This is a genomic window from Nostoc sp. (genome assembly GCF_036919615.1).
Lineage (GTDB): Bacteria > Cyanobacteriota > Cyanobacteriia > Cyanobacteriales > Nostocaceae > Nostoc.
Genome location: NZ_JBALCN010000063.1, coordinates 1 through 57671, shown reverse-complemented (window position 1 = coordinate 57671; position 57671 = coordinate 1). Strand labels below are relative to the sequence as shown.

Annotated in this window: 47 protein-coding genes and 1 tRNA gene (1 of these 48 running past the window's edge); 16 read left to right on the top strand and 32 right to left on the bottom strand. The window is 41.4% G+C overall.

Annotated features, from left to right (window positions below):
• The 3 genes from V7K48_RS18940 to V7K48_RS18930 all read right to left on the bottom strand — a co-directional run.
• Nucleotides 1-451, bottom strand: the 5' portion of a protein-coding gene (locus V7K48_RS18940) for a hypothetical protein (RefSeq protein ID WP_335074778.1). It extends 104 nt beyond the left edge of the window; only the first 451 of its 555 coding nucleotides appear in the window; the start codon lies at nucleotides 449-451; the stop codon falls past the left edge of the window.
• A 325-nt stretch (nucleotides 452-776) separates the two neighbouring features.
• Nucleotides 777-1583 carry an inositol monophosphatase family protein gene (locus V7K48_RS18935; protein ID WP_335074777.1) on the bottom strand — a complete coding sequence of 269 codons (807 nt, stop codon included), beginning with the start codon at nucleotides 1581-1583 and terminating at the stop codon, nucleotides 777-779.
• 71 nt (nucleotides 1584-1654) lie between these two features.
• Nucleotides 1655-3088, bottom strand: coding sequence for a BCD family MFS transporter (locus tag V7K48_RS18930; protein ID WP_335074776.1), 1434 nt, complete (start codon nucleotides 3086-3088; stop codon nucleotides 1655-1657).
• Nucleotides 3089-3338: 250 nt separating this feature from the next.
• Here V7K48_RS18930 and V7K48_RS18925 point away from each other — a divergent pair, with 250 nt between their 5' ends.
• Nucleotides 3339-4349: a hypothetical protein gene (locus tag V7K48_RS18925; protein WP_335074775.1), complete on the top strand. Its 1011-nt coding sequence runs from the start codon at nucleotides 3339-3341 to the stop codon at nucleotides 4347-4349.
• A 31-nt stretch (nucleotides 4350-4380) separates the two neighbouring features.
• On the top strand, nucleotides 4381-7116 hold the full coding sequence (locus V7K48_RS18920; RefSeq protein WP_335074774.1) for a dynamin family protein: 2736 nt from the start codon (nucleotides 4381-4383) through the stop codon (nucleotides 7114-7116).
• 126 nt (nucleotides 7117-7242) lie between these two features.
• Here the strand turns inward: V7K48_RS18920 and V7K48_RS18915 are convergent, their stop codons facing one another.
• Nucleotides 7243-7560, bottom strand: a complete 318-nt coding sequence (locus tag V7K48_RS18915) for a helix-turn-helix domain-containing protein (RefSeq protein WP_335074773.1) — start codon at nucleotides 7558-7560, stop codon at nucleotides 7243-7245.
• Nucleotides 7532-7927: a type II toxin-antitoxin system RelE/ParE family toxin gene (locus V7K48_RS18910; RefSeq protein WP_335074772.1), complete on the bottom strand. Its 396-nt coding sequence runs from the start codon at nucleotides 7925-7927 to the stop codon at nucleotides 7532-7534. The genes V7K48_RS18915 and V7K48_RS18910 overlap by 29 nt, the downstream gene beginning before the upstream one ends.
• 744 nt (nucleotides 7928-8671) lie before the next feature.
• Between V7K48_RS18910 and V7K48_RS18905 the strand changes: the two genes are divergently transcribed.
• Together V7K48_RS18905 and V7K48_RS18900 are read left to right on the top strand one after the other, a co-directional pair.
• The gene (locus V7K48_RS18905; protein WP_335074771.1) at nucleotides 8672-8896 is read left to right on the top strand and encodes a hypothetical protein; all 225 of its coding nucleotides are present in this window, start codon (nucleotides 8672-8674) and stop codon (nucleotides 8894-8896) included.
• Between the two features lie 261 nt (nucleotides 8897-9157).
• The gene (locus V7K48_RS18900) at nucleotides 9158-10105 is read left to right on the top strand and encodes an aldo/keto reductase (RefSeq protein ID WP_335074770.1); all 948 of its coding nucleotides are present in this window, start codon (nucleotides 9158-9160) and stop codon (nucleotides 10103-10105) included.
• A 10-nt stretch (nucleotides 10106-10115) separates the two neighbouring features.
• On the opposite strand, the gene V7K48_RS18895 is transcribed toward V7K48_RS18900, so the two are convergent.
• The 3 genes from V7K48_RS18895 to rimO all read right to left on the bottom strand — a co-directional run bounded on the left by V7K48_RS18895 (nucleotide 10116) and on the right by rimO (nucleotide 13925).
• Entirely contained in the window at nucleotides 10116-10694 is a 579-nt protein-coding gene (locus V7K48_RS18895; RefSeq protein WP_335074769.1) for a Uma2 family endonuclease, read from the bottom strand.
• Between the two features lie 189 nt (nucleotides 10695-10883).
• On the bottom strand, nucleotides 10884-12413 hold the full coding sequence (locus V7K48_RS18890; protein WP_334975253.1) for a DEAD/DEAH box helicase: 1530 nt from the start codon (nucleotides 12411-12413) through the stop codon (nucleotides 10884-10886).
• Nucleotides 12414-12605: 192 nt separating this feature from the next.
• Complete coding sequence (gene rimO, locus V7K48_RS18885; protein ID WP_335074767.1) at nucleotides 12606-13925, bottom strand: 30S ribosomal protein S12 methylthiotransferase RimO; 1320 nt, start codon at nucleotides 13923-13925, stop codon at nucleotides 12606-12608.
• 897 nt (nucleotides 13926-14822) lie between these two features.
• On the opposite strand from rimO, the gene btpA reads away from it, so the two are divergent.
• Both btpA and V7K48_RS18875 read left to right on the top strand, forming a co-directional pair.
• Nucleotides 14823-15671 (top strand): photosystem I biogenesis protein BtpA, encoded by an 849-nt coding sequence (btpA, locus tag V7K48_RS18880; RefSeq protein WP_335074803.1) that lies wholly within the window; start codon nucleotides 14823-14825, stop codon nucleotides 15669-15671.
• A 124-nt stretch (nucleotides 15672-15795) separates the two neighbouring features.
• Nucleotides 15796-16779: a vitamin K epoxide reductase family protein gene (locus tag V7K48_RS18875; RefSeq protein ID WP_335074766.1), complete on the top strand. Its 984-nt coding sequence runs from the start codon at nucleotides 15796-15798 to the stop codon at nucleotides 16777-16779.
• A 344-nt stretch (nucleotides 16780-17123) separates the two neighbouring features.
• Here the strand turns inward: V7K48_RS18875 and nadB are convergent, their stop codons facing one another.
• From nadB to V7K48_RS18860, 3 genes are all read right to left on the bottom strand, one after another.
• A complete protein-coding gene (gene nadB / locus V7K48_RS18870) occupies nucleotides 17124-18800 on the bottom strand; it encodes an L-aspartate oxidase (RefSeq protein WP_335074765.1) in 1677 nt (558 codons plus the stop codon).
• A gap of 168 nt (nucleotides 18801-18968) precedes the next feature.
• Nucleotides 18969-19397: a photosystem II complex extrinsic protein PsbU gene (psbU, locus tag V7K48_RS18865; protein ID WP_335074764.1), complete on the bottom strand. Its 429-nt coding sequence runs from the start codon at nucleotides 19395-19397 to the stop codon at nucleotides 18969-18971.
• Nucleotides 19398-19936: 539 nt separating this feature from the next.
• Nucleotides 19937-20716 carry a DUF3120 domain-containing protein gene (locus V7K48_RS18860; RefSeq protein ID WP_335074763.1) on the bottom strand — a complete coding sequence of 260 codons (780 nt, stop codon included), beginning with the start codon at nucleotides 20714-20716 and terminating at the stop codon, nucleotides 19937-19939.
• 458 nt (nucleotides 20717-21174) lie between these two features.
• Here V7K48_RS18860 and V7K48_RS18855 point away from each other — a divergent pair, with 458 nt between their 5' ends.
• From V7K48_RS18855 to V7K48_RS18825, 7 genes are all read left to right on the top strand, one after another.
• Complete coding sequence (locus tag V7K48_RS18855) at nucleotides 21175-21999, top strand: undecaprenyl-diphosphate phosphatase (RefSeq protein ID WP_335074762.1); 825 nt, start codon at nucleotides 21175-21177, stop codon at nucleotides 21997-21999.
• A gap of 408 nt (nucleotides 22000-22407) precedes the next feature.
• A complete protein-coding gene (locus V7K48_RS18850) occupies nucleotides 22408-23736 on the top strand; it encodes a TIGR03279 family radical SAM protein (protein ID WP_335074761.1) in 1329 nt (442 codons plus the stop codon).
• A gap of 109 nt (nucleotides 23737-23845) precedes the next feature.
• Nucleotides 23846-26638, top strand: coding sequence for a glycoside hydrolase family 10 protein (locus V7K48_RS18845; RefSeq protein ID WP_335074760.1), 2793 nt, complete (start codon nucleotides 23846-23848; stop codon nucleotides 26636-26638).
• A gap of 799 nt (nucleotides 26639-27437) precedes the next feature.
• Nucleotides 27438-28133, top strand: a complete 696-nt coding sequence (locus V7K48_RS18840; protein ID WP_335074759.1) for a PAS domain-containing protein — start codon at nucleotides 27438-27440, stop codon at nucleotides 28131-28133.
• 3 nt (nucleotides 28134-28136) lie between these two features.
• Complete coding sequence (locus V7K48_RS18835) at nucleotides 28137-29336, top strand: EAL domain-containing response regulator (RefSeq protein ID WP_335074758.1); 1200 nt, start codon at nucleotides 28137-28139, stop codon at nucleotides 29334-29336.
• Between the two features lie 176 nt (nucleotides 29337-29512).
• Entirely contained in the window at nucleotides 29513-30856 is a 1344-nt protein-coding gene (locus V7K48_RS18830; RefSeq protein WP_335074757.1) for a PQQ-dependent sugar dehydrogenase, read from the top strand.
• A gap of 314 nt (nucleotides 30857-31170) precedes the next feature.
• Complete coding sequence (locus tag V7K48_RS18825; protein WP_335074756.1) at nucleotides 31171-31578, top strand: phosphomannose isomerase type II C-terminal cupin domain; 408 nt, start codon at nucleotides 31171-31173, stop codon at nucleotides 31576-31578.
• A gap of 76 nt (nucleotides 31579-31654) precedes the next feature.
• Here the strand turns inward: V7K48_RS18825 and V7K48_RS18820 are convergent, their stop codons facing one another.
• From V7K48_RS18820 to dndC, 11 genes are all read right to left on the bottom strand, one after another.
• Nucleotides 31655-32410, bottom strand: a complete 756-nt coding sequence (locus tag V7K48_RS18820) for a HEAT repeat domain-containing protein (RefSeq protein ID WP_335074755.1) — start codon at nucleotides 32408-32410, stop codon at nucleotides 31655-31657.
• 177 nt (nucleotides 32411-32587) lie between these two features.
• Nucleotides 32588-33127, bottom strand: coding sequence for a GNAT family N-acetyltransferase (locus V7K48_RS18815; RefSeq protein WP_335074754.1), 540 nt, complete (start codon nucleotides 33125-33127; stop codon nucleotides 32588-32590).
• Nucleotides 33128-33144: 17 nt separating this feature from the next.
• Entirely contained in the window at nucleotides 33145-33336 is a 192-nt protein-coding gene (locus V7K48_RS18810; RefSeq protein WP_334970205.1) for a hypothetical protein, read from the bottom strand.
• Between the two features lie 107 nt (nucleotides 33337-33443).
• Nucleotides 33444-33851: an ABC transporter permease gene (locus tag V7K48_RS18805; protein ID WP_334970207.1), complete on the bottom strand. Its 408-nt coding sequence runs from the start codon at nucleotides 33849-33851 to the stop codon at nucleotides 33444-33446.
• Entirely contained in the window at nucleotides 33836-35137 is a 1302-nt protein-coding gene (locus V7K48_RS18800; RefSeq protein WP_335074753.1) for an AmpG family muropeptide MFS transporter, read from the bottom strand. The genes V7K48_RS18805 and V7K48_RS18800 overlap by 16 nt, the downstream gene beginning before the upstream one ends.
• A 143-nt stretch (nucleotides 35138-35280) precedes the next feature.
• Nucleotides 35281-36738 carry a DNA phosphorothioation-associated putative methyltransferase gene (locus V7K48_RS18795; RefSeq protein WP_335074752.1) on the bottom strand — a complete coding sequence of 486 codons (1458 nt, stop codon included), beginning with the start codon at nucleotides 36736-36738 and terminating at the stop codon, nucleotides 35281-35283.
• 51 nt (nucleotides 36739-36789) lie between these two features.
• Nucleotides 36790-37176, bottom strand: a complete 387-nt coding sequence (dndE, locus tag V7K48_RS18790; protein ID WP_335074751.1) for a DNA sulfur modification protein DndE — start codon at nucleotides 37174-37176, stop codon at nucleotides 36790-36792.
• A gap of 906 nt (nucleotides 37177-38082) precedes the next feature.
• Nucleotides 38083-38283, bottom strand: coding sequence for a hypothetical protein (locus V7K48_RS18785; protein ID WP_334818308.1), 201 nt, complete (start codon nucleotides 38281-38283; stop codon nucleotides 38083-38085).
• A 54-nt stretch (nucleotides 38284-38337) separates the two neighbouring features.
• Nucleotides 38338-41724: a maltose alpha-D-glucosyltransferase gene (gene treS / locus V7K48_RS18780; protein WP_335074750.1), complete on the bottom strand. Its 3387-nt coding sequence runs from the start codon at nucleotides 41722-41724 to the stop codon at nucleotides 38338-38340.
• A gap of 298 nt (nucleotides 41725-42022) precedes the next feature.
• Entirely contained in the window at nucleotides 42023-44008 is a 1986-nt protein-coding gene (dndD, locus tag V7K48_RS18775) for a DNA sulfur modification protein DndD (protein ID WP_335074749.1), read from the bottom strand.
• Nucleotides 44009-44043: 35 nt separating this feature from the next.
• Entirely contained in the window at nucleotides 44044-45702 is a 1659-nt protein-coding gene (dndC, locus tag V7K48_RS18770; protein ID WP_335074748.1) for a DNA phosphorothioation system sulfurtransferase DndC, read from the bottom strand.
• 181 nt (nucleotides 45703-45883) lie between these two features.
• On the opposite strand from dndC, the gene V7K48_RS18765 reads away from it, so the two are divergent.
• Nucleotides 45884-47482: a DGQHR domain-containing protein gene (locus tag V7K48_RS18765; protein ID WP_335074747.1), complete on the top strand. Its 1599-nt coding sequence runs from the start codon at nucleotides 45884-45886 to the stop codon at nucleotides 47480-47482.
• Here V7K48_RS18765 and V7K48_RS18760 read toward each other — a convergent pair whose 3' ends face one another.
• The 10 genes from V7K48_RS18760 to argF all read right to left on the bottom strand — a co-directional run bounded on the left by V7K48_RS18760 (nucleotide 47483) and on the right by argF (nucleotide 56284).
• Nucleotides 47483-48424 carry an HNH endonuclease gene (locus V7K48_RS18760; protein ID WP_335074746.1) on the bottom strand — a complete coding sequence of 314 codons (942 nt, stop codon included), beginning with the start codon at nucleotides 48422-48424 and terminating at the stop codon, nucleotides 47483-47485.
• Nucleotides 48425-48454: 30 nt separating this feature from the next.
• Nucleotides 48455-48925 carry a DNA phosphorothioation-associated protein 4 gene (locus V7K48_RS18755; RefSeq protein ID WP_335074745.1) on the bottom strand — a complete coding sequence of 157 codons (471 nt, stop codon included), beginning with the start codon at nucleotides 48923-48925 and terminating at the stop codon, nucleotides 48455-48457.
• A gap of 236 nt (nucleotides 48926-49161) precedes the next feature.
• Nucleotides 49162-49566 (bottom strand): Uma2 family endonuclease, encoded by a 405-nt coding sequence (locus V7K48_RS18750; protein ID WP_335074744.1) that lies wholly within the window; start codon nucleotides 49564-49566, stop codon nucleotides 49162-49164.
• Between the two features lie 101 nt (nucleotides 49567-49667).
• Entirely contained in the window at nucleotides 49668-50237 is a 570-nt protein-coding gene (locus V7K48_RS18745; RefSeq protein WP_335074743.1) for a Uma2 family endonuclease, read from the bottom strand.
• 11 nt (nucleotides 50238-50248) lie between these two features.
• A complete protein-coding gene (locus V7K48_RS18740) occupies nucleotides 50249-52321 on the bottom strand; it encodes an AAA family ATPase (protein WP_335074742.1) in 2073 nt (690 codons plus the stop codon).
• Entirely contained in the window at nucleotides 52318-52491 is a 174-nt protein-coding gene (locus tag V7K48_RS18735; protein ID WP_335074741.1) for a hypothetical protein, read from the bottom strand. Before V7K48_RS18735 ends, V7K48_RS18740 begins: the two co-directional genes overlap by 4 nt.
• 308 nt (nucleotides 52492-52799) lie before the next feature.
• Nucleotides 52800-54317, bottom strand: coding sequence for a DNA phosphorothioation system restriction enzyme (locus tag V7K48_RS18730; protein ID WP_335074740.1), 1518 nt, complete (start codon nucleotides 54315-54317; stop codon nucleotides 52800-52802).
• An 86-nt stretch (nucleotides 54318-54403) separates the two neighbouring features.
• Nucleotides 54404-55009, bottom strand: coding sequence for a transcriptional repressor LexA (gene lexA, locus V7K48_RS18725; protein ID WP_334971672.1), 606 nt, complete (start codon nucleotides 55007-55009; stop codon nucleotides 54404-54406).
• Nucleotides 55010-55133: 124 nt separating this feature from the next.
• Complete coding sequence (locus V7K48_RS18720) at nucleotides 55134-55367, bottom strand: hypothetical protein (RefSeq protein ID WP_335074739.1); 234 nt, start codon at nucleotides 55365-55367, stop codon at nucleotides 55134-55136.
• A complete protein-coding gene (argF, locus tag V7K48_RS18715) occupies nucleotides 55364-56284 on the bottom strand; it encodes an ornithine carbamoyltransferase (protein ID WP_335074802.1) in 921 nt (306 codons plus the stop codon). The genes V7K48_RS18720 and argF overlap by 4 nt, the downstream gene beginning before the upstream one ends.
• A 389-nt stretch (nucleotides 56285-56673) precedes the next feature.
• On the opposite strand from argF, the gene V7K48_RS18710 reads away from it, so the two are divergent.
• A tRNA-Thr gene (locus tag V7K48_RS18710) sits at nucleotides 56674-56745 on the top strand.
• Between the two features lie 554 nt (nucleotides 56746-57299).
• The gene (locus V7K48_RS18705) at nucleotides 57300-57602 is read left to right on the top strand and encodes a hypothetical protein (protein ID WP_335074738.1); all 303 of its coding nucleotides are present in this window, start codon (nucleotides 57300-57302) and stop codon (nucleotides 57600-57602) included.
• Nucleotides 57603-57671: the final 69 nt, after the last annotated feature.

Sequence of the window (57671 nt, the reverse complement as noted above, 5' to 3'; positions counted from 1 at the left end):
CGCTAATGATTAAATCTCTAATTGGATACCATGATTCTCGTGTCCTAATCAGAAGTTCTAACGGAATGCCTGGTCTTAAAGTATACTTGCGATATTTCCACCAAGCTCGCCATAGAAGCACAGATTGAGTACAGTGCATCCGATAGCCTTTAGGAACTTCGCAGTATTGATACTGATAGAAACCCCGACTATCTACTTTTCCTTTGAGGAGATAACTATATTCTGCTAATGCCTGATTTATCAATTCCCATTGGGATGATTTTGGAGAAATCCAGAATTCAGATAGTGTGTTAGATAGTTGAACGGTGGCAATCACACCTTCGACTTTTGCTGTCAGTTGGTTAGTCTTGTACACTGTTTGCCCTATCAAAACAGGATTTGACAACAAAATGTCTTTTTTCTGGATTGAGTTTTGTACAAACTCTCGAATTAAATCTAGATTAGATAACATAAAATTATTTATACTAAATTAACCAGTGTGATGAAAGCCACAACATTACTTAAATTAATAACTACACTGGTCTTGCACTTCAATCAGAATTATTACCAGCTTTATTTATACTCAATTCTTTGTTTGACTAGGATTTTATTAAGTTTAATATCGATATACTGCCGTTCACTAGTACCACAAGGCGGAAGTTAAAAGTCACTCATTCACTCATTCAAAAAAATTATATTCCTTGCTCTTGCGCCATTTTGAATGGTTGGTTTATTTACGCGCCCGCTGTACTAGGCTGGTTGACAAAATCATTGTTTCCAGGCATGTGAGCAGTAAATTAAATTTTTACGCCTTCGAGAAAAGGTTGAAATACCGGAACTACTTCGGGACGACTGACAACAAGGGTAGGAAAAGAGCGATCGCTATAATCTTCTCCCGGTAACAACGGAAATGGCTCAGAATTGAGCGATAACCAAACCCCGCCAGCAGCCTGGACAATTACCCAAGCCCCCGCTAAGTCCCAAACTTTTGGTGTCGCCTCAATACCACCCAGAGTAGCCCCAGTGGCAACTGTCAAAAAGTTATAGCTAGCCACACCCAACATCCGAATTTTGCAGGGAAAGCCGTTTTTGATCACTGCGGTGCTACGAGAACAAAGGTTAAAAAAGTGATTGTTGCTGGGACTATCAGCACTGGTATGGATCGGGTGGTAGTTGAGAAATGCTCCTGTTGGCGTTGCTAAACCAGATGAATCTGCCCAGAAACCATGAAAAGCTTGATTCAATGTTGGTGCGTAAACATAACCAAAAATGGGTGTACCTTGATACAACAAACCCAGAGATATTGTCCAGATGGGAATGCCGCGTGTGAAGTTGGTTGTACCGTCTAAAGGGTCAATTACCCAGCACCACTCTGTACCGGGAAATGACTGATCGCTCTCTTCGCTCAAAATGCCGTAACCAGAAAAATTAGAAGCGATCGCATCCCGAATTTCCTGATCTGCCCATTTATCTGCTTGCGTCACCAAACTACCATCAGCTTTTTGGTCAGCCTGTACTTGCCCAAAATCTTGCATTAGCTGCTTGCCCACTCTGGTAGTGGTAATTTGGGCAAAATCAAGAATTGTTGTCCAAAAATCACTCATTGATTAATTCTCGCGCAAAGACGTTCCTGAGCCAAGATTAGGTAGATTCGGGTTGGGTTAAGTTATCTAGTTTAATCTAAATCGCTTTCTAAAACCGAAGCGATCGCTTGCTTTGTACTGGTTTGAAATTCTGTGACGTTCACCCGATTCAAAAACCAAATCGACAGCACCATTCCCACAGCTTCCAGAACAAATACCAGTCCATAAGCTAACTCTAGGCTAGGTAGCAGCTTGCGTCCAATATCCAAAACTGTACCTCCGATTACCACTGCCACACCTCTAGAGAGGGACTGCGCTAATCCCCATGCCCCAATAAACGTACCTGCGGCTTCCGCTGCTGTGAGATCCAACATCAAGCTAATTGCTGCCGTTGTTAAGAAACCTGTGGCTAAACCGAAGAAGAACAAACCTAGTTTGAGAACTGCTGCATTGGCTGTGAATCCTGATATACCTAGCAATATTGAACAGAATGCTACCAACATACAGCCTAGACGTGCAGTTCTGCGCTTACCCAAACGCGGGACAATGTAAAAGCCAGTAACCCCGTAGGCAATCAGTAGACCCGTTCCATAAAAAATATTTAATTTGGTACTTTCCGCTAGGGGCATTTTAAACACTTGACCAGCATAAGGTTCTAAAATCGGGTCTTGCATAAACAAACTGATAGTCATCACCAATAAAAAGGTGAAAAATATACCTGTTTGTGGGCTAGCTGTCAATATTTTCCAAGCATTGCCTAGAGTAATGCTGTCTTCCCGGTTCACCAGTGTGGAACGAGTTGAGTATTGGGAGTACTTTTTTTCTACGCCCAATGTCGCTGCGATCGCCAAACCAAATACAATTGCTGGAACGATAAAAAATAGCCTGTTGATTGCTGGCTGCAAGGTTGCTATGGAAACGCCTAGTGTTAATGGCTGTAGTAACTTGGAACTAATAATCGCCCCAACAATAATCCCCACCATCAGCATTGACCAAACCACACCAACTACTTTGGAACGGTTATCTTCTTCAGATATATCTACCAACAAAGCAGCAAAGGCAGTGCCGCTAGCAGAAATTCCTAGACCGTATATAGCGAAAACAATAGACATAAGCGCTGTCCAGCCGATTGTTTGGGTTGTCCATACCCAAGCACCTGTACTATTTCCAGCAAGATTCAGTTGCCACATTACTTGTATAGCTAAAAAGGCTGCGATCGCAAATATTGCCGCACCCACCCAAACATAAGCTGTGCGGTGGTATCCCCATAACGGCTTGGCATCCGATATCTGACCGAACCAGACACGGGAAGGAGCAACAAATAAGGGCAGTGCTAGAACTACTGATACCAGCGTCGCCGGAATTGCTATTTCTTGAATCATGACTCTGTTGAGTACGCCCAGAGTCAAAATGGACATCATGCTCAACCCCATTTGAAATAAACCCAGCCGAAACATGGTCAGTAGGTTTACCCTTGGCACAGATAGGGATTTTGTCTTGGTATCAAATACTTCACCACTTGCCATAGCTACTTTTCTGTATGGTTTATAAAATTTAATCTCTCTCTTTAAATAAAGATAAACCCTACCTGCTTGAAATCAGCGAACGAAAAGTGAAAGTTGCGATCGCGCCCAAATGTGACCGATTACGATGCTCATGACTTCATCGGAGGCGATCGCATCTGATGCCCAAATGGGAACCATAAGAAAATAAGCCAATACCATGCTTTGGTATGAAGCAAAGAAACGTAATACATCACAATATATTTGTTTATCCATGTCTAACGAACAAAAGCATAATTCTGCTTTTAACGCTGCTGCCAACATTAACGTTCAACATGCCCGATTACAGGATTTATCTTTAAGTGCAGCCCGTAGATTATATAAAGGTGGGATTCGACCTGGTGATCCGATCAGAACCAGAGTGCAAGCCCAAGAAATGTTAGATAAAATCCCTCCATCTCAAAGAGCAGGGATTGATGGCAAATCTACTGATGTTAATACCCAAAAATACCTCTCAGATAAACACGCTAGTCATATCAAACCCCACAGCCAAGATGGCTCAAATGATCCCAAAAATATCAAGTGGGAAAACGCCAAAGATAATTTAGCCCGTGGCAATAAACCCATGACTTCGCAGGAGCAAATAAGACTAGATGCTAAATGGCATTTTGACAACCTAACAGGTGCAGTCAAAGCAGGTGTTAAAGCCGCGCCTTTAGGAGCAGTAATTGGTGTAGCGACGACAGCACCATTTTCGTTACTAACCAACGCGCTGCGCGTAGTTCGGGGTGAAATTTCTGCACAAGAAGCCGCTATAGAAACATTGAAAGATACCGTAAAAGGCGGCACAGTTGGGGGTGTGACAGCATTTGTAACCACAACAGTAGCAGCAGCTTGTCCACCAATTGCGATCGCTTTAACCGCAGCAGCACCAGTTTTAGCTGTTGTTGGAACTGCGGGTATGGTTTACGAGTTTTTCAAAATCCTCGATGACCATAAACAGGTGGTGAAAATCTATTATGAATCTTTAACTCAACAAGAATTAGAAAGATTACAAGCAATTGAGAATGAACTGATTTATGAACATCAGAAAAATCTAGAGTTTTTAGCTCAAGCAGAAGTAATTAATCAACAAATTACAAATCGCCCAATTGCACCGGGGATAGAAGGGGCTATGCAACGGTTACGTGAATCAGTCGCCATTGCTCAGTCTTTAGGACTAATATCAGCAGATAGTAGATTACTTGCTGGTTCTCAACTGCCTCATCTTCTCACAGAACAATAGGAATTAAATTTTAGAGGATTACATAGTTTTTATGCTTCCTTTTATTTTTGGCGCTCTGGGATTAGCTGTTGGAGCAGTTGTTGGTGCTTTTACTACTCACGCTATTGGGGAAAGTGATAGACAAGCTGCTAAACATCATAGGACTGTTGCAAATGAACTAGCTGATAATTATACAAACTTGCAGCAAAAATACTATGAACTAGCTGATAAAACAGAAATACAGATTCTCGATTTAACTCGCCAGCACGCTTTAGATGAAGTTGAAAAAGATTGTTTGCATTTAGCAGTTAGATTACAGCATAGACTGATTTCTCTGATGTGGGATATTGATAGAGAGCCAACAGAAGATGCTTTGAAGGTATTTGTCAACGCAGTAGAACTTACAAATAATGTTCTCTATAAAATAAATGAAGAGTTAATTTGTGTACCCAGTGACTATTATGCACGCAATCTTATTGCTGGTGTTCAACGCAAAATCATTTGGGAACAAGAATATTTCTCAAATCCATCAAATATAAATTATGAGGAAATTCCAATGGAATTAGAGCCTAAAATTATGTCTGAACAAGAATTTCAGGAAACCTATAACAGAATTCATGATACTGGTGATAAACTCTTAAAATACTTGAAAGAACTTCGTGCTGGACGGCTCAAGGAAGGAGATAGTACTCAAGGATTACAGAGCGTTGAAGATAATATTACCAAAGCTCTAAAAGCCTTAGCAGAACAAAAATATCAGGTGGCTGTGATTGCAGCAATGAAAGCAGGTAAGAGTACCTTTTTGAATGCCATAATTGGTGCAGATATCTTAGCAAGTGAAGCAGAAGCTTGTACAGTTTGTCGCACAGATATTCGTCCAATTAATGCCGGACAAACACCCAGACTTTTAGAATATCAAGCAGGTAAACGAGAACCTATAGTTTTAATAAAAGGTGAAGCAAGAGAAATCCGGCAAATATTTTTAGAGCGTACTCATGAGATTCGAGCTAAATCTAATCAAGATAACACTACACGCTTTGAATTAGAACATCCCATTGAAGCGATTAGTAAAATGCCATCCCTAGCAGGTTTCACATTAGTTGATACTCCTGGCCCCAATGAGTGGGAATCTGTCTCGTTTAACACAACTTCTTTAAAGCAGACTGCTTTAGAAGCTCTCCGAACTTGTGATGCCATATTATTCATTCTGGATTACACATCATTTAGGGACAACACGAATTCAGAATTACTTCAAGATTTAATTGAGCAGCGTAGAGAATTTTTAGCAGAGAATACAGGTAAGATTTACTTTGTTCTTAATAAAGTAGACAGAAAAGCGGAGAGAGATAGACCTATCGCAGATGTTATAGAATCTTTAAGAATAAATTTAGTTGAATTTGGTATCCCAGAACCAATAATTTATTCAGTTAGTGGATGGCAAGGATTGTTATCTAAGCTTATTCAACAGGGAAAGGCAACTGATAGTCATATTAAAGACTTTGAAGATTTTTTCAGCGCTAGATATGCCCAAAGAGATGAAAAAGGAAGGCGTATCATGCCTTTACCAGAAGAAATTGCATCACAAGCTTTAAATGATAGTGGTATTCCGAAAATTCAAGAGACAGTAATTCAAACTATCACTCAAAATTCAGGATGGAATTTATTGAGTGATGTTTTAGATGAATTGAACAAAGAAGCCAAAGCTATTGATGAGACATTTATTACAGGTATCCGAGGCTGGCAGTTAGAATTTAAGGAACTGCTACAAAAAATAGAAGAGTACAAAAAACATTCTGACTCAGCCATAAATCAGGTGGCTACCGTAAAAAAGTCCGTAGAAGCACAAAAGCAAATATTAATCAGTACGTTCAGCCAAGGGATTAATAAATTTGCTGAAAGTGCGAAAAAACGCATAATATCAGAAATTGAGAGAGTGGCTGAAAACCAATCTAAAAAAGTTTCAAAGGACAAAAATACTCAAAATCTTATCACATATATATGGGATAAGTTCAGTTCTTTAATTGAAGAATCTTCCAGTTCTGATCCCTATAAAATCAAGGTAAAAAATAAAAACGATGCTGAGAAAATCGGTAAAACCATTAATGAGTACTGCACTCCTATAATACAAAGTTTTTGGTTGGATACTCAGGACAGACTAGTTAGAGAGGCAACAAGAATTCGTGAAGGTTTAGTTCAAAAAATTAAACGAGAAATACAGGCTATTTCTGATGAGTTATCTGAGTTTATTAAAAATAATTTGCAAGTAGAAATAGGTAATAATCCAATTCAATTTCCTGGGTTTGAATTTTCTGGTATTGATGCTAAAATTCAACATCAGCAAGAAGTCTTTACTAGAACCAAGAAAGAATCAAGGACGAATAGCCGCTGCTGTAAATCAGATAAAGTGTATGAAGTAGATGTTTCGTATGAGGAAAAAGTATCTTACTATGAAATTGATTTACAACTGACTTTGCAAGGAATTCAGCAAAATATTGACTCACAAGTACAGAGAAACCTAGAGTTACTTCAGCGTGTTATTGAAAAACAAGTATCGGATGATTTTCGTAAAGGCGAAAAGCAAATCAATGACTACATCAATAGGTTTCAAGATGAATTTGACTCTTTACTCAAACAACGCGCAACAAGGGAAGTAGAAGCTTCTGAGGTTATTGCTATTCTCGAAAATCAAAGAATCAAAGTGACTGAATATCTTAAGGAATTAGTGTATATTCGAGAAATTCTTGATAGTTGGAAACCAGGGAATCAAGAGAATTCATTAAAAGCCTAAAGAATCTTGGGCAGGAACTAGCTAAAAAATAGCGATCGCCTCAAAGCAGCAAATGGTAAAAAAGCTTGAATAAAGACTAAAGTAAGAAACTTTTGCACTGCATTTCTTACCAATGGCCGGCACAATTTAATCAATCACGCTATTCAATCCCCGTTTCTTAACTAGGTGCAACAGCTTAAGAGCGGTGCCACTGGGACGCTTCTGACCGATTTCCCACTTTTGAACCGTTGATAAACTTGTATTCAAAATCGCAGCAAATACTGCCTGGCTGACATGAGATGATTCGCGTATTTGCTTAATTTGCTGAGGTTCTAGCGGTTCAATCACAGACAAACACAGACGATCGAATTCACGTAATGTAGTCTGATCCATTAGTCCAGCCTTGTGCAGCCCCGTGGCTGTTTCGTGAACTGCTTCAAGAATCGCTGATTTCTTCTTCGGCATTGCAAATTACCTCCATCAATTCATCTTCCAGCTTGGCTTTTTCGAGATCCTCTAGCGTGTAAGACAACAGCACCGATGCCAGCTTTTTTAATGCTTCTTCTTCTTTTTTGTTAATGTTGCTGCGCTCATTTTTCGGGAAGCCGAAAACAAAAAACCAGCAATCTCCCTTGTTGGTGGCAACCAGTGTACGAAAGCCACTACGCTTACCTTGTCCAGAGCGGGCAATCCGTTTTTTGAACAGTCCGCCTCCTAAATCGGCTTCGTAAAGTCCTGCTGTCATTTCGTTTACAGCCGTGCAGAGGCTAAGGTCGTTTAAACCCTCTTTGCGTGCCCAACGTTCAAACCATCGGGTTTTGTAGATTATCATGCTATGGTCATTGCCTTCGTTTATTATATAGCACTTGGTGCTATACTTGGCAATCTCAATATCCTGATAGGTTTTGATAGATTTTGTCTATAGATATATAAGTTTTTATAAAGCCTATTTGTACGGTGTCAGCTTTAATAAGTGTAATTAAGTAAAAACAGGGTATTGATATTTACTAGATGCCCAATTCGCCGTCTTGCCCAGACGATACACTATAAAAGTCAAAAAGCTTGAACAAAGACTTATCACAACATTCAGCAGGAACTAGCTAAAAAATAGCGTTGGCGCTAGCCTTGTCGTCAGACATCGCCCTCCAGCAAGTACAATAGACCTCTTGCAAAAGTCAAAAAATTAGGAATGTCATTCTGAGCAGAACGCAGTGCAGAGAAGAATCTCACCAGATGTTTAGCTCCGCTCAGGATGACAATTTAAGCATTTATGCAAGAAGTCTAATGAGGGGTCACTTATTAGCGTTGGATTAGTAGCGAAAAATGCAATACCTCAATTTAACGTGATACAAGCAAAAACACCACTAAAAAATGTTTTTAAGTAAACCTAATAGTAATACTTACTAGAGTTATCGTATTGTGCTGTAACTTTATCAGACACAATCAAGCCACATAAAAACATCAATGTAAAATTGTGGTTTTAACTACGCTATTGCATTGAATTAGTAAGATAAACTTGCCGTATGTATGTCATCAAACTACTTACCTTCATCTAGTTACAAAAAAGGCATAAGCAATGAGTAAAGAACTAGTCAAAGTAATATTATGGGAAGAAAACCAAAAAGATTTTCTCAAAAAGTTCTATGATCTCCAATTTACTCCCAGAGTAGGAGAGGAAGTTTACCTAAAAAAAGAGAGATGGAAAGTAACCAGAGTTGAGCATGATTTAGAAATTAGTGAGATTAATGTCTATATGGAATTAATCAAAAAAGCCAAGCAGGATAAATCATCTAATTCATAAATACAAGTAAATACACTCAACTATTATAAAAGGGAGGTTATTAACCTCCCTTTATTCTGAGAATAGTAGATTCTCAGGTGTAATTTGTAAATCTTTATGCAAGCCGCGATGTCTACGACGGGCTACGCCTACGCACAACAAGAGTTGCGGCCAAGTGCTGACGCACCGTAAACATACTACATCAACTTCCCTATACCCAATTTTGTCTATGACGATAGACTATAAAAGTAAAGAAATGTAAATAAATTAAATTTTGCAACCGTGGAAAATATCACATTGGGGCAAAATGGCCCAGTTGTTACACCTTTGTGCATAGGCACTTGGGCTTGGGGTGATAAACTTTTTTGGAATTATGGCAACAGCTACGGCCCAGAACAGTTACAAGAAGCCTTTACAGCAGCCTTAGAGGCTGGTGTTACCTTCTTTGATACTGCCGAAGTCTACGGAATGGGACTATCAGAGAAATTTTTGGGACAATTTTTGCAACAGACACAACAACCTGTACAAATCGCCACAAAATTTGGCCCCCTACCGTGGCGATTTACAGCCCAATCCGTCTCTGATGCTTTAACTCAAAGCCTCAAACGCTTACAATTAGAGCAAATTGCCCTGTACCAAGTGCATTGGCCTTTTGCCTTCTTTTTAAGCCAAGAAACTTTGATGAATGCCCTAGCGGATGAAGTGAAGCAAGGCAGAATTGCCGCAGTTGGTGTGAGTAATTACTCAGCAGAGCAAATGCGAGACGCGCATCAAATATTGGCAGCCCGTGGAGTGCCTTTGGCTGTGAACCAAGTACGCTATTCTTTACTGAGTCGCCAAATTGAAAGCAAAGGTATTATGGCAACTGCGCGTGATTTGGGTGTGACTATCTTGGCTTATAGTCCTCTAGCACAAGGATTACTCACAGGCAAGTACACTATTGATAGTACTGAAACCCCCACTGGCCCGAGGAAAATAGACCCGCAATTTAAGAAAGAAGGTCTGCAAAAAATTGCCCCAGTCACATCTTTGCTACGCAACTTCGGGGAAAAATACGATCGCACCCCAGCCCAAGTTGCTCTAAACTGGTTAATTGCTCAGGGGAACGTTATTCCCATTGCTGGGGTGAAGACAGCCGCACAGGTGCGGCAGAATGCTGGTGCTTTGGGCTGGAGATTGAGCGACGATGAAATTGGAGAGTTAGAACTAGTTAGTCGTCCTTGGCTGTAATATTTTTGAACTACTCAAACACAGGAGGCCAAATTTCTGACACTACTAGCTCCCAACCTGGTAGTAAGTCTGGTAGTGTCAGTTTGTTGTTGTCCTGCAAAACTATTGGTTTTTGGTTGAGTCGATAAACTGTGAGCGTCAATTTGTCAGGATCAATCAGGATACCAACCGTAGATCCAAGTTGTAAGAATAGCTGAATCTTTTCTACCAGTGGTTTGATCCGGTCTGACTTAGATTTTATCTCTACCATCAAGTCAGGCACCAGTTCCACAAAGTCGCGCTTGCTTGTTTTCAGTCTATCGGCACGAACAAAAGATACATCGGGAGCGCGAAGATTTCGTTTTTCGTTATCAGCTTCTTTTCCGTTTTCACTTTCTAAGGTAGGCAAAATGAAACCCGCACTAGAACCCGTTACCCGTCCTAGTCTCTGTGGGCGTACCCAATTACCCATCTGTCTTGCAAACTCAGCACCTATTTCCTCCGACTCATAATCTGATGGGCCCATAACAACTATATTTCCGTCTACCAGCTCCATCTGCCATTCTGGATGCTCTGCTTGTAGTTGCTCTAAGTCTGGAATAGTGAACATAAGACCACGAAGAATGCATCTTTAATTGATCTTCTTACAAACGGGTAGAAAAAGTTACCAAAAAAGCCAAAAAGTCAAGAGCCAAAGTCAAAATCTTGACTCTTAACTCTCAACTCTCCAATTTTAGATTTGGATTTTGGATTGAAGAAAAAATCTAAAATCCAAAATTGATTAACTTTTAACTCTTGACTAAGAAGCTGATTCCCTAGCTGTAGGTGAACCTATCTTTTTACTAGGGGATGCAGAAGAATCCTGCCCACTTGTCCGCAGTTTTGGCTTGGGAGAAGCCTGTCTTTCTTCACCATTGCTGCTATCTGATTTCCATGCAGAACGGGGGCGATCGCTGGAAGATTCACGACGCTTGCCGAGTCTGGGTTTGGGGGCGGAAGATTCCTCTTGGGGAATTTCCACGTCTGAACTCAACCAAGCGGGACGAGTTTGATCGTAAGCGATTTGCAGTGCAGCTGCGGCGATCGCTTGAGCATCGTATTCTTCAATCAGTTCGCTTACAATCGGCAAGAATGAAGCCAAACGCTCACCTGTTAAAGCTTCCCGCACCTGTTCTTGCAATTTCAGGATGTGTCGCGCTTCAATCTGTGCCCGTGTGGGAATCGTCAGCACTTGCCAATTTTGGCGGTTATGACGTTCAAATGTTTGCTGTTTGCGCCGCTCAAATGGCTGAACTAAAGAAATTGCTGTTCCTTCTTTACCAGCACGACCAGTACGACCAATGCGATGGACGTAGGTTTCTACGCTATCGGGTAAGTCGTAGTTGATTACGTGAGAGAGTTGATCGACATCTAACCCTCGGGCGGCAATATCAGTTGCTACCACCCAGCGGACTTGCCGGTTACGGAATCGGCTCAATAACCGTTCCCGTGCTTGTTGGGACAAGTCACCGTGGTATTCATCTACACTGTGACCAGCACCTTGTAACTGACTGGTGAGTTCTGCGGCTGTGCGTCTGGTGCGAACAAAGATTAAAGCTGTTTCTGGATCTTCCATTTCCAGAATCGGCTGTAAAGCTTTGGCTTTTGTCCAGTGACGGGGAATCAGATAAGCTACCTGATTAATCTTGTTGGGAGCGGCTTTTGGCTGCTCAACAGTGACAGTTGCAGGCGATCGCAAGAACTTGTTCACCAACATCCGAATCGATGGTGGCATTGTTGCCGAAAATAAAGCTGTTTGGCGATCTACGGGCGCTTGCGAGAGGATCTTCACCACATCGTCAATAAAGCCCATGCTCAACATTTCATCAGCTTCATCCAACACAAACCACTTCACTTGATCGAGCTTTAAACAGCCACGATCAAGCAAATCGATCACCCGTCCTGGAGTGCCCACTACCATGTGAACACCACGTCTGAGTTGTAACATTTGGCGGTCAATTGATTGACCACCGTAGATTGCTAACACCCGCAATCCTTCATCGCCGATGAACTGAGCGATCGCATCGTGAACTTGCATTGCTAATTCACGAGTTGGCGTTAAAACTATGGCTTGTACGGCTTTTTGATTAATATCCAGCCGCTCTAAAATTGGCAGTGAAAATGCTGCTGTTTTGCCTGTTCCAGTTTGAGATTGACCTACCACATCACGACCAGCTAGCAATTGGGGAATTGCTTGCACTTGAATGTTAGTTGGTTCGGTAAAACCGATTTTTTCTAGTTGTTCGACACGTTCTTGGGAAATGCCTAATTCTTGAAATGAAAGAGTCATTAATTCTCCTAAATTTTTTGTAAGGATTTTTGGATTAGTCATTTAGTCAGTAGAGACGCGATTAATCGCGTCTCTACAATGGTCATTAGTTATTAGTCAGCCAGCGGAATCTTAGGGGAAACCCCCGATGAGGAAATACCTCACCAGAAGGGCGAACCCGTAAGGGTCATTTAACAAAAAACAAATGACAATTTAGTTATTGACTACTTGACCATAGAGGTCGTATGTATCAGCGTGGTGAATCGCTATTGGCACGATGGTTCCTAACTTTGCCTGGCCTTTGACATATACCAAACCATCAACCTCTGGGGAAAATCTACCTGAACGACCAATTAATTCACCACTTTCAGGATTTTCTTGCTCAATCAGGACATCAACAATTTTGCCTACTTCCTGTTGATTTTTCTTTTGAGAAATCGGTTGCTGGAGTTCCATAAGTTGGTATCGGCGCTCGTCCATCACCAGTTGGGGCAACTGATTTGGTAACTTGTAAGCTGGGGTTCCTTCCTCTGAGGAAAAGGTGAAGACACCAACATGGTCGAATTCATGCCGTTGGACGAACTCTAGTAGATGCTCAAAATTCTCGCTTGTTTCTCCTGGGAAACCAACAATAAATGTTGTCCGCAATACGGCTGTTGGTAGCGCCGTTTTGATGCGATCTATAATCCCATCATTTACCTGTCCTTGCCAAGGACGGTTCATGGCGCGGAGAATCTCTGGATGAGAATGCTGCAAGGGCAAATCCAGGTAAGGCAAGACGTTGGGTGTTTCTTGGATCGCCGCGATCACATCTGGGGTCAGTCCCGTGGGATAAGCATAGTGCATTCTGATCCACGGTATATCTACTTTCCCCAAAGCGCGAAGTAATTCGGCTAACTTTGGCTTACCGTAAATATCCAAACCGTAATTAGTGGTGATTTGGGAAATTAGAATAATTTCCTTTACCCCTTGACTAACTAACTGCTCCGCTTCGGCGACTATAGATTCAATAGTACGCGATCGCTGGTTTCCTCGAAGATGAGGAATTATACAAAATGCACAACGATAATCACATCCTTCCGCAACCCGCAGGTAAGCTACGCCCTCCGTTGTCGTGCGATAGCGCGGTGTAGTTTCGTCGGCAATGTAGGTTGGTTCGATACTAACCTGTTTGACCCGCTCACCTTGTTCTACACGCTCAATTACATTTACAATTTTGTGATAATCGCCTGTGCCCACCACCGCTACTGCTTCGGGCAACTCCTCCAAAAGTTGTTCTTGGAAGTGTTGCGCCATACAACCAGTGATGACAATTTTTTTGTTTGCCTCTGCCAGTTCTACCAAAGTTCTGACAGATTCAAGTCTCGCTGCTTCAATAAAACTACAGGTATTAACAATAACGTAATCTGCTAACTCTTCATTAGTATCTACACCGTAGCCTGCTTCTACCAGCATTCCCAGCATGTGTTCTGTATCAATTCGATTTTTCTCGCAGCCCAAGTGAGAAATGGCAATTGTTGGCTTGTCACCCATATTTTGAAAAAATCTTCATTTTTTTCTTCTTGTAGTCAAACATTCTGGCGCTAACTTTGCTTTTTTGCTATCAACATCCTCATGAAAACAGTACAGTGGCAAATTCTCACTGTCAGCAACTGTACGTGGACTTATGACCCTATCAGTAATAAAAATAGAGGTCATGTTATGATATTTTTATCAATCTGTTCCCCAGGGTAAATTGAAGTGTCTTTGGGTACATTTGACACTTGTAATGTTTTTTAACAGTTCGCCTATTGGTATTTTACATTACCGCAGCGTGTGCGTTGTTAACCTACCCATCGGGAAGCCGCCCAAAGGGCTTGTTGTGAGAAGTCGCTACCCTCAGGGAAATCGACGAAAGCGACTACGCCTATAAAGCAGTAATGCTAACCTGGCGATTGGCAAGTCCTACGACTGGGCGCGGACGAGACACCTAAACCACGGAAAGCTGCCTTGCGTCTAGTGAGTGGCAAACTCCTCTTGTAGCCAAGTTTTATCTTAACATATCTTATGGGAGGTTTGACGCCAATTTCCATCTGAGGAAGGAGGCAGTAAACCGACTATCATAAAACACATTTGACTAGTTAATGAAAAGTCAAGAGTCACTAAAGAGGAAAGGGGGCAGGGGGCAGAGGGGAGAACCCCATAAATAAATTTAGAGGCTTGAAACCCTTGATTGCTGGGGAATTTCAGAATCTTTCTCCCCTGCCCCCTGCTCCCTGCTCCCCCTGCCTCTTCGGTCAAGGGTCAAGAGGAGCCAGTCACGTGCGGGGTTTCCCCGTTGAAGAGCCACTTCTGTGTGGAGGTTTTCTTGTGTTAAGGGGAGTGGCGTTGAACTGGCGTTCAATAGTCAATAAATTCTGGACTCTGGACTTTGCAAGGCGGATTAAAGACGTGGATTTATATCAGATATTTAAAACTCGCTCACCAATTATTGGCGTGGTTCACCTGCTACCACTGCCTACCTCACCCCGTTGGGGAGGTAGCCTAAAAGCGGTGATTGACCGCGCTGAACAAGAAGCCGCAGCTCTTGCAAGTGGAGGGGTTAACGGCATGATTGTGGAGAATTTTTTTGACGCGCCGTTTACCAAAAACCAAGTCGATCCAGTGGTTGTGAGTGCCATGACCATTGTGGTGCAGCGGATACAGAATTTGGTGACTTTGCCTGTGGGCTTAAATGTTTTGCGAAACGATGCCAAAAGTGCAATGGCGATCGCTAGCTGTGTGCAAGCACAATTCATCCGCGTCAACGTTCTCACAGGGGTGATGGCAACCGATCAGGGATTAATTGAGGGAGAAGCCCATCAACTACTCCGTTATCGACGGGAGTTAGGTTCTGATGTTAAAATCCTGGCCGATGTGTTGGTGAAGCACGCCCGTCCTTTAAGTTCTCCAAATCTCACAGTCGCCGTGAAAGACACCATTGAAAGGGGTTTAGCAGACGGGGTAATTTTATCCGGCTGGGCTACTGGTAGCCCTCCTAACTTAGAAGATTTGGAACTAGCTTGTGGTGCGGCACCTGGCACACCAGTGTTCATCGGGAGTGGGGCCAATTGGGAAAATATTGATACATTGATGCAGGCAGCAGATGGTGTAATAGTTTCCAGCTCGCTGAAACGTCACGGACGAATAGAGCAACCAATTGACCCAATTCGCGTCAGTCAATTTGTGGAAGCCGCCCGTCGCAGTTGGAACTCCAAAGGTGAAAGCAAATCAGCAGGACAAGTGAAGTTACATTCTTAGGGAGTGGGAAAAGATAGTTAGGAGTTATGAGTTTTAAATTAATTGTTTCTAACTCCTGATTCTTACTTAAGTCCTCACTCTTAACTCCTCACTTTTACCAATGCCCATTAATCAATAACAGTTTATGATTCGCCGCCGTTCTACTCCTTGGATTCATAAATGGTCACGTCCATTGATTGCCGCGATCGCTGGATGTGGTGCCCTGATAACAGGTTATCTCACCATAGAAAAGTTAACAGGAGGCAATGCAGCTTGTGTGGCACAGGCTGGTGTCAAGGGCTGTAATGATGTGCTTTCCAGTCCTTGGGCAACGGTTTTTGGCCAGCCATTAGCCTTGTTTGGGTTTTTGGCATACACCAGTATAGTAATATTTGCTTTGGCTCCCTTGGTATTCAACTCAGGGGAAAACAATCGCCGCAAACAATTGGAAAATTGGACGTGGTTGCTGCTGCTGGCCGGAGCGATCGCTATGTCTGTCTTTAGCGGCTACTTAATCTACGTGCTGACATCTCAAATTAAAGCTATTTGTCCTTACTGTATCGGTTCAGCTTTGTTCTCTCTGAGTCTTTTGGTACTGACGATTATCGGTCGGACTTGGGAGGATGTTGGACAAATCTTTTTTACCGCCATTATTGTCGGGATGGTGACGCTGATTGGTACTTTAGGCGTATATGCTGGCGTGAATAAATCAGATGTAACATCAGGAACTCCTGGACAAGCCGTACAGATTAACTTTTCTCCCAAGGCAGACCCTAACCCAGCATTCGGTTGGGAAGTTACCACTACTTCTGGTGAGGCAGAAATAGCTCTAGCACGCCAGCTTGCAAAGGTAGGGGCGAAGGAATACAGTGCTTACTGGTGTCCTCACTGCCATGAACAAAAGCTGCTTTTTGGTAAAGAAGCCGAGGAAATAATTAATAATGGTATTAAGGTAGAGTGCGCTCCCGATGGACTCAAAGCTCAAACAGAACTGTGTAAAGCCGCAAAAATTGAAGGCTTCCCCACTTGGATCATCAATGGTAAAAGCTATAGCGGAGTCCAAAGCTTAGAGGAATTAGCGAAAGTTTCTGGTTACACGGGCCCTCGTAACTTCAAGTATTTCAAGTAATTGACCTGAGTCAGCCTTAGCAACGGTTTTCATGAATTGGGAAGGCTACACCGACCTAGCGGTACGGTGTAGTTAACACCCCATAGTCAATCAATTTTGGATTTTGGGTTGACTATTTTGGATTTGTTCCACCCACTAGTAGTCTGTCAAGAAAAATTTAAGGGATAAATCAATTTTTCAATTTCTCAATAGGCTTTTTCCCAATTTTCCTGCGGCTTTTATCCGCAAATATCTCAAGTAGAAGAAAATTGATTAAGTATATTTATTTAATTTTAGTGTATACTTTGAATTCATTTTTACAGTACTTGGGAGCTACCTTGGAATCTAATAATGTCAGCGCCGAATCAAGACAATAGTGGAGATTTCCACCAATGATCTGTTTGTACAAGTGTGTGAACTTGCCAATTTGGGTCTGGTTGAGGATAATCTAAACGGTAGTGTCCGCCTCGGCTTTCAGTTCTAAAAGCAGCACTTTTGAGAATTAAATCAGCCACATCTAATAAATTGCGGGTTTCTGCCCAAAGTCCTAATTGCCGTTCAACATCTGGTAGGTCAAAACTAGCTGGTTCTGCAGGACGTAAAGCAAGCAAGAATTGACTTAAAGGCAAGATAGCGAAATCTTGCTGCCAAGATTCAACAGTGGCGATCGCACTTTCTAACCTTGATTGCTCCCGACAAATACCAGCACTTTCCCACACTAGACGTGGTAACTTCTCTCTGAGTGCTTCTAGCTGTGCTTGCTGGATGTGCCACTCACTAGCATCAACACTAAATTTCTGTAATGGCAGCACTGGTGTTTCTAACGGCAGCCTAATATTTTCCAACTCAATTTGGCCCATCTGAGCCCCAAACACAATACATTCCAGCAGGGAATTACTCGCAAGGCGATTTGCCCCATGCACACCGGTACTAGCGGTTTCACCGACCGCGTACAAACTGGGGATATTTGTGCGATTTATCAGATCCGCGACAATCCCACCCATCCAGTAATGGGCAGCAGGGGCCACAGGAATTGGTTCATGGAAGACATCAACGCCCCAATGCTGACAAACTTTGATGATGTTGGGAAAGCGGTGACGAATCTTGTCGGCGGGGATGGGGCGCATATCCAACCACACATGGGCAGTCGCCAGATCAAGGGCGGTACGTTGTAAATGGCTGAAAATGGCTCTACTGACCACATCTCTGGGTGCAAGTTCACCCGCCGGGTGATAGTCAAAGGCAAAACGCCGCCCTTCGTTATCGACAAGGTGTGCCCCCTCGCCGCGTACAGCTTCGCTAATCAGAAAGCGATCGGCACCAGGTTTAGTCAGGGCAGTGGGGTGAAATTGTACAAATTCCAAATCGCGGAGGATCGCCCCAGCCCGAGATGCGATCGCTACCCCATCACCCGTACTCACAGCCGGGTTAGTGGTTTGGGCAAATACCTGACCACCACCACCAGTTGCCAATACCACAGCACCAGCTCTTACCCAGGTGATTTCACCTTGATAAAACAGGCTTATTCCTTGACAGCAACCACTTTCGGGTTCGATCCACAAACTCAAAGCCAAAGCTTGCTGAATGACTTGAATATTTTGGCGACGTAATACTTGGGCGGTGAGGGTGGTGGTAACTTCTCTCCCTGTGGTGTCAGCGGCGTGGAGAACGCGGTTGCGAGAATGGGCAGCTTCTAAAGTTAAAGCCAAGGTTTGACCATGACGGTCAAAAGCAACCCCCAAGTTAACTAGGGATTGAATGCAGTTAGGAGCAAGTTGGGCAAGAAATTCTACAGCGGTGCGATCGCATAAACCCGCACCTGCCCGGATCGTATCTTCAATATGTAGCTTGGGAGAATCTTCCGGCGAAACGGCTGCGGCAATGCCACCTTGCGCCCAATCACTGGCGGACATAGCAACAGTTTCTTTGGTAATCAAACCGACTCGCAAGGACTCTGGTAGACACAGCGCTGTGTATAGTCCAGCGGCACCAGCACCGACTACTAAAACATCAAATTGGCTAGGAATATCTATCTGAGGCAAGGTAATGGGGGAGGGGGAGAGGGGGGAGCAGGGGAGCAGGGGGAGCAGGGGAAGACAAGGGAGAAAATTTTACCTTGTCCTCTTCATCCCCCTCATCTCTAATAGAATAATCCCACTCCCTAGAATCAGGAGTGGGCTGCTATTTGCTAGATTAACTGCAAGGTGCAGTTATCTGTAGATGCCGTTGTTAAAGCGATCATCTCCCTCGTTGAAGGCAGGCTCTAGGTCTGTCACGGTGAATTTATCGAAGTTGGCTTGCAGGGTTTCTTTTTGGCGATCGCTCAATCCTGGAAGATCCAATACATCCTCTACTTTTTGGTAGGGAGCATTCGTGATGATTTTCTTAGCCAGGGTGGGATAAAGCCCTGGATACTGTTGAAAAGCTCGGACGTTGGTATTATTTAAATCAATTTTTTTACCAAATTCCGTTCCTAGTTTAGCGTCTGCCCGATTCTGCCGCTCAATTGCCAGAACTGGGACTTGAGGAAAAGCAAAACTGTTGAAACTAGCAGCTTGGGCTATTTTAGTTGTTCCCAACCATCCCCAGCAACTAAGTAACAAACTAAACACTGTTAATAAACGCACCAATCCTTTCACGATTTTCTACCTCTTTCCATCAAACAGAAATAAAAGTTTTAAGCTAACAGGCGTCAGCGGTCATTAGTCATTAGTCAGAGTACCAAGGACAAAGGACAAAACCAGAAGTCTGAGCGCCGACTTTTTGCGTACAGAACTTTGGTGACAAAACCTGATAGCTTAATCAACACAGCAGTCATCAAAAACTAATATACAGCGGATTAATATCCACAATATTTGCCGTTACTGGGTTTGACTGTACTTTTGCTAAAAATTTTCCTAGTGGTAAGAGTGCCTGCATAACTGCAATGGTGTTCCATCCATGATCGTGGTAGCATTCCCAGCTAGACGAAATCTTTTCGGGGTGGCTGATTCTACCTCACAAGCAGACATGAAATCGGGTGATGTCTAATACCGAAAACCCTAGCAAGAAGACTTGATGTTGATCGATTGTTATGTAATATTTCTTAACTAATTAATCATCTACAGCATCATTTTTGATGTGCCGTAGATTGGGCTAGAAAAAGTTTCGGTTTTTATATTACCCAATTTTTGAATATTTAGGCTGCGATCGCAGCTAACAAAAATAGGCTGTCTACCAAAATTGTGCTTAAAACTGCGCCACTAAAGGCATACCAGTGTCTCTGATTTCGACCTAAAGGTAAAATCCCGACTATTAACAGCACTAAGGCGAGAATTATCGCCCAAGTTTGTCCCCAAGGTGCTTGTACTTGGATTAGGGCATTTTGTAAGATTTGTGGTGCGCCATCTGCATCTACTCTCATGATTTGCCGCCAATAGGGCATCAAGTCTGCTAGATAAAAATATACATCTGTTAAAACTGTACCGAGTAAAGAACCTAAATAAAACCAGCTACCTACCTTACCCCAATTCTTCGCCAGACACCAGCAAGCAAACGGTAAGCCGATAGATTCTACTGGCAGATGCCAAAAAGGTTCCCAACGTAAACAGCCCCAGTAAATCGCTCCTGCTAACCAACTCCAGCTAAATCCTAAGAGCAAATCTCCCCAGACATAAGTTGAAGTCCGTGACATTAAGGTAAAACTTAGCCACACCCAAAATGCTGTCAGCGCTAAACTTAGACTTGGTAGCGATCGCACTATTGGCGCTTCTACAAATACTGGTACTGTTACCAAAAACACCGCCGCCGCAAACACTAACCAAGTTTGTCGCCAAGAAAAAGATAAGGGGACAGAAACAGAAGAGGAAAGTATAGATTCTAATTGCCTGATACCCTTCTGCCTAGTATCAGCTAAATCCAATTCGGTATCAATCAAAGGGGTAGAAGCAGTGTAGGAGGACAGTGTATTATTAATCAAAGTTTTTAATATTTGTTACTAAACTTTATCTTATTTAATATATCACACTTTAAAATCCCCCCCTGGGGCATTTTAATTATACTGAAATTTCGGGGAGCGCTGGTGTAAACCAAGGAAAACATTCTGCACCAGACTAATCCATTAAAGTTGCACTATTTACATAAATCCTCTGTAGTTCCTTGTAAATGGGGGACTACAGAGAAGTCAGGGGTGAAATTTAATGGTTAAAAAGTGAACTAGCATTAGTCCCCTAAATATTAAAGTTTGATGAATTGGCAGAATTGCATTGACTTATTGAGGTGGGTGTAAGAACATGGTCAGCGTCTTCGATGGTGTTATTGATCAGTAAAATTGAATTTTCTCAAAAATTGGGTGCAGTGGAGAGTATATAAAGCAACATCATCAGTTAAACAATCTTCATAATCATGTCTAGAACAGGAAAAAGGTATTAATTACATATGGAGTTTATTCAAGCTTTTATTTTGGGTATTGTTCAAGGGATTACAGAGTTTTTGCCAATCAGCAGCACTGCACATCTTCTGATTGTGACAAAGATATTTGGTTGGAAAGAACTAGGTTCTAAAGATTTTGTAGATGCAATTCAATTTGGCAGTGTTATAGCAATTGTGGGTTTTTTTTGGTCTCTGATTTCTAGTATTGTCAAAGGTGGAATCGAAGCACTAAAAGACAAAGACTGGCAACGTGAGGAATGGAAAATTCTTGTCGGTATTATAGTCGGAACAATGCCTGCCTTAATTTTCGGCTTTCTTTTAAAAGATGTTCTACCGGAGAGTGCATTAATTATTGCCATCATGTCAATCATCATGGCGCTTGTTTTAGCTTTAGCAGAAAAAATTGGCACTCGGAAGCGGGGTTTTGATTCATTGCAGATTCGGGATGGTATTTTAGTTGGATTGGGACAAACACTTGCTTTAATTCCGGGCGTTTCTCGTTCTGGCTCGACGTTGACGACTGGCTTATTTTTAGGATTAGAACGCGCTACAGCAGCGAAATTCTCATTTTTGTTAGGGTTTCCAACTCTGACCATTGCGACGCTGTATAAAAGCCTGAAAATATTCAAGTTGTTCCAAGCCCACCAGTTGCCAGATAATATTGTTGGACTGTTAATTGTAGGGATTATTTCAACCTTTATTTTTTCCTACCTATCAATTGCATTTTTAATCAAATACTTAGCAACTAAAAATACTTTGATTTTTGTTTGGTATAGATTAGCATTCGGTAGTGCTATCTTACTGGCGATCGCAGCAGGTTGGAAAGGATAATTCCATAATAGTTAAGTAAGTAGGCGTAAATAATTAGAAGCTCATGTAAAGTGTGTTACCGCATTAGCGTAACGCACTGAAAATATTAAATGGTGCGTTACCGAAGCCTACAGCGGTTTTATATTAGGACTTACGCACTGAAAACCTGAAACCTCGTTCGCATAGCGTGCGCGAAGCGCACTCCCCCCTAACCCTCCCCTTGTCAAGGGGAGGGAACTAGATTCCTGTTTCCCCCCTTTCTAAGGGGGGATTAAGGGGGGTAATTCGACTTGTGTATACACCGTAGCTTTAAAAAGGGGGGGATTTAAAAAGCCCCCAATTTATCGGGAGTTGGGGATCTCTTCTGCGTAAGTCCTTTATATTTAATTCAACCTACCTACTTAAATAGTTCTTTGCCCTGTTTGGCCCATGACTACCATTCATCCTGCCCGAATTACCAAAGTTCTTCCAGACTCAATAGCCGCAGAGATTGGCTTTGAGGCTGGGGATGCGATCGTTGCTATCAATGGTACACGTCCCCGCGATTTAATTGATTATCAGTTTTTGTGTGCTGATGAAGTTTTGGAATTAGAAGTTTTAGATGCTGCTGGTAAAACGCATAGCCTGGAAATTGAAAAAGATTACGATCAAGACTTGGGGCTAGAATTTGAAACTGCCCTATTTGATGGCTTAATTCAGTGCAATAACTGCTGTCCATTTTGCTTTATCGACCAACAGCCACTAGGTAAGCGCACCAGCTTGTACTTGAAAGACGATGATTACCGTCTGAGCTTTTTGTACGGCTCTTATCTTACCCTAACCAATTTGCCAGAAAGAGAATGGCAGCGGATTGAGCAAATGCGCTTGTCTCCGTTGTATGTTTCTGTTCATGCTACGGAGCCTGAAGTGAGAATTAGACTACTAAAAAATCCGCGTGCGGGACAAATCTTGCAACAACTCAAGTGGTTTCAAGAAAGGCGACTACAAATTCATGCTCAAGTGGTTGTTTGTCCTGGTATAAATGATGGCAAACATCTGGAACAAACTCTCAAGGATTTAACGTCCTTTCATACTGGGGAAGTGCCTGCGGTAGCATCAGTGGCAGTTGTGCCAGTTGGGTTGACACGGTTTCGGCCTCCAGAAGACGAACTCACACCCGTAACTAAGGAAAAAGCAAAAGAAGTGATTTCCCAAGTGCAATCGCTCTCGCGACAATTTCGCCAACAATTCGCCTCTAGCGTTGTTTGGTTAGCTGATGAGTGGTTTTTGATTGCAGGTGAGGAATTACCCAGCGAATCTGAATATGAAGAATATCCCCAAATTGATAACGGAGTTGGTTCGATTCAATTATTTCTCAAGCAATTTGCCACCGTTGCAGCAGAATTACTCCCGCCAAAAGTATATCCTCAAAGAAAATTCACTTGGGTAGTGGGCAACGCCGTAGAAAAAGCATTTCAACCGATTTTGAAACGCTTAAATTTTGTTGAAGGTTTAGAAGTTAATATGCGTGCTTTATGTAGTGATTATTGGGGACAAACTATTAGTGTGACGGGATTATTAACTGGTCATGATTTGCTTTTAAACTTAGAAGGGCAAAATTTAGGTGATGGTATTTTGCTACCAAATATCATGTTAAAAAATGGTGAATTAGTGTTTTTAGATGATATGAGTATTAAAGAATTAGCTGGTAGGCTAAATACAAAAATTTTGCCAGTAGCCGGGGTTGAAGATTTAATCAAAACATGTATTTTTAATTAAGTTCAGGTTTAGTTATCAAAGTTCAGTTGTTTTTCGGAGGTAATTTATTGTTATGCTGGATGATAAATAAGAAGTAATGCTTAATAATTAATCCACTGAGGAGTCAGGAGTGAAGAATCAGGAAAAGTATCATGAAAAGGCTAATTTACAAATAAAAAAAGCCGGATTCTTCATTTTAAGTTTTAATTTTTTAATCTTAAATAGTTTTAGTATTTTGCCAGTAACGGCGGCGACTGAAGAAGCTGTATTGAGCGTAGTCCATAGCCAAGAAAATGCAAATCAATGGACAGGGATAACTGACCGCCTACAGACAATAGGGGTGAAATATTGTGTAATTCCCCTAGCTGATGTCAAGAGTGTGGCAGATTGGGGCGATCGCCGGGTATTATTTTTGCCAAATGTCGAGACATTAACGCCAACCCAAGCGATCGGCCTAGAAGAATGGATGAGTAAAGGAGGGCGCTTAATTGCTAGTGGGCCCGTAGGTAGTCTGTCAGCATCAGGAGTGCGTCAGTTATTGCGATCGCTTTTGGGAGGTTATTGGGGATTTAGCCTCAGTGACACAGAACAAATCAAACCCACAAAAACCAATATCCCAGAATGGGCAAATCAAACTCAACTCTCTGGCAAAATCCGCGGTGGCGTTGTGATTCCTAATGATCTGGGCACTGAATCTGCTGCTGTTTGGAATTCCAAAGATAATCCTGCCGCAGTAGTGACAACCGAGCGTTCTACCCTTTTGGGCTGGCGCTGGGGAACAGATGCAGCCTCAGCAGCAGAGTTAGATAATGCCTGGTTAAAAGCTGCTCTCAATCACTATTTGACAGCGCTACCACCATCGAGTCGCATGAAAAAAATAGCAGGAGGTTCCCCAAACTGCTCTACAACGGTGGTGGCTGTATCAAGGGAGCAGGGGAGCAGGGGGGTAGAGTCGCAGAGGGGTAGTTCATTTCCCTCATCTCCTCCTGCTAAAACTGCCACTGCTCCCATACCCAGACCGCTGACTATGGTCAAACCCCCAAGTTCTCAGGAGGCTATTGACCAATTGGAACAAGCGGTGCGTCTGGATCTTGCACCCAACTCCAATCAGCCGATTGACAACAACCAAGCGATCGCCCTCCAGCAAGAGCTAGAAAATCTGATTGGTCGGGTGGAAAGTGCTAATTTAGCGGTATCAGCCGATGCGGCTAATGAAGGCGTTGGGATATCTGAGGAAAAGCAGTCCTCTAGGTATCTGGACACCTATACCCCCCAATCTGTCAGGGAACAGCCGACGCAATTGGCCTCGACTCAATTGGGGGGGCTAGTCATAAGTAAAGACCAAGCCTTGGCACAGGTAAGGGTAATTGCTAAAAACTTACCCCAATTGATTGCACAAAAAAACTACGCTCTGGCTCGTCAGCAGTGGCTGGTAGCAAAGACGATTTTGTGGCAGCAGTTTCCTGTTGATCGTCGGCAGGCTCAACCAGAAATTCGGGCAATTTGGTTAGATCGGGGGACGATTGTTCGTGCTGGTAGCAAAGCGGGATTAGCCCAGATTTTTGATCGCCTAGCCCAAGCTGGGATTAATACCGTCTTCTTTGAAACTGTTAACGCTGGCTATACCATTTATCCCAGCCAAGTTGCAAAAGAGCAAAACCCATTAATTCGTGGGTGGGACCCACTGGCAGAAGCGGTGAAATTAGCCCATGAGCGAGACATGGAATTACACGCTTGGGTTTGGACTTTTGCTGCTGGTAACCAACGGCACAATGAAATTATCAACGTTAATCCTGATTATCCAGGGCCAGTGCTGGCGGCTCATCCGGATTGGGCAAACTACGATAACCTTGGCAACATGATTCCTGTTGGGCAGACTAAGCCATTCTTCGACCCAGCCAACCCCGAAGTCCGGCAGTACTTGCTGAAGCTGTACGACGAAATCGTCACTCGCTATGAGGTAGATGGTCTACAGCTAGACTACATTCGCTATCCCTTTCAAGACCCATCAGCAGGTCGAACCTATGGCTATGGTAAAGCTGCAAGAGCACAGTTTCAGCAACTTACTGGTGTAGATCCGATTAATATTTCCCCCAGGCAACCAGAACTGTGGCAAAAGTGGACGACATTTCGCACTGTGCAAATTGATAGCTTTGTTGCCCAAGTTTCACAACAGTTGCGACAAAAACGACCGAATTTGATTTTGTCGGTTGCAGTATTTCCTCTGCCACAACTAGAGCGGATTCAGAAAATTCAACAAAACTGGGAAATTTGGGCAAGGCGGGGAGATGTAGATTTAATCGTTCCGATGACTTATGCTCTGGATACTTCTGGCTTCCAACGACTAGCCCAACCCTGGATCGCCTCTAAACAATTGGGAGCTACATTGTTAGTGCCAGGAATTCGCTTACTTTCTTTGCCAACAATTGGAGCATTCGATCAACTCCAGTTGGTAAGGGACTTGCCAGTTAGTGGTTACGCACTCTTTGCCACAGAGAATTTTAACAACGAGCTACAAAAACTCTTTAGTAGCACCCAAGGTAGGGTTCAATCTACAACAAGTGAACCGATTCCTCACCGCCAGCCTTTTCAAACTGCCGCCATCCGTTATACCGCCCTACAACGGGAATGGAAGTTTGTTTTCCAAAATGACCAACTACAAAGGCCTGCTCAGACAATTTCAGATTTTAACAACCAGGCAGAAGTTTTACGCAGTGCTTTAAGTCAGCTTGCTGCTTCCCCTTCTGCTAGTAAGTTACTAGTGGCGAAAGCCTCTCTAACTCGTTTCCAGTCTAAATTTCGGGTATTGATGAGCCAAGAGCTTAAGTCAAATTCCTATCAAGTCAAAGTTTGGGAAAATCGGCTTGTGACTATAGAAAGGCTATTGCGTTACGGCGAACGGCGGGTGCAATTGCGTCCTTAGTAAAGAAGCAAGGGGGCAGGGGGAGCAGGGGAATAACTAATGTTCAATGCCCAATGCTCCATACCCCAATACGCTTGGGTTAAGGAAATTTATCTTTTAAGGCAGGCAGGGGGCGAAAAAGCTTAACCCAAACGTATTGCCCCATACCTGATTTCCAACTAGCTGGATATAAGCTGCTTTGTATTTCTTAACACAATTTATACTCTGTTTATAACCGAAATATTACTACTTGTTTGGCGTCAAAATATTGGAAAATACTCAAGTAAGAAGTTTTAGATAACTATTTTTTAATAATAGCTATTGTAAAAATATATGTAAACTTTATCTCACTTCTAAGGTTACTAAGCTGAAAGTCAATAATTGACTGTTCACTGCTGATGGTTGTGCTATAAACACCACTATTAGATGCGATCGCACTGATGGCAGTATGGGTCAAGAGTGTCTTAGTTTATTCATCTTTGCAGGTAGTTGGTTCCTTCACCAAGCTTTATATGGTAATGCTTATAGCTTGAAGAAGTAGCTTGAAAACAGCCAATATCTTTGAAGTTATACATACCTCACTCATTGATATTAAATATGTGCTAAATTTTACAACTAGTTTAAATTTTATTATTTATATAAAAGCAGTTTTATTTACTGCCAGTTGTAGATAACCAATATCAAGTTGTTAGTCTTGTCAACCCTGAAAATATTTGTCAAGCACTAGTACAAAAACAGAGAAAACTAGAGGTAACGCTAGTATTATTTCCTTTGAGGGAACACATTAGATTCTTGTTGAGAGACAATTTTGTGAGTACAAATGGTTACTAGCACACGCTATAGTACTGACAGATACAACAAACCAGATCGTCTCATTGGAGTTTCTGTGGATAGTACCTCCTGTGTACAAGCAGAAGTATCATTGCATGAGAGTGAAAGACGATTTCGCGCCATCTTCAACAGCATCTTCCACTTTACCGGGTTGCTGACAACAGAGGGTATGGTGCTAGAAGTTAATCAAACAGCACTCGACTTTGGCGGATCACAGCCACAAGATGTAGTTGGGCGTCCATATTGGGAAATATGGTGGGCGATTTCTGAAGAAACACAATGCCAATTAAAAGCAGCAATGGCACTTGCTGCTAAAGGTGAATTTGTCCGTTACGAGGTTGATGTAATCAGTGCAGAGCAAACAGTAAGAACCACAGACTTTTCTTTGAAACTGCTTACAGACGAAACTGGCAAAGTCGTGCTGCCCATTTTTAAAGGACTCGATATTACTGACCTTAAGCAGGCACAGACCGCTCTGCAAGAGGCGAAGCAACAGCTAGAAATACGATTGGCAACGAACTATTGTTTTACAACAAATAAATGGGCAGCTATTGTCAGAATTTGGCGATCGCTAAATCGTCGAAGAACAGCTGCGGCAAGCCCAGCAAATATTACAGCTAATTATAAATACTATCCGCCAGTGTTGTCATTTTGTCATGAAATAATAAAATATAAATTGAGGTAAATTATGCCCAAAATTTTAATAATAGAAGATGAAGAAGCAGTTCGTGAAAACATTTTAGATCTGCTAGAAGCTGAGGATTTTGAAACTCTTGCTGCGGCTAATGGCAGAATTGGGGTACATTTGGCTATCTCCGAAGTTCCCGATTTAATTCTCTGTGATCTGATGATGCCAGAAATTGATGGTTATGGCGTGTTAACAGCGTTACGCCAAGATCCGTCAACGGCAATAATTCCCTTCATTTTTCTGACTGCAAAATCTGCCAAATCTGACTTCCGTCAAGGTATGGATATGGGTGCAGATGACTATATAACTAAACCATTCACTCGGGCTGAGTTATTAAATGCCATCATCAATAGGTTGGAAAAGTACGCTACTTTAAAAAGGTATTTATCTCTTCAGACTGTAATTAACAACTTATCTCCCAAAATGCAGCTATTAGAAATTAGCTTATACCGGGCTATCAAACAACATAATTTTCAAGAGTTTGAAATTTATTATCAACCAATAGTCGATATTGCTTCTGGAAAAATAGTAGCTGCTGAAAGTTTATTGCGCTGGCAAAGTCCAGAGTTTGGGATGATTTACCCAACAGAATTTATTCCGTTAGCAGAGTCTACAGGTTTAATTATTCCTATTGGTAAATGGGTATTAAAAAGGGTTTGTCAACAAATTAAAAGCTGGCGTGATGCCGGAATTTCTTCCTTGATTATTGCTGTAAATTTGTCAGTAATTGAATTTAATCAACCAGATTTTATTCATAATATAGTTAATTTTCTAGCTGTCAATGATTTGCAACCACATTACTTAGAGCTAGAACTTACTGAAAGTATGATAATACATGATGGAAATAGGGCGATCGCTACTATGAACCAATTGCAATCCTTGGGCGTCAAAATTGCGCTCGATGATTTTGGTGCGGGCTGCTCTTCTTTAATTTATCTGAAAAACTTACCAATTAATACATTAAAAATAGACCGTTATTTTATCCATAATGTTGCTAATGATCAACAGAATTCAGTTATTACTAAGGGATTGATTCAAATGGCTCATAATCTTAATATAGATGTAGTTGCTGAAGGCGTAGAGACGGAAGCAGAACTGGCTTTTTTGCGCCAACACAACTGTAATTATATGCAAGGTTTTCTATTTAGTCATCCATTGCCAGCAGCAGAATTTGAAAATTTTTTGTTAAATAATAAATAGCTTATATGAATATTTGACTAATACTAATATTAGGCATTGGGCATTGGAAAAGAATTTAGGCCCCAGTCTTTAGTATTTCATTAGGTTAACTAATTAAGAAAAATCAAACTTTAGACTGGCGACAATTATTAAGTCTCAAGTCTAGAGTAAAAAAATTGTGTATAGTGTTTACCGCCATGAAAGTTCCTGCGCGTTTCTTGCTGCCAGTTTTCTTACTGACCTTGGCAGTAGCCTGTAACCAGACTCGCGCTTCCTCAGATAATCCTACACCACAAACATCTGTACCTTCTGCTCAACTGACACAGAATCCTAAACAGCCAAAAAATATCGTCCGGACTGAAGCACTTTCACCTACACCCATCCGGATCAATCTGAAGAATTTACCAGCACCCTTCGCAACAGAAAGTGCCTCTAAGCAACCAGAGGTTGTGCCCATTCCGCAAAACCCGGTGCTGCGCGTACCACCAGGTTTTACAGTTAACGTCTTTGCCGAAGGTCTAAATGCCCCACGCTGGCTAGCTTTAACCCCTAGTGGTGATGTCCTAGTGACTGAAACCGAGCAAAATCGGATTCGTCTGTTGCGTGACAGCAACGGTGATGGTGTAGCCGACGTTCGAGAAACCTTTGCTAGTGGGGACAACGGACTCAATAGACCCTTTGGTATGGCTTTTGCAGATAATTCCTTTTTTCTGGGGAATACAGATGCTGTGGTGCGTTTTCCCTATACTCAAGATCAAAACAAGATTACAGGTAAGGGGAAAAAAATCGCCGACTTGCCTGCTAAAGGTTATAACAACCATTGGACGCGCAATGTGGTTGTCTCGCCCAATGGCAATAAATTATATGTTTCAGTTGGTTCAGGAAGCAATGTGGATGAAGAACCCCTACCACGGGCTTCGATACAGGTGATGAATTTAGATGGTTCCCAGCAGCAAACTTTTGCTTCTGGCTTGCGTAACCCTGTTGGTTTAGACTTTCATCCTGTAACTAAAGAACTTTACGCCACTGTTAACGAACGAGATGGACTCGGTGATGACTTGGTTCCAGACTATTTGACACGCCTTAAACAGGGAGCATTTTACGGCTGGCCTTATGCTTATTTGACACCAAAAAACCTCGATCCGCGCCAAAAAACGGATGGCAAAAGTAAACGCCCCGACTTAGTAGCGCGTACCCAAACGCCAGATGTACTGTTCCAGGCGCACTCAGCAGCATTGGGTTTGCAGTTTTATGATGGTAAAACGTTTCCAAAAAAATACCATAACGGTGCTTTTGCTGCTTTTCGTGGTTCTTGGAATCGCGATCGCGGCACCGGTTATAAAATTGTATTTGTTCCCTTCGATGCTAAAGGGCGATCGCTTGGCTACTACGAAGACTTTCTCACAGGATTTTTGCTAAATCCTTCTGTCCCAACCACTTGGGGACGCCCTGTTGGTTTACTTGTGTTACCAGATGGCAGTCTACTACTAACAGAAGAAGCCAATAATCGGATTTATAGGATTCAGTATACGGGGGGGTGAAAAATTTAAAATTAAGAAATTCAGCAATAGAATCGATTATCTGGGGTCAAGTTATATCTGAATTTTCACGTCATCTGAAAAAGCCCAGGAAAGACCTAACCCCCTTCCCGCGTCGGGAAAGGGGGAAATTCAAAGTCTCTGATTTTTTAGGAGAGAAATAGAAGTGAGGTTTTCCAGATACCGTGGAAAGTCAGATCATAACTTAGAGCAGTTGTGATCACTAGAGATGCTGTGACCATTTCCCTTCCCAGGTTTATTGTGTTTACGCTAGATTACTTAAAAATACCGATAATCATTTGGTTGAAAAATTAGTCATGGCTCAGAATGAAAATAATACTCAGTCAAATACCAATGAATTGTCTCCACATTCAGGTACACGATATTGGGGTGAGGTGGAGGTGATCGAGGAGGGAGAAACCTATAGAATTAGTCGTGTTGAAATCAAGCCCAGGCACGGTATTAAACCACAAATCCATTATCACCGCAATGAACATTGGGTTGTAGTCTCCGGTGTAGCCAAGGTGACTTGTGGCGATGCAGAAATATTACTGAATCGAAATGAGTCAACTTATGTTCCCGCAGCAACCCTACATAAAGTAGAAAATCCTGGACATATCCCGCTAATTATTCTAGAAATTCAAAATGGTGAATATTTGGGTGAAGATGATACTGAGCGTCCTTATGACTTAAATTTGGTCAAGTCTGGAGCTGAAGGACAGTAAGAATTTTAGATTTTAGATTGAAATTTAATCCAAAATTGTCAATTCAAAATCCAAAATTGAATTGCCCAATGCCCAATCAAAACCACCCTTCTTGTTCCAGGGTTTCAATCAACTGCAAGCCACGGGGATCACCTACTCCTAACAGTGAGGCTTTGGCGTCTTCCCGGACTCCCAAATCTGGGTCTTCGGCAAAGGCTTGAATTAGGGCGTCGATCGCTGTGGCATAAACTACATTAGAAGGCAGTTCACGACACAGTTGACCAATTGCCCAAGCGCTGTTGCTCCGCACTGCTGCCACGGGGTCTTGGACTAAAGCTTCAATTAATGGTGGCATTGCCCCTATAACTGCTTCATAACCCACTTCTGCCATCTGTGCTAAGGCGCTAGCAGCCCACAAACGCACTGCGGAAATGTCGGTTCTTAGGGCATCTGCTAAAGGTGGTAAAGAACGGCGATCGCGACAGTTTCCTAAAGCCCAAACAACACCTTTACGCACATAGCCATTCCAATCACTGTTTAGTTGAGCAATTAACGGACTCACAGCCTCTGAACTGGGATTGCGTCCGATGCCATAGGCTGCACTCACCCGCACTAAGGGACAAGTATCTGTTAACAGGCGAATCAGATGGGGGATAGCACGCGCATCTTCAATATCACAAAAAGCACGCGCCGCTAACATTCGTTGCTGGGGCTGGGGATTTTCCAGCAAGGCTAGCATCACTTCTGGATCAGGCTTCGCCACAACTGATTCGGCAGTGAGCGGCTCTATTTTATCTAAGGGGCTTTCTAGCTCCTCAATATCTAGTAGGCTTAGATCGTCTTCGTCATACATAATTTCATTTCAATCCCTTTTTGGGATCAACACATAATCCCCCGCGCCACCAATAAGTTAAAGCTTTATATATATTAGTTAGGTTCTTATACATTTTCCCTTCTTCCTCGTTGAGTTTTATCCAAACGAGAATCGCCATAACTCAGATGCTACAGTATATTACCGCTATCCTCTAGTTTATTTTTCTGCACTCAGGAATTTTACCATCCACAGGGATTGGGTTTGATAACCTAACTGATTGTAAAGATTTAATGCGGGTTTGTTTGATTGAAACACTTGCAATCCAATCTGGCGATCGCCTCTTTGAATAGCCCAATTTTCTACATATCGCATCAAAGCTCTACCAATACCCCGTCGCCGATGTTCTGGCACAACGTAGAGGATAAATATATGAGCATGACGGTTACCCTGCACTTGATCTATGGCATTGCCAACCCAGAGACAAGCTATGGGAGGATGGGGGGATGGGGGAACAGAGGGGATGAAGGGAAAGAATTGATCTTCTGCCCCTCTGCCCCTTTGCCCCCATGCCTCTTCTTCAACCCACCACAAGGGCGTATCGCTGGAGAAGTATTGCTTAACTGTTTGTTCTAGGTGAGAAAAATCCTCATTGGGAAAAAGATCCTGGTAAGTTTGGTGCATGAACTTAAGCAGTAGCGCTCGATCCAATGTGGAACCACGGCGAATAATATACCCCGGTAGCAGTTGCTCAGACACTTCTGACGTTTATTGATTTAGCTAGCTGAGTGATGTCCTACTGATAGTAAATCAGTTGGAATAGGTTGATAACTTACTTCTACCTCTTCAATTGGTGCGGGTGCTGCCATATCGGAGGGTAAAAAGATGCGGGCGCTGACTGCCACTAGCGCAAAGACAAATACTAATACTGCAAGCAAGGGGGCGATGTACTGACGAAAAATAGCCATATTTTAGATTGCAAAGGAAGCTTTGAACTTTTATGAGAATTTAGCTGAAGATTTGTGAAGTATTCTGGAATTATTTTAGCGATTTTTCGGGCATGGAAAATAACAGATTATCGGCTATCACGCTCTAAGTCATCAAGAACTCTTTCGCAATACCAATTCTCCGGCATTCCAGGATAAGTCTCCTTTGCCTGTTCAATTAACCTTTCAGCAGCGACGGTATCACCGGATAACTTAGCGATTAGCCTGTTTTTGAGATAGCTGTCAGATCCACCTTCCTCTACCTGGTTTGGTATCCTTTGATTTATAGTTGATGGCCGGGACTGCTCTCTCCGCAACTGCCAAAATAAAACGTAATAAAGTGTACCAAAAATTAAAATTAGGCTGAGTGTTCCGAAAAAAGTTAGGAGATTAAATGCTAAAAATCCCAGAACTAACTGTGAGAGAACATAGCCAAGTAATAAACCAGTGAGTAAGAGAATAAATGTGCCGACAGCAATAACTACTTGATTCCCCATACATCCTCTTCTTCGTTCTCCAATCCTGGTCTGGATAATACTACCACCGGCTTTTGATTCCAAGGGGCAAAGAATGGCAATAATAGTAATCCCGGCAAAGCAGCTATTGCTGTCAGTAAAAAAAATGTAGACCAGCCGGTGGTTTGTGCCCATGTACCTGCTCCAGCCGTGAGAATATCTCTACTAAAAGCCTGCAAACTCGAAAGTAAGGCGTACTGTGTAGCTGAAAAGCTTTGGTTACAAAGACTCATCAAAAATGCTACAAAAGCAGCAGTTTCTAGACCAGCACAAAATTGTTCTATATTAACGGCAGCCAACATTAGATAGAAGTTTTTACCTACTACTGCCAATGCAAAGAAAGCCAAGTTGCCGACAGCTTGCAGTATGGCGAATATCCAGAGCGAACGATTAACACCAATTTTGGTCATTATTGCTCCTGCTGCCAAGGTGCCAACAATAGTGGCGAAAATTCCTAATGCACCAGGAAATGCTATGTCGGTTTGAGTAAAATGTAAGCCTTTATCTAACAAAAATGGGGTGGATACATTCTTTAGTAAAGAATCCCCCAACTTGTAGATCACAATGAATATCAGGATTAAAAGTCCTTGGAGCCAGCCATGACGCTGGAAAAATTCAATGAAGGGTAATTTGACGGCGGCGGATAAAGTCTGAGGCGGGCGATCGCGTAGGACGGGTTCTGGTGCAAAAATAGAAGTTACCATGCCTACGAGCATCAACAGCGACATCAACAAGTAAACAGCTTGCCAAGGCATTCTATCTGCCAAAAATAGGGTGACATAACCGGTTACTAAAATGGCAATGCGATAACCCAATAAGTAAATAGATGCTCCAGCACCTGTTTCTTGTACTTCCACTACATCAGTGCGGTAAGCATCAACTAAAATATCTTGACTGGCGCTAAAAAAAGCAACGGCCACAGCAGCAATTATTAAAGGTTGTAGCCCAAGGGAAGGTTTAAATACAGCCATTGCAGCTATACTTAACAGTAATGCTACTTGTGTAATTACCAGCCAACCTCGACGGCGCCCTAAAAAAGGCGGTACAAATCTATCTAGTAAAGGCGACCAGAGAAATTTTAAAGAATAGGGCAGCTTTACTAAACTAAAAGCGGCGATCGCTGCCAAGCTAATTCCTTCTTTGGTCAACCATGCTTGTAATGTTTGACTGGTTAAATACAACGGTAAACCTGATGAAAACCCAAGAAATAACAAAGCTCCCATCTTCGGACTGCCAAAAATTCGTAGCAGCGATTTATTTACTTCCACAATCTTGAAGATTCCTTTTTATCTAATTGAATTGCAGTTATCTTGCCATAGCTGCTGTGTAATTTCGTATAAGCACACAAACCTGCTAAGATTTTCTTTATTTAAGATACATATCAGCAATGCTTTAACAGTGTGATTATTGCTTAATTTTCCTTAATTGAATAAACCTGATGCGCCCTAATTTCTACCCCATGTGCAGCAAGGCATTTTTCCCAACCTTCTTGCGTACCGATATCGCTTTTGTGATTGAGTAATCCTAATTGCTGTTCTTGTTGGGTAAGTTGAGCAAATTCTTCGTAACCAGGGTAGTTGCTGGTAACAAATGTTTCTTTCCGGTGCAAAATCGGCGGATTTGCTCTAGTGGCATAGTCTCGGTGAGTGACGACTAGGGTTTTTAAGTCAATAGTTATACTAGCTTTTAAGGCTGGATGGGGGTCAGTATCGAACTCAGGGTAACACAGATAGGATATTTGCGGCTTATCAGTATGATATTTGATCAATGTGGCTTCATCTACACGCCCAATGGTGCGGCTAGCACAGCCTTCACAAATCCGTAGCACCGGGTCAAGTGCTGCTAGTGCCGAAACATGGACGTAAAGGGCACCGCGTGTGTGTTTACCAATTTTGCTTTTTTCACAAGCAGTTTGAATCACCCCAGATTTGCCTAAGCTGAAAAGTTTTTGGTCAGCTACAAGGCACGCTTCCTCGTAGCTACTAAAAAAGGCTTTGATATCGTGACGCATTTGGGGTGCTAGCTTCTGCCATGCAGGACGTTGATCAAAGTGGGTGAGGGCAAGATAAACTTGGATATCTAGAGAACGACGGTAAGCGATCGCATCCCATTCTGCTTCGTCGGTAGCTTGTAAAACTACACCAAAAGCGCGGCGGAAGTTACCAAATTCGCTAAGTAATTCCTGTTCATTTTCCAATTCGCCTTTGGCAGGTAGTCTACCGCGCTTGGTAAAAAAAGCCATGAGCGGTTGTAGCTGTTCTTGATAATCTTCAAACCGCTTAGTGGGGATGCGGACTCGTGGTGTAGAAGTGGTAGAAAAGAAGCGAATAGCTTTGTAACTTTCTTTTTCAGCCTCATCTCGAAAAACAAAGTAGACGCCCAGCGCTATCGGTACTGCATCTACATTTAGGACTTGATCAATATAAGTTTTGAGTTCTTCTTGTTCGTAATATTTCTGAAAAGTATTGCGGCGCGTCACAATCCCATCATTGTAAGCAAGTTGGGTTTTGCTGGGAGCGTTAATCAGTATTTGAGCAGCGACAATTAAAACTTTCCCGGTGAGTTCCCAAGCTTGGCGAAGGCTTTGACGGCGTTCCTCTGGATCTTCAATAACGTTGAGGACATAACCCAAATTGACCACATCAGCGGAGGTGCGTGGTATATCGGGATGGTAGTAAGGGTCCCAGCCTGCGCTGGTATAGCCTAAGTTGCCTACTCGATGCACATCACCACCGTAACCGCAACCGTAATCAAAAAAAGTAGTGTCTTGATTTAGGATTGCCCATTCTATTGCCAATCGCACGGGGCGAGATAAATCAGTGCGAGCGATCGCAGCTCTATGACGCTCGATTTCTAGCGCTTCAGGCATAATATTAGTTGTCAGTTAACAGTGAACAGTTAACAATCAACTAATATCCTTTCAATTTTTAATGGCCAGTTCAATTAAATCTTCAATTTTCTTGATATTTGGATCGCCTGCTAAGTAACCAATACCACGATGCAAATGTAAGCGAAATTGGGTAGCGAGGGTTTCTTTGTCAGTGGAATAACCGTCATTGTGACAGCGTTGCTTCAGGGCGAGGAGGAGAATATCGGACATTTCGCCGCCAAAGACGCGCCAAGTCATTTCGACGTTGCTATCTTGGGGAATTGGGACGGGGGAGGGTGCGGCTGGTTCTGCTAGGGAACGACAAAATGCCCAACGGCATAGGATATTCCATTGGTCGATTTTGGTGCTGCGTCTGAGTTTGGTAAGTTGGTCTTTGGCTGTTTGGGAAAGTTTTATTCTTTCGATTGGGGATTCCATGATTAAAGGTTAAAGAAATGCTCTACATTATGCTTTCACATAATTAATAATAGTTAACAGCTTGTTATTAATTTGGTATAATATGCATTTACACATGTATAGGACTTACGCAAGAACTCTCTGAAACTCTTATTTCTCCGTGTCGCGCCAGTTGCTACCCCACGGGAACGCTAAGAGCGTAGCTTGCTTCTCCGGAGGGGTACAAGTCTCTTAACCCACCCAACACACTGGCTTCTCTGCGGACTCTGCGGTAGCCTGCGGCAAGCCGCTTCTCTACGTTCGCGCAGCGTGTCGCAGACAGACGCTCCACGTAGCTTGCTTCTCCGTAGGAGTATGCGTCTACGATTTTCCGTTACCTGTGCGTAAGTCCTGATCTAAATAGAAACTTTTTAAGTAGTTTAAGTAGAGCAGTATAAATAATTAAAGATTTGTAGTGTACCTTTTTGGGGAAGCAACCTACGCGTAGAGTCTTGTATAAAGGACTAATATCAATATTTTTGACATTATTTAATCTAGTTTGATTTATTCTCGCCTACTTACTTAAATATCTTATAGTCTGCAATTTATTGCAGGGCGGGAAAGCAACACTAAACTAGGGTTTTAGGGGTGAGGGGTTTAACAAGAGAGAGAATTGGCCAACAGTATCTTAGAAATCGCGGCTACACAAACTTTTGTCCGCCTGTGCAGACTTAGGAATTTGAAACCCACGGAGGTGTGTTTTGTCTGTATAGCCAAGCCAATGCGGTTTTCTCCCATTCGTGAGAGGCTAGCGCCTGCCGTAGGATGCGCGAACGCAAGAGCGTCTCCTTTAGGAGAAGGGCTGTAGGGGGTTTCTCCATGAGCAACTGCCGTGCGAATTCTATTCGCCAGGGCAAGCGTGTTTTTACATTCATTGAGATGCTCCCACTATTTATTTTCCAAAATGATAGTTATATCATCTATTTCGGGAGTATAAATGATTCTCTTCACTAGCCATGTTTTGTTTTTTAATTGTACTTCTTCACCTATTCTCGGAATAAATTGTAAGTTATAATACTTACCTAGAAATTCTTCTGCATTCCCTTTCCAAAAAATTGTTCTTGTCAGTTCACCAGTTTTGTTACTCACTTTTATTCCTCCTAATATTATTTCTTGCAGTTATTTTTTACTATGAAAAACTGTTTAAGCAGTTTCACTCAATAATTGCAGAATAAATTTGAGTGGAATTTCTATCCGATCAGAGCGATTATTTAGTTCATCGCCTAGTGCATCAATCGCTTCCTCTAGAAGATAGGCAAAAAGTAGCACATCTAGTTCTTCTGTTGTCTTTGGAAGAAAAGATTCTTTATTAGCAGTTTCTAAATAAGAATTTAAAAAGCTAGTACTTACCCAGGTATACCAAAACTGTCCCCATTGTTCTATAAGGGGTAAATTTTCAGGCAGGATCATCCCAGATTCTTTTTGATAGTGGAGAGCTTCGTTAACTGCATAGTTGAAAGATAGCAACATTCCTGCTACATCTTGTAGAGGCGATCGCTTTATGCGTCGTTCGCTGAAACTGCGATCTGCTTTGCCTTCAAAATCAGGAATAAGAAAGTCTTTTCCTGTGTAAAATACTTGCGATAAATTGTAGTTTCCATGATAACGAGTCCGCAATGCAGTAATTTTTTGCCTGACAACTAACTGAAAGCGTTCTAAGATTTTCTCTTGGTTATTAAGAACTTCTAATGCTAATGGTTGAGTATTGATTGGCAAGGTGTTTGCTCGTTCTTTTAACAACCGAAATACTTGTCCGGTTAAGTTACGTGCGTTTTGATATATCGAACGTTGATAAAGTGATGAAAAAGATTCTGGAGCAAAGTCTGAGCTATCTATATTTGTAGCCAGCGTTATATGGAATTCAGCTGTAGATTTACCTAACAGGTCAACACTTTGCAGGTAAGAAGTGATAGTTGCAATTGCCAATTCTGGAATCTCAATTCTCTGTAAATCCAACAAAGAACCTGATGGAAGAGGCACTTCGGTAATAGTGGCGTGTTCTGTGGTAACTAAATCAAAGTACTTTTGCAAACTATCAAGGGTGTAGTCCCAGCCACTGCGAATATCTGAAATAAACTCTTGCAATATGCCTATAGTCGTGGGTAAGGCAGTTTTATTACCTGTTTTATTTGCACGGCGGTACTCCAAAGCACCAGCTAGGAAAACTGAGTGTTGCAAGCATTTTTTCTGGTATAGGAAACGCCGGATTTCTAAATCTGGGTGCAAACCCTCCTCGACTTTGCGGAAGAGTTTCAACAACAAGCGATCGCCATAAACTATATAAGTATTGGTTTGTTCTTCTTTATTCAGGACAATCGGCTCACGATTGGTTAACTCTGGGGGCAATTCGGAGAATGAATCAGTAGTAGTGCCAAATAGTTCTCCGGTTATCCCTTTATAAGAGTGATGATTAGCAATCGCATCATCTAGCAGTGAGGTAAGAAAGTTCTTGTCTGCTAAAGCATCAAATAAAATCCCAACTTCTTGAGTATTGGGTGGAGGAGTATCTGTTTTGCCTTGCACCCCAAGCCGTGCAATCACAGCTTGCGGCATTTCTGCCAAAAGATGTATTGCTTGCTCACCTTCTGCATAGGCGAGAAACAACAAATAAGTTTCGTTGTTTCCCTGGATATAATCTACCTGCAACCAAACAATTTGAGCTATCTGCTGGTTATAGGGTAAAGAAATCGCTTCAATGATTTGTGTTGATTGTACAGTCCGAGTTTTGCCGCCAAACCAGCTACAGGTATAAAGGTAATCCCGCAGCGTTGATTCTAGAATGCTTTTTGACTCTCGTTGCCCAATCACATTCTGCCATGAACCATTTACCAGCAAAGTTGCTAAGTCTGCTTGGGGTTTAGGGGGTTGAGTTGAGCTAGGTTTACGTTGTAAGGTGAACCAGTAAAACCCGTAAGGACTTAAGCTGAAGAAATAGGGCGATTCTGTGATCGCTGGGAACTCAGTGGAACCGAAAATTTCTACTGGTATTAGCCCATTGAAGGTTGATAAATCTAATGCCACCGTTTGCACGTAACGAGATAAATTTGCTACTACCAAGACATCTTCTTCAGAGGTAATCCGGCTGAAGGCAAAAACTTTGCGATTATTAGACTGTAGCAATTCAAAACGCCCTTCACCCAATGCCGGAAACCGTTTGCGAGTAGCAATTAAACGTTTCATCCAATACCAGAGAGAATTGCTATTAGTCCGTTGTGCCTCGACGTTAAGGGCTTCGTAGTGATATTCTGAGTCAACGATGACGGGTAGATACAAGCGTTGCGGGTTGGTGCGACTAAAACCGGCGTTGCGGTCAGAACTCCATTGCATAGGTGTGCGAACACCATTGCGATCGCCTAGATAAACGTTATCTCCCATGCCAATTTCATCACCGTAGTAAAGTACGGGGGTTCCTGGTAGAGATAACAGTAAACTATTGAGTAACTCAATTTGGCGGCGGTCATTGCCCAAAAGCGGCGCTAATCTGCGGCGGATGCCTAAATTTACCCGCATCATTGGGTCTTGTGCATAGGCCCCATACATAAAATCGCGATCTTCATCTGTCACCATTTCTAGAGTCAGTTCGTCATGGTTGCGGAGGAACAATGCCCACTGACAGTTATCAGGAATCGATGGAGTTTGCTGAAGAATATCTACAATCGGGAAATTATCTTCCATCCGCACTGCCATAAACAAACGCGGCATTAGGGGAAAATGAAAGTTCATGTGACACTCATCCCCCTCACCAAAATATTCAGCTGCATCTTCAGGCCATTGGTTCGCCTCAGCTAGTAACATCCGGTTAGAAAATTTCGCGTCGATGTGCGATCGCAACTCCTTCAAATACGCATGAGTTTCAGGTAAATTTTCGGAGTTCGTTCCTTCTCGTTCGTATAGATAAGGTACAGCATCCATACGTAGTCCATCTACACCCATCTCCAACCAAAAATCTAGAACATCAAATACTGCCTGGCGCACCAAGGGATTGTCATAATTCAAATCAGGCTGATGGGAATAGAAACGATGCCAGCAATAAGCTTTGGCAACTGAATCCCAAGCCCAGTTAGATGTCTCAAAATCTTGGAAGATAATTCGCGATTCTTGATATTTTTCAGGAGTATCACTCCAAACATAAAAATCTCGTTCTGGACTCCCTTTTGGGGCCCGACGTGCTCTTTGAAACCAAGGATGTTGATCAGAGGTATGGTTAATAATTAACTCAATAATTACACGGATACCCCGCTGATGAGCAGCTGTCAAAAACGCTTTAAAATCTTCCAACGTGCCATAGATAGAATTGACACTAGTGTAATCAGCAATATCGTAACCATCATCCTTGAGTGGTGAAGGAAAAAAAGGTAACAACCAGATGGCAGTAATACCTAAATCTTGTAAATAGTCTAATTTTTCTGTCAGCCCTTGAAAATCACCAATACCATCACCATTACTGTCAGCAAATGTCCGAACACCTAGTTCGTAAATAATTGCATTTTTAAACCATAATGGGTCATCTTTCAAGCTGGAGTTTGGCATTTTAAAAAGATATGCGATCGCATATCTAATAGAAGTATATTTTTACTTGATACAATCGCTGGGATTATCAGCTTATTTATCTTACACGAGTAATGTATACACTTTCTTACTTAAGTAATGAAACTACCAAACGAGCTATATTTAGTGATAAATAATTATACCAACTGCGTATATACATATATTTTTTTCGGATACAAAAATGTAATAAAACTTATTATAAACTATATCTTTAGATATATTGTAAAGATGTAGGCTTAAAAAAATTGCGCTCGCTCAATTTTTTAACAGACAATATCAACTACCAAAAATATCCTGGTTGGATAGTTGTTTGGCGGCTAGTGGAGTCGTATTTGAGGAGATATTCGCGGGCGATCGCTTCGTTTTCTCGCAGTGTTTCAACTTCTTTCTTTCCAATTTCAGTATCGGTAGATAACAAAATTACTTGATGACTGGCGGATGGAAAGTAACGTTCAACTAAGTTACTGCGGTGGGAGGAGTCTAGCCTCCCTAGTGGCGTATCAATTGCTACTGGTAATCGGTGTCCAGAGACTTTGGCTAAACCCCAGAGGAAGGCGATCGCTAGTAGTTGTTTTTCGCCAGCTGAGAGGCGATGTTTAGGGACAGGTTTACCATTTAAATCATAAAGGGAAAGGCTGAAAGTCTTGGTATCAATAGTGATACGATGCACTAAGTCTGATTTGTGCAGGAGATAAAGGAAGCAATTTTTAACTTCTTCCTCTAATTTATTGAGTTTTCGTAGGGTTAATTTTTCACGAAAATTCTTGAGTGTGTCTTGAACTTTTGCTGCTGAGGTAATAATATGTTCGCTATTTTTATGTTTAATATTTTCTAATGTATATTCACTTAATTCTTTTTTTGACTTGGCAATAATAGTTTCTAATTCAGCTAAACGGCGGCGGATTGTTTCGTAATTTCCTTTAGCTTCAACAACTTGATCTTGTGCCGCTTCTAGTGCTTGACGCAATTTGGTATAATCTTCGGGTGCTGCTGCTGTCTGCACTTGTCTTTCTAGAGTATGAATTTCTTCTTCTTTATTTTTGAGAATAGCTAATTTATCTTTTGCAGAAAGTTTAGAATTTTGTAAGTGATATATGAGATTATCTAGCTGACTTAAAGTTTCATTATCAGCTAATAGCCAAGGTGCTTCTATCTGGATAGTCTTTGCATATAAACTATCTACATCTTGGACTAGAAAAGATTGAATTTTCTCAACTTGTATCGGGGAAAGTTCCACTTGTGTTAGCCAAGTGAGTAAGCGCTGATCTCGCTCAATTAACAAATCTTTAGAGATTTGTACTTGTTGATGGCAAAATTCTTTTTCTCCCTGCGTTTGCACTTGAGTAAGCAAATTGGGAATTAATGCCAGAGGTAAAACATCAGCTGCCAATTCACACATCGACTGACGTACTTGTTCAATTTCCGCAGTTTTTGTATTTTGTTGTAGTTCTAGTTGATTGCGTTCTGCTGCAATCTTTCCACCTTCAGAAATAAATTTATCAAAGGCTTCTTGCTGCTTTTGTTCTAATTTTTCTACCTGATTTTTGAGAGTTTCTAATTTTTTTTCTGTTGTTTGATAATCTTCTTGCTGTTTAGTTAACCTAGTTTCAATTTCCTCTAGGTTTGCTAAATCCTTACTATTACCAACTTCTTTAAGTTTACGGTTAACTAAAATATCTAAATCAACTGCTAAACGGTCTGCCAACTCTAGCCCTAAAAGTCCGCGAATTGCATCTACTACAACTGGTGGTGGTGTTTCCTGTTCTGCAAGTTCTTTAACCTGTTCACCATCAAAGAGAAATAAGTTAGAAATACCTAACGGCAGGAGATTTTCAATATATTCATCCCAGATATTAACTAAAGCATCAGGCCATGTATCACTGTCACCTAAAATACCTAATGTATCTTTACCGTCTTTAGGATTTTTTGTCCAACTACGCACAACACGGTATTTTATTGGTTTATCGTTTTCAATATGTTCAAAAAGTAATTCAATACGGGTGTCTGCAACTGGATCTATTTTGTTGTTAACACATTGGTTGAGAAAATCGTTATAACTTAAATTACCACGGGTAGAACATTGGGCGCGGGGGCCATAAAGGGCGAGACGAATGGCATCCATAAGGGTAGTTTTTCCGCCGCCATTCATCCCACCTAAGAGGATAATTGGGTGTGAGTTTTCCTCATCAATTTTTGGGTTAAGATTGATTACCTGTTTCCCACTGTAGGGGCCAAAGTTTTGTAAAACGAGTTCAAGAAATATCATTTATCTAATTGCGGGTTTCTCTGGTCTCTATTATTCTATTCTTCTGAATTTTCCTTTTTAAATTTAATACTTGCCCAAGTTACCTGTTCATCACTTTCACTTTTACCTTCATCTACTTCATTGACTGCTGCAACATCGCCCAAAGTCATCTGCTTGACTTTGGCAACATCACCTTGACTAACTGCTTCACTTAATTCGCGTTTCAAACGAGCATTTTTAATTGCATCTTCTGGAGAACGCGAACTTGTATTAAAACATTTTTCTAGGGTTTCGTATATTCCTACGCGACGAGTCTTTTTGCGATACTGGCGTTCTGTGTCTAACAATTTCGCCATGAGTTCCAAGTGCATTGCATCACCTTCACAGATTTCTTCTAATACTATCCATTCATCACGACCTAGTAGGCTATAGTCAGCACCAGGACGAAGATCTTGAAATTCTTCTCCAGTCACTTCTTGATAAATCCGGGGTAAGCTATCATCAAATTCGTGTTTATCTTCTAGCCAAATGCGGCGAATTTCGCTCATTTCTTCTAGAGTTATTAGGGTGATGTCGCGCATATTTTCTGGCGCTGTCCGACGGGTTTTTGTTTGTGCTTCTAATAATCGTCTTAGCCAATGTTCCCGCCAATATTTGGTATAAGGGCCATGAATTGGTTCAATAGAGGCTTCACCATCTACATGACGCTCAAAAAGTTGGACTTCTCCCCAGATGCGACGAAAGTCTCTTTTATCGCGGTCATCTCTATTATCCAATTCATTGCGGATATCTAATAGAGGCTGCATCCATTCTTTCTCTTCATCATTTTGAATCATTGCCTCCATTGATTTATCTTTACTAACAATTGTGCAAACCCAGCACCCAAATCGAGAATCACCACAGCTAGCAGTAGAAGTATCAACAACTAGAGGACATTCATTATCTGCTGTAGCACCTCGATACATGGTAAACAAGTCTTTGTTGCTATATCCCCAAGGATTTTGCCACTGATTTAGGTAAATCCAAACTTCATCAGTACGCCAATCTTCGATGGGGCTATAAATTAAAGAATTAGGCAAGCTTGGACTATGGTAAAGCAGAGATGTAGGTAAACTTGAATCAGAAACGAGGCGATCTTTTAGGCTACCTGCTTGATGTTTCTCCATTGAAATAGCACGTTTGATACTTTCAGCCTTACGCGTACCTAAAACAAGAATAACTTCTCCATTTACTCTAACCACATCACGGATAAAGCGGTTAGAAGGATGAATTTTAAGACGGTCTGTACACCAACGAAATTTTCCTCGCGGCGTTGGATAACCTTTACCAATCAAGCTTACCCAGAATGTCTCTTTGATTTCTGGTTGTAATAAATGGGGTTCAATGGGTATTTTCTGTTCTTTAGCAGTAACCCTCATCCTTTCTAAGGATTTGCGTACCCAAACAGAGACTATAGGGTTTTCTACCAGTGTGTCAGTTGTAATAACATGAATTGTCTTTTTTCGCTTTTCAACTGGTAGTGCTGCAATCGCATTCCAGATAAGCTGTAAAGTGGCAGTACTATCTTTTCCGCCCGAATAGCCCACTACCCAAGGTATCTCATCTAAACAATACAATTCTTGAATTTCAGTGGTGAGAGCTTGGATATAGTCCACTAACTCTGCTACAGTGCGTGCTTGCTGAACTTTATTTTCTGGTTGTTGTGCTGTAGTCATTTCTCCTTCTCTCTGGAAACACTGGCGTAATATCCGGGCGAATAGGGTGAATAGAATTCGCGGTTACACATACAAAACCCACCTCTGTGGGTTGAAGAAAAGTTTTTAAAAACTTTATTACTAATATCCAATTTTTTGGATAATTAAACGACATAATCCTATTATGTTTTTAAAATTTAACATGAAAGATAGTACATCTGACCCAACTGCTGACATCGCTAGAGAGTACCTGGAAAGAGAAAACAAGGAAAAACAGGTACTAGCTTTACTGCTGGAGAACTTTTTAGGGAGAAAAGATCAGATTCTCGTTCAAAAAACCCAGATGGGTGGTACTGAGGCTTATGTTAGCTCTGTTACATTGGAGTGGTTTGCAGGTCGTGTTCACTTTGCCTCTGGCTTACCTCTGTTTCAGAAAAAGTACAATCCAGAGACTGATAACATCGAGATTGACGCGGATAGCATTGATGAAATTCAGCAACGTCCCCTTGATTGGTCACGTCAAGCACCTCTAGTCCAGTATTTGGCAGCTCGACAAAATCACAAATTTCCACCAGTGCTGGTAGTAATTAATCAAGCGTGGGTGGATAATCCCAAAGCTACTGAGTGGGATAGTGAAGGACGTGCCACAAAGTCTACAACTGATTTTATCCCGCTAGATAAAGACGGCAAAGTAGGTGTGTTAAATATTTCTGAGGATGATGTGACTATTTATGCACTAGATGGTCAACACCGATTAATGGGTGTACAGGGGTTGATGGAGTTAATTAAAACTCGTAAACTCCAGCGCTATAGAAAAGATAAAGCTGCTGATGACAGTTTTATTACAGTAAATGATTTGATAGAAAAGTACCAAGTAGACCTTGCTTACTTGCAAAATTTACCCAAGGAAAAAATTGGTATTGAGTTCATCTGTGCGGTAGCAGTTGGGGAAACTCGCACCCAGGCGAGGCGGAGGGTGAGATCGATTTTTGTTCATGTCAACCTGATGGCTGCACCCTTGACTAAAGGGCAACTAACACAGTTGAATGAGGATGATGGTTTTGCGATCGCTGCTAGAAAAATTGCAGTCACACATCCACTATTAGAACAACGACAAGAGCGCAATCCCCGCGTAAATTGGAATAGTGCAACAGTGGCTTCCAATTCTACAGTTTTGACAACGTTGCAAGCTCTGCAAGATATGTCTGAGCGATATTTGGCTCAAAAGTTTCCTCACTGGAAACCCTTGGAGAAAGGTCTAATTCCCATGCGTCCAGAGGATGAAGAACTTGAGCAGGGAATTGAGGAATTCAGAAAGCTATTTGATTATTTAGCTAGTCTTTCCAGTTATAAAATTTTAGAACATGAGGATACACCAGCTTTGCGAAGGTTCAGCTTTGAGAAGGATGGAGGTGAAGGAAATATGCTTTTCCGTCCGGTTGCTCAAGTTGCATTAGCGCAAGCGTTGGGAATTTTGGTCTTTAAAAAAGGTTTCTCACTGGTAGATATTTTTAAAAAACTGCGGAAGTTTGACCAGCAAGGGGGCTTTAGTGGTATGGAATATCCCCAATCTCTCTGGTATGGGGTTTTGTATGACCCAAATAAAAAGCGAGTGCAGGTTGCTGGACGAGATTTGGCAGCGAAGTTATTAGTTTATATTCTGGGTGGAATTCAGGAACAGATGGAACGTGCTGAACTTCGTAAAGCTTTAGCGGATGCTAGGACTGTGGAAGATAAAACTATAGGTTTTGATGGCAAGTTTGTTGAACCGAAAGCGGTAGGACTTCCACCTGTCCTGTAATTATGCTTGAAATATATTTTGGCGATGCCATTGCAGCGCTTCCGGTTCTGGAAAGTGTTGCTCTGTATTTGGTAGAAGTATTGTTTCACCATGAAAATCTTTCATAGGTTTAGCATAGGGAGATACTTCTTCCAAATCATTAGTAACTATAATTTTGTATTGCTCATCTACAGCAAACCAACCCCTATCAAATGCCCAATGATGATTTTTGCAAAGAGCAATTCCATTATTAATTTTACTATCATAAAATTGTGAGAATGGCTTGATGTGTGCGCCATCCACAATATTTTGATTTACTTTTTTAGTTACTTTTAGTCTACAAAAAGCACATCTGTAATCATAAATACGTATAATTGCTGTCCTAAAGAAAGCATTTCTGATAACTGCTCGTTTCAAACTCCACCTTGGATTAGTCTCTAATTTTCCTATTTCAATTAGTTTTTCTATCTTTACAGAGTCATCTTGAAAAGTTTGATTTATTTGTAAAATAGCTTCTATATTATTTTCATTATCAGAAAAAAAAGCTGCCACAAGTGCATCAATTAGTTCTTTTCTGCAAAATTCATCTTGCAAAAAGTTAAATAATTCACTGTCTAGATATGCGTATTCAACAGCTTCCTTTAGTTTGTTAATTGTTTTTGGCTGTAATCCATTAAATTTAGGCTTAAACTTTAAGTACCAAAAGCCCTCAGTTTGCAGATGGAAGAAAGGATAGTGTAAACCACCTTTGTAAGACGGAGAACCGATTATATTCCAATACCTCTCAAATATTTGAATCAATTCGTCTGAAACTGGAATCTCATTAGTAGTAATGACACCTCGTGCAATCAAATCAATTACAGATAAAAGTAATATTGGTTTATATTGAGCATTACCACGTTTACGGCTACTACTCACATTTAATTCAGCAACCCGTTGACAATAATCTGCTATATTTTTCATATTTAATAACTTAATTAAGCAAGCAAAAAATCAATTTAAGAATTTACTGAGGTCAAACTCTTCTTCTAGCTGTTCTTTTGTTCCTCTTTCAGAAATTAGAACTAATAGAAGTCGCTCTGCGTAGTCAACAGAACCCCGCAACTCGTTTTGTAAAACTTCCAGTCCTCCATTAGCATATTCTTCAAATATTTGAGTACGTTTATCTTCGTCTTGTTCTTCTCTAGATGAGAGTATGTTAATATCTTGAGTTTCATTAATTCCTAATAATTTAATGATTAGGTCATATCCCAATGAAGCAAAATTTTCTTGTGGAATTGGAGATGGTTCTCTTTTTGTGGTTTCCCCCAAAAGAACGCGCTTTTTATATTTAACGCCTAATGCTGCTGCAAACACCATAACTTCTACATAAGTCTGAAAAGGCCCAGTTGTGTCTTTGGATGCTACTAGAGATTTCACCAACTCAGCTTTATCTTTAGCAACCCTGATTCTGTTTGCAGCCATTATTTTAATATCTATATTGTTGCTATTTTAACCGAAAGCAAAAAGCGATTGCACTTATTAATGCATTATTTTATACTAGTATGCAGGCGATCGCTAAACAAATTATCCACTAACATAGTCCATCCTGGTACTGCGGGTTTATCCTCCGCCACCTCACCACGGCGATACACTTGCGGTTCTTCAGGATTATCAGCACGATATACTGTAATAACTTCCTCTTTGAGTACGTCTACATCCTAAACTACCAAAGTACCAGCCGCAAAATAATCACGGCGTTTGCTAGCCATATCTTTCTCAGCCTTATCACCATAATCATTTTCACTTCTCACCTCAGCAGCAAACATAGGCGCACCGTTAAGGAACTTCCCACCTGTCGGTTTGCCAGTATAAAATGCGGCATCAGGACTTAAAGAACGACGATGAGGGAGATTGACAATAAAACCAACATTATCAGGTAAAGCATAGCCACTTTTTGTCAGTCGTTCATAATCACGCAAATTAGCATAAATTTCACCGCCTGCACGTCCTGGTAAAAATCCAGTTGGAGACATCAGCACCAATTTTCCATTGACAATCTCTGCTTTACAATTGTCAGGTAAGTGGTACAAATCTTCAAAAATTGCTTCAGTTTTAATACTCATAAAACATCTTCTAATTAGTTAACGATAACCTGAATTTCAGCATCTTTTTTCCTCTCTCTTCTCCGCGTTCTCTGTGCCTCTGCGGTTCGTTTCTTTAAAACTTACATTGAAAACTGAACATCCTCATAAACCAAAGAAATAGGAAAGTGGAAATCAACACTAGTTAAATTAACTTCATCCTCTTCTTCATAAAAATGTAACTCCCAGATTCCTCTGTCATTTAGCCGGAAGCAATCTAAACTAATTTTTTCAGCGTCAATGAAGATATATTCTTGTAAAGTCTGGATACGGCGATACTGAATAAATTTACGACCTCTTTCGTAAGCTTCTGTACTAGGGGAAAGAACTTCGACAATTAAACAAGGATACTGAATAAATTTAATCGCTTGTCTATCTCTTTCATCACAACTCACCACAACATCCGGGTAGTGAAACGGCCCGTTTTCAGTTACTCCTACTTTTGCATCCGCCATAAAAGTGCGACACGAACCCCCTCGTAAGTGGCTTTTTAACGCCGAAGCCAAATTGAGAGCAATAGTAGTATGGGGAATAGTACCCCCAGTCATGGCGAAAACTTCACCATTGATATATTCGTATTTAATATCTTGGTGTTCTTCCCATTCCAAGTATTCCTGGGGAGTCATATACTTTCCGTCTGGACTCGCAACCATAACTTCATCCTTTAAATATTACGTTCAACCGCGATAATTTCAGTATATTCATACTCATTCGGACTTTGTTTCACCAAAGGATATCTTTCCCCAGCCAACTCAATATAATCTTGTTCGCAATCCGGCTTAGATGAATAATACGTAAGCACATATTCTCTACCGATTCTGTCTGTCATTTCTACTTCTACTTCACCCCGCCACTGAGTCTTAGTAACTAAAACTATCAACTGATTCGCTAATTGGGGAATTGTCTTCGCAATGTGTCGCCGCGAACTTTCATCCAAACTACCGAAGGGTGAATCCATAACAATTGGAAAAGTGCTACTATCGGGAATCATCATCATTTTTCGCTTCTCACTCCATTCCCGCACTTTGTCAATGATGCTGGCTATAAAAGATAAACTGAGAATTTGATTCTCACCAGTGGATGCTGCAACTGGTGCTTCTATCCCTGTGGTATTTTCTACTAATGTCAGTTCATATTTATCGCTAATTTTAGGAATGTATGGAGTTACAGAAATCTCTGTGAATATCTCTTGGACTCGCTTTTCTAGTTGCAGCCTAAATTGTTGTTCTTGACGATTTCGGACTTCTGTTAAGCGTTCGATTGCATCTTGAGTGGCGTTAATTCGTCGCTGTGCTAGAGTTTGCTTGTCTTCATTCAGCTTTTGTTTAGCAATTTGTTTATTTAAACCTTCAATTTCAGTTGTGAGTTGAGCAATTTGCTGCTGATTTGCACCCTGTTCTCGATTCAATTCATCAATTTTACTTTCAATTTCATCTAACCGTTTTTGCAAACTGCTAATTTCTTCATTAGCATCTTTTCGCAACCGTTCTTGAATATTGTCTAAATCGCCTTCAATTTGGGATATGCTTTGCCTTAACTGATTAATTCTAGTTTGTTCTCTATCAACTTCTTCCCAAAATCCTATGGCTTGCTTATCAATTTCATCTACTTGTGCACTCATGCGAATTGCAGTTTCTTCCACCGCTGAGGAACCTGCTCTATTTAACCAAGTACTCACATGAATATGAGAATGATTACCTTCGTGTAATTCTGCGCCACAAATACAGCGCTGAGAATTGAGTAAATCATTCACAAATTCCCGCGATATTCCTGATGTTAACTCGCCTCGCTGCTTCAAATCATTGATAATTCCTCGGAACTGTGCTGTAGTTTCTGAGAGTAAAACGGTATAACCCCGCGCGGAAATAACTTTTTTCAGCGCTTCTTTGGTTTTTTTATATTCTTCTTGATTCGCCGCTTTCTGAGATTCTAAATCCTGCCATCTTTCTTGCAATTCCTTAGCAGCACTCAGTTCTCGCAAACGATTACTTGTCTCTTTTTTAAAAGTTTGTTGATATTCTAACTCTTCTTTAATTTCTGTTTGCCGTTTGGTAATGCGTTCACGCTCTCGCTCTATCTTTTCTTGCTGTCGTAAAAGTTGTTTCGTTTCAGAATCACCAATAGCTTTTAACTCATTTTCTAGAGTTTTTTTAGCATCTCCTAAATGTCTGATGGAACGGTTGATTACCTCCACACCCAAGAAAATTTTTGTAGCTTCGGCAATTTCAGCTTTTTTGTCAGAACGAACGATTTCTTCAATTCGCTCGCCGTCAAAGAAAAAATATTGATGTAAAGTAGCCGGTAAAATTTGATTGATTATATCGTCTGGTTGCTGATTTGGTATATTCCATTTGCCATCATCTGCACCTACCCACATGGTTAATTGAGTTTTGCCAGCATCAAAGTCACTTTCGTTTTTATAACCCCGACAGGCGCGTTTAACTCGATAGCGTTTACCTTCATGTTCCCAGCCAATTTCTACCCAACATTCTACAGCTTGACCTTTTTGATTTTCTGCGATCGCCCGCTTATTTACCAACTGCTCTATCGATGCAAACGCCGCACTAAATTTATCATACAATACCCACGTAAAGGCATTCAGTAAGCTAGTTTTGCCAGAGCCATTATTGCCATGAATAATTGTCGTGTTCTGAACATCTCCTCCAGCCAGGATTATCTCTGGTGTCGTACCATAAAAGGAGCGAAAGTTGCATAGCTTGATTGAAGTTAGCTTCATCGCACCTCTTCCTTAATAATGTCCAAAATATTATCATTTATATGGCTGTTAATCTTCTTATCTAGCCTGCCTTTTTCCAGCTTCCATACCCGCTCAATAATTTGCCGTACTTCCGGTGGAGCGCTGGTTATTGGCTCCTGAACATCATTGATATTCGCCTCTTGTGACATATTGAATTTTGAAATATACTTTATTCCATATTTTAACTTTCTCTAGTGCTGTCTTCGCCTCCGTAAAGCCACTGTTTGCCTGATCTTTAAAATCCTACTTTTCTTTGAAAAAACACTTTATTGTTTAATCGTTTTCTGTTATTATCAATGTTAATAATCTATATTATAATTGGATGTAAGCTGCTTTAAAATTTTTATTTACATCCCATTATAATTAAACTCATAATTTTATTGTTTCATATTTAATGCTTCTTTTTTCAAAACTCAAAAAATTTTATAAAAGAAGACAACTATTCTCTGGTTCATCATCAAATATCTAATAAACCATATCGCTTTTGTAAATCAAGTAACTTCATTCTTGCTTCACCAGCATTATCAGCCAAATCAGCAAACTCCACAAAACGACGCAATTCCTTTTTCAACAGATTGCGCTCAACTTCTATAGTTTCTCTATCTAAATCTGGTGGCAAAACAATCATGTCAAAGATAGTAGCGCGTTCTTTAGCCGGATGAGGACGTAAAACTCGCCCCCGTCGCTGAATAAACTGGCGAGGATTACCAGAACTTGATAAAATCACCGCAGTTTGAATTGCCGGAATATCGACACCTTCATCTAAACAACGAATTGCAACTAAACCCTGCAACTCTCCGCTTTCAAATTGACAGCGTAATGTTTCCCTTTCTTGTAAAGTTGTTTGAGCCGTATAAGTGCTTACCTTGTACCCTAAATCCACTCCCAAAATTTTAGCAACAGCTTTAACTTGGCGTAGAGATGAACGTTGTCCTGCCTCTGGTGAACCATCACTGCAATAAAAAAGAGTGTGAGTAGTTTCGCGGCGATTTGCCATTAATTCATGCAAGGCGGTTAATTTATTTTGTGCAGCACCAATTAATCTTGCTCTTTGCATCAACAACGGCTTTAAATCTTCATTGTCTTCAAATCCCGATTTGCCATTTTCTCGATCCCGATAAAGTAGCGCTCGCCCGATTCTTTTAGTTAACTTTAAATAAGCAATACTTTCTGCCTCAGTCAATTCCACCAACACCGGATAATACAGATAATGTACCAAAGCACCTTGAGCGATCGCATCCCTCAAAGTAAACTCTGGCTGGAGAACTGGGCCAAAATAATCAAATAGAGATTGCGTACCAAAATCATCAAAATATCTCTCCGGTGTGGCAGATAAAGCCAGTCTCAACCCAACGCCACGTGGTAAACTTTCTTCTAACTTGGGTGCGCCTAAATTATGCGCCTCATCCCCAATAATTAAAGTTTTGGCGGGAAAATATTTGAGTTGAGACTGAAAACCATCTCCAATTAAAGTGGAGTTCGTAGTAATCACAGTGATAAACCTTTGAGAACCAGAACGCAGATTATAAATTTGCGTGGAAAGTTGACTTTGCCAAGTGCGTAAATTCTCAAAGGCTAAAATGGGTTGCAAATTAAATTTTTCACATTCTCGCGCCCATTGGGTGACAAGATGGCGGTAGGGACACACCACCAACAACACTTGTAAATTAATCTGCTGATATAATTCACAAGCGATCGCTAGTGCAGTAATCGTTTTACCACTACCAGTAGCCATTTTTAGCGTCCCTCTGCCATTATTGGTAAACCAGCTTGCCATCGCTTCTTGCTGATATTGCCGCAATTGCAGAGATGGAGGCATTCTTGGGCATCCTGGTAATGGTTGCAGAATGTGATAACTGCCCTTACTTTCCCTTGCAAATGGTAATTTCAATCGAAATGTACCACGGGGATAGTCCCTGTGTTCACTTTCGCAGAAAGTGGGCAGTTGCTGCACTGGATTTTGCGTCAGGTACATATGTTAAGCACAAAATTGGTGATGAACCCTAGTAATAAGTTGGGAGTTAGGAGTTAGTAATTTAAAACTCATCACTCTCTTATTACTTAGTTGTAACCGCGCCAAACACCAATCAGTGAACCTTGCACCTGCACTTGTATAGCGCTGACTTCAATGGGATTGTACTTAGGATTTGCTGGTTTGAGAGTAACGCGATCGCCTTGGCGATAAAAACGTTTTAATGTAGTACCAAATCCATCTACTCTGGCGGCGACGATGGTGCCATTTTTTAAATGATTTGGTTCTGCTACTGGACGCAGGAATACTACATCGCCATCAGCGATTAAATCTTCAATCATGCTATCGCCAGCTACGCGCAAAGCGTAGGTTTGGGGAGGTAACTCAAAATTAGAAAAGTCCAGATGATCTACAGCATCAGTAAATGGTTCTATTAAACCACCAGCAGCGATCGTCCCCAAAATTGGTACACCTTGCTTCACAGGACGCAAAATCCGAATCGTTCGCGCTTGGCCTTCAGTCCATTCTATATATCCTTTCGTGCGTAAATGTTCTAAGCGACTTTGAATTGGTGCTGGTGACTTCAAATTCATCGCCTGCATCATTTGCCGAATTGAAGGCGAATGCTGGTGTGATCTGATGTATTCTGCCAACCATTCATAAAGTTCTTGTTGAGCTTCCGTTAGACGTTCCATAAATTTGCAGGAAGTAATTATAAATCTCTCTAGAACATTAGTACTACAAAAAACTCTCCATAACAAGAGAAAAGTAAAAATTATGAAAAGCAAAAGCAAGAATATTCTCTTTTCTTTTACCCATTTATTTGGGATTTTTACAAATTAAGTAGTCAAGAGCCAGCCGCACACTCGCTATTCTGACTCCTAACTCCTGTACAAACGCGATTAATGAGCCAGCGCGTTGCGGTGAGGGGGTCGCAGTCTTGGCGGTTCCCGTCGATTGCGTTAGCGCAAGCGGTAGCGACGAAGGAGCGTCACCCCCGAACCCGAAGGGGGGTTCCCCCCGTTGTAGCGACTGGCGTCGCGTCTGTTTCATTCCGCCCCTAAAATACTCGCAAGCAAAGCCTTTTGGGCATGCAGGCGATTTTCTGCCTGTTCCCAAACTCGTGATTGGGAACCTTCGATAACTGCCTCGGTAATTTCTTCACCGCGATGAGCTGGTAAGCAGTGTAAAACAATTGCCTCTGGATCAGCAAGGCTCAATAGCTGCTCCGAAATTTGGTAAGGCTGGAAAATTGGCATCCGATCGCCTGCTTCTGCTTCTTGCCCCATACTCGCCCAAACATCAGTATAAAGTACAGCAGCTCCCTTGGCGGCTAATTCTGGATCATGAGTGAGGAGGACTTCAGTTTTATTATTAGCGATCGCTCTTGCTTGTTCTACAATCCTAGAATCTGGCTCATATCCATTTGGAGTAGCAATTCTAACATTCATCCCTACCAAAGCACAGCCCAACATCAGAGAATTAGCCACATTATTTCCATCACCCACGTAGGTTAAAGTTAACCCGGCAAGAGTGCCAAAGCCTTCTTGAATCGTCAATAAATCCGCTAATACCTGACAAGGATGTTCGGCATCAGTAAGCGCATTAATTACCGGAATCTTGGCATAGTGAGCAAAAGTTTCCAATTCCTGCTGTGCAAAAGTGCGAATTGCCAAAATATCCAAATATCGATCTAACACCCGCGCCGTATCCTGCAAAGGTTCCCCACGACTAACTTGAGTGACATTGGGGTTGAGATCGATTACCTGTCCACCCAGTTGGTACATCGCCACAGTGAAACTTACCCGCGTGCGAGTTGAAGCTTTGGAGAACAACAACCCCAAAACTTTATTACACTGCAACTTCAGCTGTTGTGATTTAAGTTGAGTTGCCAATTGCAGGAGTTCTTGAAGTTCCGTTGGACTGATGTCCGCCAGACTTAATAAATCTCGTCCGATCAACACTGCCATGCTTCCGATGTGTAAAGAACAATTATATATTTCTGTTGCTTTACCAGCCGGATCAAAAAAATACAGTTTTAGAACTGTACCAGATATTTTTGCCTCTAGCGCAGGATTTGAGTTAGCTTTTGCTATGAATATTAATTTACCAACTTTATCGGTGATCAAAATTACTGATTCGTTTCTGTTTGATCACAATTGCTGCGCAGCTTAAACCATCTAGGAGGCATAAAAGCAGCGATATTGCCAAAATCTCTGGTCTTTTAGCCTAATTTTAGGAAGAAGGAGATATTTTTTCGGAATTACAGCTAGACAAATAAGTTAATTATGGTACAATAATAAATTGTGGTTGCTACTTGAGAGCGATACTTACGGTGGGCTACGCCTACGCTAAACCCGCCAGCATAGCACAGTGGTAGTGCATCCGACTTGTAATCGGAAGGTCGCGAGTTCAAATCCCGCTGCTGGCCTTTATAAATGTCAAATCATTATTTGTCGTCACAAACGATAAAATAGTGATTTTTTCGTTTATACATAAACGATATTTTTTGTCAAGTCTAATTTACATGCGGTTACCCTGCCTCTAAGAGTAAGAGATTGCGATCGCATCCTTAAAGGAAGTTAAAAGAATTTATTTCCGTGTGATTAGACAAAAATTACCAAGGTTAAAATCACAACTTACTAAGTAAGCCAATAAGTATCCTATTAAAGCTTGACTGTGGCGAGCAATCGCAGCCAGGATATAGGGAAATATTTTTTACTGGTAAGTAAGTATTTTCTTGAGTGAGGAATACACCGAAAACGGTAAACTTAATCAAGCAGAAACCATCGCTACACTAATTAATCCAGCACTCCATAAAAATGGTCAATTGTTTTAACTCGTAACGCTAATGCTGTGTAAATTGGTTTGACTGCAACACCTAGACAAATTGTAGTTGCTCGAAAAACTAAATAAGTTTTAGCCGATGAGCAGATAACGGCGAATAATATTGAGTATTTTGGCGAACCTATCTATGAATACGATATGCTTCAAGGTGTTGAAGATGCCTACTTGGCAGCTTGCGAAATTCGGGAAGGTAAAGTCAAGATTGATTTTAATAAATTGACAGTCGAAAATATTTTGGCAAGCAATCGTGTGGATTATGAGACAGGATTTGCAGTAACAAAAGAACAAAATTGCAAGATTGTTAAAAGAAGGTGTATTCACACTGGATTGATGTTGCCTAATTTAAAGAAGCGTCGTTGTATAGACTTATTTAAATATTTGCTGGAAACAGGGGGAGCAGAGCAAAAAACAATTATTTTTTGGGTAGTGGTAAATATGTAGTGATAATAAAATTAGGCGCTATAACAAGAATTATAATGATGAATAAAATACCAAATAGCACCAATATGA

Coding starts and splice junctions, on each gene's coding strand:
- V7K48_RS18935 (WP_335074777.1), bottom strand. CDS start 1,583: ATGAGTGATTTTTGGACAACAATTCTTGATTTTGCCCAAATTACCACT.
- V7K48_RS18930 (WP_335074776.1), bottom strand. CDS start 3,088: ATGGCAAGTGGTGAAGTATTTGATACCAAGACAAAATCCCTATCTGTG.
- V7K48_RS18925 (WP_335074775.1), top strand. CDS start 3,339: ATGTCTAACGAACAAAAGCATAATTCTGCTTTTAACGCTGCTGCCAAC.
- V7K48_RS18920 (WP_335074774.1), top strand. CDS start 4,381: ATGCTTCCTTTTATTTTTGGCGCTCTGGGATTAGCTGTTGGAGCAGTT.
- V7K48_RS18915 (WP_335074773.1), bottom strand. CDS start 7,560: ATGCCGAAGAAGAAATCAGCGATTCTTGAAGCAGTTCACGAAACAGCC.
- V7K48_RS18910 (WP_335074772.1), bottom strand. CDS start 7,927: ATGATAATCTACAAAACCCGATGGTTTGAACGTTGGGCACGCAAAGAG.
- V7K48_RS18905 (WP_335074771.1), top strand. CDS start 8,672: ATGAGTAAAGAACTAGTCAAAGTAATATTATGGGAAGAAAACCAAAAA.
- V7K48_RS18895 (WP_335074769.1), bottom strand. CDS start 10,694: ATGTTCACTATTCCAGACTTAGAGCAACTACAAGCAGAGCATCCAGAA.
- V7K48_RS18890 (WP_334975253.1), bottom strand. CDS start 12,413: ATGACTCTTTCATTTCAAGAATTAGGCATTTCCCAAGAACGTGTCGAA.
- rimO (WP_335074767.1), bottom strand. CDS start 13,925: ATGGGTGACAAGCCAACAATTGCCATTTCTCACTTGGGCTGCGAGAAA.
- V7K48_RS18875 (WP_335074766.1), top strand. CDS start 15,796: ATGATTCGCCGCCGTTCTACTCCTTGGATTCATAAATGGTCACGTCCA.
- V7K48_RS18855 (WP_335074762.1), top strand. CDS start 21,175: ATGGAGTTTATTCAAGCTTTTATTTTGGGTATTGTTCAAGGGATTACA.
- V7K48_RS18850 (WP_335074761.1), top strand. CDS start 22,408: ATGACTACCATTCATCCTGCCCGAATTACCAAAGTTCTTCCAGACTCA.
- V7K48_RS18840 (WP_335074759.1), top strand. CDS start 27,438: ATGGTTACTAGCACACGCTATAGTACTGACAGATACAACAAACCAGAT.
- V7K48_RS18835 (WP_335074758.1), top strand. CDS start 28,137: ATGCCCAAAATTTTAATAATAGAAGATGAAGAAGCAGTTCGTGAAAAC.
- V7K48_RS18830 (WP_335074757.1), top strand. CDS start 29,513: ATGAAAGTTCCTGCGCGTTTCTTGCTGCCAGTTTTCTTACTGACCTTG.
- V7K48_RS18825 (WP_335074756.1), top strand. CDS start 31,171: ATGGCTCAGAATGAAAATAATACTCAGTCAAATACCAATGAATTGTCT.
- V7K48_RS18820 (WP_335074755.1), bottom strand. CDS start 32,410: ATGTATGACGAAGACGATCTAAGCCTACTAGATATTGAGGAGCTAGAA.
- V7K48_RS18810 (WP_334970205.1), bottom strand. CDS start 33,336: ATGGCTATTTTTCGTCAGTACATCGCCCCCTTGCTTGCAGTATTAGTA.
- V7K48_RS18805 (WP_334970207.1), bottom strand. CDS start 33,851: ATGGGGAATCAAGTAGTTATTGCTGTCGGCACATTTATTCTCTTACTC.
- V7K48_RS18795 (WP_335074752.1), bottom strand. CDS start 36,738: ATGCCTGAAGCGCTAGAAATCGAGCGTCATAGAGCTGCGATCGCTCGC.
- dndE (WP_335074751.1), bottom strand. CDS start 37,176: ATGGAATCCCCAATCGAAAGAATAAAACTTTCCCAAACAGCCAAAGAC.
- treS (WP_335074750.1), bottom strand. CDS start 41,724: ATGCCAAACTCCAGCTTGAAAGATGACCCATTATGGTTTAAAAATGCA.
- dndD (WP_335074749.1), bottom strand. CDS start 44,008: ATGATATTTCTTGAACTCGTTTTACAAAACTTTGGCCCCTACAGTGGG.
- dndC (WP_335074748.1), bottom strand. CDS start 45,702: ATGACTACAGCACAACAACCAGAAAATAAAGTTCAGCAAGCACGCACT.
- V7K48_RS18765 (WP_335074747.1), top strand. CDS start 45,884: ATGAAAGATAGTACATCTGACCCAACTGCTGACATCGCTAGAGAGTAC.
- V7K48_RS18760 (WP_335074746.1), bottom strand. CDS start 48,424: ATGAAAAATATAGCAGATTATTGTCAACGGGTTGCTGAATTAAATGTG.
- V7K48_RS18755 (WP_335074745.1), bottom strand. CDS start 48,925: ATGGCTGCAAACAGAATCAGGGTTGCTAAAGATAAAGCTGAGTTGGTG.
- V7K48_RS18750 (WP_335074744.1), bottom strand. CDS start 49,566: ATGAGTATTAAAACTGAAGCAATTTTTGAAGATTTGTACCACTTACCT.
- V7K48_RS18745 (WP_335074743.1), bottom strand. CDS start 50,237: ATGGTTGCGAGTCCAGACGGAAAGTATATGACTCCCCAGGAATACTTG.
- V7K48_RS18740 (WP_335074742.1), bottom strand. CDS start 52,321: ATGAAGCTAACTTCAATCAAGCTATGCAACTTTCGCTCCTTTTATGGT.
- V7K48_RS18735 (WP_335074741.1), bottom strand. CDS start 52,491: ATGTCACAAGAGGCGAATATCAATGATGTTCAGGAGCCAATAACCAGC.
- V7K48_RS18730 (WP_335074740.1), bottom strand. CDS start 54,317: ATGTACCTGACGCAAAATCCAGTGCAGCAACTGCCCACTTTCTGCGAA.
- lexA (WP_334971672.1), bottom strand. CDS start 55,009: ATGGAACGTCTAACGGAAGCTCAACAAGAACTTTATGAATGGTTGGCA.
- V7K48_RS18720 (WP_335074739.1), bottom strand. CDS start 55,367: ATGAAACAGACGCGACGCCAGTCGCTACAACGGGGGGAACCCCCCTTC.
- argF (WP_335074802.1), bottom strand. CDS start 56,284: ATGGCAGTGTTGATCGGACGAGATTTATTAAGTCTGGCGGACATCAGT.
- V7K48_RS18705 (WP_335074738.1), top strand. CDS start 57,300: ATGCTTCAAGGTGTTGAAGATGCCTACTTGGCAGCTTGCGAAATTCGG.